General features: G+C 39.8%; 55 protein-coding genes and 2 pseudogenes. 28 read left to right on the top strand and 29 right to left on the bottom strand.

The window, feature by feature from the left end:
• Positions 1 to 548: 548 nt before the first annotated feature.
• The 4 genes from FTU65_RS11685 to ftsY form a co-directional block, all read right to left on the bottom strand.
• On the bottom strand, positions 549 to 1,226 hold the full coding sequence (locus FTU65_RS11685) for a DUF2057 domain-containing protein (RefSeq protein ID WP_180011294.1): 678 nt from the start codon (positions 1,224 to 1,226) through the stop codon (positions 549 to 551).
• 182 nt (positions 1,227 to 1,408) lie between these two features.
• Positions 1,409 to 2,002, bottom strand: a complete 594-nt coding sequence (locus tag FTU65_RS11680; RefSeq protein WP_180065604.1) for a nitroreductase family protein — start codon at positions 2,000 to 2,002, stop codon at positions 1,409 to 1,411.
• Between the two features lie 216 nt (positions 2,003 to 2,218).
• Positions 2,219 to 2,905 carry a nitroreductase family protein gene (locus tag FTU65_RS11675; RefSeq protein WP_180065602.1) on the bottom strand — a complete coding sequence of 229 codons (687 nt, stop codon included), beginning with the start codon at positions 2,903 to 2,905 and terminating at the stop codon, positions 2,219 to 2,221.
• A 175-nt stretch (positions 2,906 to 3,080) separates the two neighbouring features.
• Positions 3,081 to 4,187 (bottom strand): signal recognition particle-docking protein FtsY, encoded by a 1,107-nt coding sequence (ftsY, locus tag FTU65_RS11670; protein WP_180049428.1) that lies wholly within the window; start codon positions 4,185 to 4,187, stop codon positions 3,081 to 3,083.
• Between the two features lie 250 nt (positions 4,188 to 4,437).
• Between ftsY and FTU65_RS11665 the strand changes: the two are divergent.
• Positions 4,438 to 5,751 (top strand): annotated as a pseudogene (locus FTU65_RS11665) (M16 family metallopeptidase); the annotation flags it as partial.
• 123 nt (positions 5,752 to 5,874) lie between these two features.
• The gene (locus tag FTU65_RS11660) at positions 5,875 to 7,446 is read left to right on the top strand and encodes an insulinase family protein (RefSeq protein WP_373683467.1); all 1,572 of its coding nucleotides are present in this window, start codon (positions 5,875 to 5,877) and stop codon (positions 7,444 to 7,446) included.
• Here the strand turns inward: FTU65_RS11660 and FTU65_RS11655 are convergent.
• Entirely contained in the window at positions 7,370 to 7,693 is a 324-nt protein-coding gene (locus tag FTU65_RS11655; RefSeq protein WP_180065596.1) for a hypothetical protein, read from the bottom strand. The two genes, FTU65_RS11660 and FTU65_RS11655, sit on opposite strands and share 77 nt — an antisense overlap.
• Before the next feature lie 109 nt (positions 7,694 to 7,802).
• Complete coding sequence (locus FTU65_RS11650) at positions 7,803 to 8,162, bottom strand: hypothetical protein (RefSeq protein ID WP_078188493.1); 360 nt, start codon at positions 8,160 to 8,162, stop codon at positions 7,803 to 7,805.
• 222 nt (positions 8,163 to 8,384) lie between these two features.
• Between FTU65_RS11650 and FTU65_RS11645 the strand changes: the two genes are divergently transcribed.
• The 4 genes from FTU65_RS11645 (at position 8,385) to FTU65_RS11630 (ending at position 10,125) form a co-directional block, all read left to right on the top strand.
• A complete protein-coding gene (locus FTU65_RS11645; protein ID WP_078188494.1) occupies positions 8,385 to 8,618 on the top strand; it encodes a hypothetical protein in 234 nt (77 codons plus the stop codon).
• 139 nt (positions 8,619 to 8,757) lie between these two features.
• A complete protein-coding gene (locus FTU65_RS11640) occupies positions 8,758 to 9,135 on the top strand; it encodes a DUF2750 domain-containing protein (protein WP_180065594.1) in 378 nt (125 codons plus the stop codon).
• A 106-nt stretch (positions 9,136 to 9,241) separates the two neighbouring features.
• Positions 9,242 to 9,673 (top strand): CBS domain-containing protein, encoded by a 432-nt coding sequence (locus FTU65_RS11635; RefSeq protein WP_078193901.1) that lies wholly within the window; start codon positions 9,242 to 9,244, stop codon positions 9,671 to 9,673.
• A gap of 197 nt (positions 9,674 to 9,870) precedes the next feature.
• Positions 9,871 to 10,125 carry a hypothetical protein gene (locus FTU65_RS11630; protein WP_180065592.1) on the top strand — a complete coding sequence of 85 codons (255 nt, stop codon included), beginning with the start codon at positions 9,871 to 9,873 and terminating at the stop codon, positions 10,123 to 10,125.
• Between the two features lie 31 nt (positions 10,126 to 10,156).
• Here the strand turns inward: FTU65_RS11630 and trpB are convergent, their stop codons facing one another.
• The 10 genes from trpB to FTU65_RS11580 all read right to left on the bottom strand — a co-directional run bounded on the left by trpB (position 10,157) and on the right by FTU65_RS11580 (position 18,635).
• Entirely contained in the window at positions 10,157 to 11,365 is a 1,209-nt protein-coding gene (trpB, locus tag FTU65_RS11625; protein WP_078188498.1) for a tryptophan synthase subunit beta, read from the bottom strand.
• A gap of 131 nt (positions 11,366 to 11,496) precedes the next feature.
• Positions 11,497 to 12,684: a VWA domain-containing protein gene (locus FTU65_RS11620; RefSeq protein WP_180065590.1), complete on the bottom strand. Its 1,188-nt coding sequence runs from the start codon at positions 12,682 to 12,684 to the stop codon at positions 11,497 to 11,499.
• A gap of 205 nt (positions 12,685 to 12,889) precedes the next feature.
• Entirely contained in the window at positions 12,890 to 13,285 is a 396-nt protein-coding gene (locus FTU65_RS11615) for a hypothetical protein (RefSeq protein ID WP_180065588.1), read from the bottom strand.
• Positions 13,286 to 13,421: 136 nt separating this feature from the next.
• The gene (locus tag FTU65_RS11610) at positions 13,422 to 14,273 is read right to left on the bottom strand and encodes a MoxR family ATPase (RefSeq protein ID WP_180065586.1); all 852 of its coding nucleotides are present in this window, start codon (positions 14,271 to 14,273) and stop codon (positions 13,422 to 13,424) included.
• Positions 14,274 to 14,294: 21 nt separating this feature from the next.
• On the bottom strand, positions 14,295 to 14,678 hold the full coding sequence (locus FTU65_RS11605) for a hypothetical protein (RefSeq protein ID WP_078193907.1): 384 nt from the start codon (positions 14,676 to 14,678) through the stop codon (positions 14,295 to 14,297).
• 21 nt (positions 14,679 to 14,699) lie between these two features.
• Positions 14,700 to 15,008 (bottom strand): YcgL domain-containing protein, encoded by a 309-nt coding sequence (locus tag FTU65_RS11600; RefSeq protein ID WP_078188503.1) that lies wholly within the window; start codon positions 15,006 to 15,008, stop codon positions 14,700 to 14,702.
• 124 nt (positions 15,009 to 15,132) lie between these two features.
• Positions 15,133 to 16,275 carry an HRDC domain-containing protein gene (locus tag FTU65_RS11595; RefSeq protein WP_180065584.1) on the bottom strand — a complete coding sequence of 381 codons (1,143 nt, stop codon included), beginning with the start codon at positions 16,273 to 16,275 and terminating at the stop codon, positions 15,133 to 15,135.
• A 201-nt stretch (positions 16,276 to 16,476) separates the two neighbouring features.
• Complete coding sequence (gene recR, locus FTU65_RS11590) at positions 16,477 to 17,073, bottom strand: recombination mediator RecR (protein ID WP_180005090.1); 597 nt, start codon at positions 17,071 to 17,073, stop codon at positions 16,477 to 16,479.
• A 12-nt stretch (positions 17,074 to 17,085) separates the two neighbouring features.
• Entirely contained in the window at positions 17,086 to 17,415 is a 330-nt protein-coding gene (locus FTU65_RS11585) for a YbaB/EbfC family nucleoid-associated protein (RefSeq protein WP_078188506.1), read from the bottom strand.
• Between the two features lie 32 nt (positions 17,416 to 17,447).
• Positions 17,448 to 18,635, bottom strand: a complete 1,188-nt coding sequence (locus FTU65_RS11580; protein WP_180005091.1) for an O-succinylhomoserine sulfhydrylase — start codon at positions 18,633 to 18,635, stop codon at positions 17,448 to 17,450.
• A gap of 142 nt (positions 18,636 to 18,777) precedes the next feature.
• On the opposite strand from FTU65_RS11580, the gene FTU65_RS11575 reads away from it, so the two are divergent.
• From FTU65_RS11575 to FTU65_RS11520, 12 genes are all read left to right on the top strand, one after another.
• A complete protein-coding gene (locus tag FTU65_RS11575) occupies positions 18,778 to 19,872 on the top strand; it encodes an alpha/beta fold hydrolase (RefSeq protein WP_180011252.1) in 1,095 nt (364 codons plus the stop codon).
• A 22-nt stretch (positions 19,873 to 19,894) separates the two neighbouring features.
• Complete coding sequence (locus FTU65_RS11570; RefSeq protein ID WP_180011254.1) at positions 19,895 to 20,767, top strand: NAD(P)-dependent oxidoreductase; 873 nt, start codon at positions 19,895 to 19,897, stop codon at positions 20,765 to 20,767.
• 88 nt (positions 20,768 to 20,855) lie between these two features.
• The gene (locus FTU65_RS11565; protein ID WP_078188510.1) at positions 20,856 to 21,125 is read left to right on the top strand and encodes a YARHG domain-containing protein; all 270 of its coding nucleotides are present in this window, start codon (positions 20,856 to 20,858) and stop codon (positions 21,123 to 21,125) included.
• 31 nt (positions 21,126 to 21,156) lie between these two features.
• Positions 21,157 to 21,570, top strand: a complete 414-nt coding sequence (locus FTU65_RS11560) for an HIT family protein (RefSeq protein ID WP_078188511.1) — start codon at positions 21,157 to 21,159, stop codon at positions 21,568 to 21,570.
• A gap of 312 nt (positions 21,571 to 21,882) precedes the next feature.
• On the top strand, positions 21,883 to 22,962 hold the full coding sequence (locus tag FTU65_RS11555; RefSeq protein WP_180065582.1) for a porin: 1,080 nt from the start codon (positions 21,883 to 21,885) through the stop codon (positions 22,960 to 22,962).
• Positions 22,963 to 23,486: 524 nt separating this feature from the next.
• Complete coding sequence (gene cydP, locus FTU65_RS11550; RefSeq protein ID WP_078188513.1) at positions 23,487 to 23,678, top strand: cytochrome oxidase putative small subunit CydP; 192 nt, start codon at positions 23,487 to 23,489, stop codon at positions 23,676 to 23,678.
• Positions 23,678 to 25,264 (top strand): cytochrome ubiquinol oxidase subunit I, encoded by a 1,587-nt coding sequence (locus FTU65_RS11545; RefSeq protein ID WP_168378621.1) that lies wholly within the window; start codon positions 23,678 to 23,680, stop codon positions 25,262 to 25,264. Before cydP ends, FTU65_RS11545 begins: the two co-directional genes overlap by 1 nt.
• Positions 25,261 to 26,406, top strand: coding sequence for a cytochrome d ubiquinol oxidase subunit II (cydB, locus tag FTU65_RS11540; protein WP_180005097.1), 1,146 nt, complete (start codon positions 25,261 to 25,263; stop codon positions 26,404 to 26,406). The genes FTU65_RS11545 and cydB overlap by 4 nt, the downstream gene beginning before the upstream one ends.
• Positions 26,407 to 26,430: 24 nt before the next feature.
• Entirely contained in the window at positions 26,431 to 26,532 is a 102-nt protein-coding gene (gene cydX, locus FTU65_RS11535) for a cytochrome bd-I oxidase subunit CydX (protein WP_002120988.1), read from the top strand.
• Positions 26,533 to 26,535: 3 nt separating this feature from the next.
• Positions 26,536 to 26,838 (top strand): cyd operon YbgE family protein, encoded by a 303-nt coding sequence (locus tag FTU65_RS11530; protein WP_078188516.1) that lies wholly within the window; start codon positions 26,536 to 26,538, stop codon positions 26,836 to 26,838.
• A 212-nt stretch (positions 26,839 to 27,050) separates the two neighbouring features.
• On the top strand, positions 27,051 to 27,539 hold the full coding sequence (locus FTU65_RS11525; RefSeq protein WP_180022130.1) for a hypothetical protein: 489 nt from the start codon (positions 27,051 to 27,053) through the stop codon (positions 27,537 to 27,539).
• Between the two features lie 25 nt (positions 27,540 to 27,564).
• Positions 27,565 to 28,416 (top strand): hypothetical protein, encoded by an 852-nt coding sequence (locus tag FTU65_RS11520; protein ID WP_180022129.1) that lies wholly within the window; start codon positions 27,565 to 27,567, stop codon positions 28,414 to 28,416.
• 284 nt (positions 28,417 to 28,700) lie between these two features.
• Here the strand turns inward: FTU65_RS11520 and rodA are convergent, their stop codons facing one another.
• From rodA to FTU65_RS11490, 6 genes are all read right to left on the bottom strand, one after another.
• Complete coding sequence (gene rodA / locus FTU65_RS11515; RefSeq protein ID WP_111884954.1) at positions 28,701 to 29,837, bottom strand: rod shape-determining protein RodA; 1,137 nt, start codon at positions 29,835 to 29,837, stop codon at positions 28,701 to 28,703.
• Positions 29,838 to 29,922: 85 nt separating this feature from the next.
• Positions 29,923 to 30,648 (bottom strand): 2-C-methyl-D-erythritol 4-phosphate cytidylyltransferase, encoded by a 726-nt coding sequence (gene ispD, locus FTU65_RS11510; RefSeq protein WP_180011260.1) that lies wholly within the window; start codon positions 30,646 to 30,648, stop codon positions 29,923 to 29,925.
• A complete protein-coding gene (locus tag FTU65_RS11505; protein WP_078188520.1) occupies positions 30,611 to 31,003 on the bottom strand; it encodes a septum formation initiator family protein in 393 nt (130 codons plus the stop codon). Before FTU65_RS11505 ends, ispD begins: the two co-directional genes overlap by 38 nt.
• Before the next feature lie 16 nt (positions 31,004 to 31,019).
• Positions 31,020 to 32,309, bottom strand: a complete 1,290-nt coding sequence (gene eno / locus FTU65_RS11500) for a phosphopyruvate hydratase (protein WP_078188521.1) — start codon at positions 32,307 to 32,309, stop codon at positions 31,020 to 31,022.
• Between the two features lie 64 nt (positions 32,310 to 32,373).
• Positions 32,374 to 33,231, bottom strand: coding sequence for a 3-deoxy-8-phosphooctulonate synthase (gene kdsA / locus FTU65_RS11495; protein ID WP_078188522.1), 858 nt, complete (start codon positions 33,229 to 33,231; stop codon positions 32,374 to 32,376).
• Between the two features lie 31 nt (positions 33,232 to 33,262).
• Positions 33,263 to 34,903, bottom strand: a complete 1,641-nt coding sequence (locus FTU65_RS11490; protein WP_180065580.1) for a CTP synthase — start codon at positions 34,901 to 34,903, stop codon at positions 33,263 to 33,265.
• A gap of 229 nt (positions 34,904 to 35,132) precedes the next feature.
• Here FTU65_RS11490 and FTU65_RS11485 point away from each other — a divergent pair, with 229 nt between their 5' ends.
• Positions 35,133 to 35,546: an internalin gene (locus FTU65_RS11485; RefSeq protein ID WP_180065578.1), complete on the top strand. Its 414-nt coding sequence runs from the start codon at positions 35,133 to 35,135 to the stop codon at positions 35,544 to 35,546.
• A 113-nt stretch (positions 35,547 to 35,659) separates the two neighbouring features.
• On the opposite strand, the gene FTU65_RS11480 is transcribed toward FTU65_RS11485, so the two are convergent.
• Positions 35,660 to 36,544 carry a LysR family transcriptional regulator gene (locus FTU65_RS11480; protein ID WP_180065606.1) on the bottom strand — a complete coding sequence of 295 codons (885 nt, stop codon included), beginning with the start codon at positions 36,542 to 36,544 and terminating at the stop codon, positions 35,660 to 35,662.
• A 109-nt stretch (positions 36,545 to 36,653) separates the two neighbouring features.
• On the opposite strand from FTU65_RS11480, the gene dkgB reads away from it, so the two are divergent.
• Positions 36,654 to 37,460, top strand: coding sequence for a 2,5-didehydrogluconate reductase DkgB (gene dkgB, locus FTU65_RS11475; RefSeq protein ID WP_180005102.1), 807 nt, complete (start codon positions 36,654 to 36,656; stop codon positions 37,458 to 37,460).
• 1 nt (position 37,461) lies between these two features.
• Positions 37,462 to 38,637, top strand: coding sequence for an MFS transporter (locus FTU65_RS11470; RefSeq protein WP_180065576.1), 1,176 nt, complete (start codon positions 37,462 to 37,464; stop codon positions 38,635 to 38,637).
• 40 nt (positions 38,638 to 38,677) lie between these two features.
• Here the strand turns inward: FTU65_RS11470 and FTU65_RS11465 are convergent, their stop codons facing one another.
• The 3 genes from FTU65_RS11465 to FTU65_RS11455 all read right to left on the bottom strand — a co-directional run bounded on the left by FTU65_RS11465 (position 38,678) and on the right by FTU65_RS11455 (position 42,523).
• Positions 38,678 to 39,769 (bottom strand): YheT family hydrolase, encoded by a 1,092-nt coding sequence (locus tag FTU65_RS11465; protein ID WP_180065574.1) that lies wholly within the window; start codon positions 39,767 to 39,769, stop codon positions 38,678 to 38,680.
• Positions 39,770 to 39,972: 203 nt separating this feature from the next.
• Positions 39,973 to 40,377, bottom strand: a complete 405-nt coding sequence (locus FTU65_RS11460; protein ID WP_078189187.1) for a nuclear transport factor 2 family protein — start codon at positions 40,375 to 40,377, stop codon at positions 39,973 to 39,975.
• A 121-nt stretch (positions 40,378 to 40,498) separates the two neighbouring features.
• Positions 40,499 to 42,523, bottom strand: a complete 2,025-nt coding sequence (locus tag FTU65_RS11455; protein ID WP_180065572.1) for an NADPH-dependent 2,4-dienoyl-CoA reductase — start codon at positions 42,521 to 42,523, stop codon at positions 40,499 to 40,501.
• 181 nt (positions 42,524 to 42,704) lie between these two features.
• On the opposite strand from FTU65_RS11455, the gene FTU65_RS11450 reads away from it, so the two are divergent.
• Both FTU65_RS11450 and FTU65_RS11445 read left to right on the top strand, forming a co-directional pair.
• Entirely contained in the window at positions 42,705 to 43,244 is a 540-nt protein-coding gene (locus FTU65_RS11450) for a PadR family transcriptional regulator (protein WP_180022122.1), read from the top strand.
• 24 nt (positions 43,245 to 43,268) lie between these two features.
• The gene (locus FTU65_RS11445) at positions 43,269 to 44,177 is read left to right on the top strand and encodes an alpha/beta fold hydrolase (protein ID WP_180065570.1); all 909 of its coding nucleotides are present in this window, start codon (positions 43,269 to 43,271) and stop codon (positions 44,175 to 44,177) included.
• A gap of 134 nt (positions 44,178 to 44,311) precedes the next feature.
• Here the strand turns inward: FTU65_RS11445 and FTU65_RS11440 are convergent, their stop codons facing one another.
• Complete coding sequence (locus FTU65_RS11440) at positions 44,312 to 45,223, bottom strand: LysR family transcriptional regulator (RefSeq protein ID WP_078188530.1); 912 nt, start codon at positions 45,221 to 45,223, stop codon at positions 44,312 to 44,314.
• A gap of 279 nt (positions 45,224 to 45,502) precedes the next feature.
• On the opposite strand from FTU65_RS11440, the gene FTU65_RS11435 reads away from it, so the two are divergent.
• Positions 45,503 to 46,417: a LysR substrate-binding domain-containing protein gene (locus FTU65_RS11435; RefSeq protein ID WP_180011275.1), complete on the top strand. Its 915-nt coding sequence runs from the start codon at positions 45,503 to 45,505 to the stop codon at positions 46,415 to 46,417.
• 320 nt (positions 46,418 to 46,737) lie between these two features.
• Here FTU65_RS11435 and map read toward each other — a convergent pair whose 3' ends face one another.
• The gene (gene map, locus FTU65_RS11430) at positions 46,738 to 47,532 is read right to left on the bottom strand and encodes a type I methionyl aminopeptidase (protein WP_180011277.1); all 795 of its coding nucleotides are present in this window, start codon (positions 47,530 to 47,532) and stop codon (positions 46,738 to 46,740) included.
• 349 nt (positions 47,533 to 47,881) lie between these two features.
• Here map and brnQ point away from each other — a divergent pair, with 349 nt between their 5' ends.
• Both brnQ and FTU65_RS11420 read left to right on the top strand, forming a co-directional pair.
• Positions 47,882 to 49,174: a branched-chain amino acid transport system II carrier protein gene (gene brnQ / locus FTU65_RS11425; RefSeq protein ID WP_180011279.1), complete on the top strand. Its 1,293-nt coding sequence runs from the start codon at positions 47,882 to 47,884 to the stop codon at positions 49,172 to 49,174.
• Positions 49,175 to 49,732: 558 nt separating this feature from the next.
• The gene (locus FTU65_RS11420; RefSeq protein ID WP_078188534.1) at positions 49,733 to 49,969 is read left to right on the top strand and encodes a hypothetical protein; all 237 of its coding nucleotides are present in this window, start codon (positions 49,733 to 49,735) and stop codon (positions 49,967 to 49,969) included.
• 274 nt (positions 49,970 to 50,243) lie between these two features.
• Here the strand turns inward: FTU65_RS11420 and FTU65_RS11415 are convergent, their stop codons facing one another.
• Entirely contained in the window at positions 50,244 to 50,705 is a 462-nt protein-coding gene (locus FTU65_RS11415; protein ID WP_180004966.1) for a hypothetical protein, read from the bottom strand.
• 173 nt (positions 50,706 to 50,878) lie between these two features.
• Here FTU65_RS11415 and FTU65_RS11410 point away from each other — a divergent pair, with 173 nt between their 5' ends.
• The gene (locus FTU65_RS11410) at positions 50,879 to 51,739 is read left to right on the top strand and encodes an alpha/beta fold hydrolase (RefSeq protein WP_180011281.1); all 861 of its coding nucleotides are present in this window, start codon (positions 50,879 to 50,881) and stop codon (positions 51,737 to 51,739) included.
• Positions 51,740 to 51,955: 216 nt separating this feature from the next.
• Positions 51,956 to 52,258 (top strand): annotated as a pseudogene (locus FTU65_RS11405) (Lrp/AsnC family transcriptional regulator); the annotation flags it as partial.
• Between the last annotated feature and the right edge of the window lie 128 nt (positions 52,259 to 52,386).

The following is a 52,386-nucleotide window of genomic DNA, read 5'->3' as shown; positions in this document are numbered from 1 at the left end:
CAGCGTTCAATCTGAGCCATGATCAAACTCTTCAGTTTAAAATCAATAGTACATATAGTGTACCAATCTTGGCTCATCAATTACTGACAAAAATTTGCTCAAATAAACTTCGAGTAATTTCTACCATTAATCAATGAAAATAATTTCGATCGATCAATCAGTAAAAATCCACACAAGTTGTTCTTCATAATCTCTTAATGATCTTCTTAATGCTTCGTCAGCAAATAAGAGAACAACATCAAACAACTCAAAACCTTATGTTTATCACTGTCTGCGTTGGTATGCAGCGTATTCTATAGAGTTTCAAAACAAACACAAGCCCCTATCATAGAAATTTCTATAATATTTTGCTTGAATGTATATTTTTTAAACTAAATGCAATTTATTGCTTATTTAAAGATCAATATATCCACATATTTTGCTTTATGAAAGACGAATTTTATAATTCTTGGTGATTTTTATATTCTTCAATCTAAAAAGCCCGTAATTCAACGGACTTTTCAAATAACGCGGATTTCAAGAAAACTAATAAAGTTACGAAAGTAACTTTAGTTTGCTTGCTCAGCCAACCAACTCATGAATTTTTGTCGTTCAGCTTTATTGGCCTTTTGCCAAAGCTGAATTAATTGTTGATCTGCCCCATTTTCATTAATAATCACATTTTTTGAAGCTACTACAGGAGATACTACGTTCGTTGGTTTTACTGTTACGGATTGTGCATAAACAGGTGCCGGTTGATTTTCTGGTACAGCTTCTTTCTTCGTAAAATCTACAGCATTACCTAAAACACCATTGGAGAAAATCGATTTTTGTTCTTTCTTCGCCCCAGCTTGCTGCACAAGTAATTGATTAGATCTGTCATACAAACCAAATATCGGTTGGTCTTTATATTTTTGCGCAGCATCAAAATCTTTTGGTGCATTGACTAGACCCAAACGATACTCTTGACCATCAATCAGTGCTGGAGTACGAATAGCGGCCACACCTGACTTTAAAATATCGTGAGAATTATCAGCATGTTGAAAAAATTCGCTATAACGTACCATTAATAGGTTTTCACCTGCATCAAGCTTATATTTCTCGGTAGATCGAAATAAACCACCAGTAACTTCTTGATCATTAACTGCAACTATTTTAATTTCTTCCGGAACAGTCAAAGTTACAGCTGCAAATCCGGCACTACTTAACATCAGCGCTGCAGCAGCAACAGTTAATCTTAAAGTCATCATTATCACTCTTTATCAATTATTTAGTTTCGAATGCACTATGCAATGCATATATGACAATCTTATGACATCTAACAATCACTGTATATTTTGTTTCAAGACATTATTTTGATATTCATTCAAGAATTTTGCATATAAAAAAAGGATGCTTAATGCATCCTTTTTAATTCATCACACCATCATTACTTGAATGTTTTGAATCGTTCTTCATCTGCAATAAAGGTTTTTTCGCCTGCAGGCGCTTCAATCGAACCAAAAACAAGTTGTGCACGTAGTTTCCATTGATCTGGCACATCAAATGCCGCAGCTGTTTCAGCATCAACAATTGGATTGTAATGTTGCAATGATGCACCGATATTTTTTTCAGCCAAAGCCGTCCAAGTAGCAAATTGAGCAATCGCTGTTGAGTGTTCAGACCATACTGGGAAATTATCTGCATAAAGTGCAAATTGTTCTTGGAGAGCTTTTACTACAGCCTGATCTTCATAAAATAATGCTGTACCAAAACCTGCTGCAAAACTATTAATCTTGCCATTGGTTCCTTCAAATGCATCTGCAGGTACAATTTTACGTAACGTTTCACGTACGATATTCCAGAATTTTTGATGTGCATCATCAAACAGAATAACGACACGAGACGTTTGAGAGTTAAATGATGACGGACTTAAACGTACAGCATCTTTAATGGTTTGCTCAATTTCATCTTGCGATAAAGTAACGTTATTACCAATAGAATAGATTGTGCGACGTTGTTCGATTTGATTCAAGAATGACATTACAAGACCTCTTTTTATTTTCAATTAGCTGACTAAGTTGAGATTTATAATAGGTGAAGTTTTTAACCGTTGCATGACTATATTTACAACATTGTGTCTTATTTCTAGAACAATCAATTGTAAGCATCTAAATACCCACAACCCGTCTTACATTCAGATTTTGGTTTCACTGTCTTTAGTACAGCAGAAATCAAAGCAACTTACAGAACATAGAAATTACTCATAAATTCTAAACTGATCTTGATCTTCTGGTTCTAAACATTCAGGCGCTTGACCTTCAATTGAACCAAAGACCAACTGCGCACGAAGCAGCCATTGTTTTGAAATATCAAAGTGTTCGGCAACAGCATAATCAATGTGTGGATTATAGTGTTGTAAACATGCACCTAAACCTGCATCTGCGATCGAAGTCCATACTGCGAATTGAGCCATGCCTGACGTTTGCTCCGACCACACTGGAAAATCTTCTGCACTTAATGGCACTTTCTTTTGTAATTGTTGAATCACAGCTTGATCTTCATAGAAAAGCACAGTTCCCAGGCCAGCTGCACACTGATCTATTTTGAGCGCCACACCTTCAAAAATATAACTCGCAACATTCTTGCGTTGTACGTCTTTTACAATGTCCCAAAATTTTTGATGAGATTCGCCAAATAAAACTACAATACGTGTGCTTTGCGAATTATATGCAGATGGACAACTTCTTACGGATTCTTGAATCAGTTCCGCCAAATAAGCCTGACTGTAATGCACCTTCTTTCCAAGCTCGTAAATACTGCGACGTTTCTTTAATTGATCAACAAAGGACGCTTCTATTTCTTGGTCGGTATTTTTCTTTTTTAATTTAAAATCTTTAGTGATATCCGCAGTCAATACATGACCAATTTTATCGAGTAACGCCACCCTAAACACCCCAAAGCAATTTTTATATATAAACAACAATTCCTTACTTATTCTAAGGGTATATCAGGCTGAATTTTGATTATGATTTATTCACATGTTGCTTTTTAAATCAATCAGTAAGCTCAAAAACAAAAAACTCCGCATTTTGCGGAGTTTATGTGACATTTAACGCAATTTATTTATCAGTTTCAAATAATGCTGCGACAAATGATTTTGCTGAGAATGGACGCAAGTCATCAATTTTCTCACCTACACCAATAAAACGAATTGGCACATGGGTACGGCTTGCAATATTAAATAACACACCACCTTTTGCTGTACCATCAAGCTTAGTAATAGTTAGACCTGTAAGTCCTACTGCCTCGTCAAACATTTCAACTTGGTTAATGGCATTTTGACCTGTGCCTGCATCTACCACCAACATCACTTCATGCGGAGCTGTAGCATCAATTTTTTGCATTACACGTTTTACTTTAGACAACTCTTGCATGAGGTGTCCTTTGTTGTGTAAACGACCTGCGGTGTCTGCAATCAGTACATCTACGCCTTTTGCACGAGCACTTTCGAATGCATCAAAAATAACTGAAGCAGAATCTGCACCATGACCTTGCGCCACAACTGCAATATTATTGCGTTCGCCCCAAATTTGTAATTGTTCTGTCGCTGCTGCACGGAATGTATCACCAGCAGCCAACATTACTTTTTTACCTTCACCTTGTAAGCGTTTCGCTAATTTACCAATCGTGGTGGTTTTACCCACACCATTTACACCAACAACCAAAATCACATATGGATTTTTATTGCTGTCGATATGTAGCGGTTTAACACGTGGTGCAAGTAATGCCACAAGTTCTTCTTGAAGCGCTTTATATAAAGAATGTGAATAGATTAAATCGCCACGTTCAGTACGTTCCGTTAAGTTCGCAATAATCGTTTTGGTTGCATCGACACCAATGTCAGCAACCAAAAGTTGCTCTTCAACTTCCTCTAAAAGTTCATCGTCAATTTCCTTCCCACCGATCAGGATATTCACCATGCCGTCTGCCAAGTTCTTACGTGACTTTGCTAGACCTTCTTTCATACGACTAAAGAAGCCGCCTTTTGCCTTCGAGTCTTCAGTTTCTGACTCTGTTTCTTGTAATGGTGCAGCAATTTCTTGCTGTACTTTCGGTGTCTCGATAATCGGCACATTTACCGCAGGTAAACTCGGTAGCGTGACATCGTCATCACCGATATCAGCATCAATCAAAAATTTATTCTGCCCATGAGATTGCTGTTGCATGCCGAATCCTTGAAAAGCACTGCGTTAAAAAAACCGATTCTATCATAAGTTATCTTAAATTGAGTCGATACACGCCTGTCAGAGCGAAGCACACTAAAATACAACATGTTGAACTTGCAATCAAAATTAACTTTAGGAAAACTAGATAGCTATAAAATGCATTTTAATGGATTCCTTTGTGTCCCATAAAAACAGATTTTCTCCTTGTCTTTTTAAAACTTTATTTCGCTCTGCGCTTCCTATCTGTGTCATTAGCAGTTGCCTTTGGTCTGCAACTCATCTACATGCAGACACACGTACCCAATTAACACGTAGCACCTTTGAAACCACACTTAAAAATGGCTTAAAGGTCATTATCCGTGAAGACCACCGTGCGCCGATGGTAATGACCCATATTTGGTATCGTGTTGGCAGTAGTGATGAGTCGGGCAATCTATTAGGGATCTCCCACGCGCTCGAACATATGATGTTTAAAGGAACCACCAAAGTTCCTAATGATGAATTTACACGTCTCAGCCGTATCTATGGCGGCAGCATCAACGCTGCAACCTTTACCAATTACACCAATTATTATCAGTTGTATCCAAAAGCCTATTTTCCTATGGCGCTGGAGCTCGAAGCGGATCGTATGAGTAATTTACGATTGCAACAACAAGATTTCGAGCCTGAAATTAAAGTGGTTATGGAAGAACGCAGACAGCGTACAGATGATAACCCTCGTTCTTTGGCTTATGAACGTTTCAAATGGATCTCTTACCCAACCAGTCACTATCGTCAACCCGTCATTGGACACATGAAAAATCTGCAAAACATCAAATTAGCAGATTTAAAACAGTGGTATAAAGATTGGTATACCCCAAACAACGCCATTTTGGTGATTGTCGGTGATGTCGATGCCGAAGCAGCAATACGTCAAGTTCAAAAATACTTTGGTGATATTCCATCACGTAAAACACCTGATCGTAACGATGTGATGGAATTCGAACGTGTGGGCTATCGTCACATGGAACTAAATTTGCCCGTACAAGTGCCCAATTTGTATATGGCGTGGAATGTACGCTCACTGGCTACCGCAAAAAATCCACAAGATGCTTATGCACTCAATATTATTCGCAATATTTTAGACAGTGGGATCTCATCTCGCCTACAAGACAAACTGGTACGAGATAGAAAATTACTCACGGCTGTAAGCGTTTCTTATGATCCATACAATCGTGGAGACAGCTTGTTTACCATTTCAGCACTCCCTGCCGATGGCGTCAAAATGGAACAAGCGCAAAAAGCTATACAAGATGAAATCGACACTTTAAAAACAGAATTAGTCAAAACACCTGAAGTTGAACGTATCACCACACGTTTTGTCTCCAATTTAGTCTATAACCAAGATGACATCAGCAGCCAAGCCAAGACGATCGGTAACTTAGAAGTCAATGGGCTCAGTTTCAGACTAATGGACGAATTACCAAAACTATATGAAAACGTCAGCGCACAAGATATTCAACGTGTCGCAAATGCGTATTTTGTCCGAGAAAATTTAAGCATCATGTATCTGCTTCCAGAACAGACGGAGGTTCCAACAACCTCAAATAAAGCAGATCAAACAGTAAAATCAGCTCAAACGGAAGTTGTTACTCCAGAGCAACAGACTAACTCAACCCAAAACACAGAAAGCGTCTTGTAAGGATTAGTGATGACTATTACGAAAATTTTATCTCTAAGCTTACTCACTGCGTTTGGCTCACTCCTCCATGCAGAAACTTATACGGAAAATGTTCCCGACCTCAACGATAATCCGAGCCAATTACAATCTATCCCAATGCTGCAAAGTTTAAAGAATTTACAGATTGATAAAGACTACCGTGCTCCGCTGGTTCAAGTGCTGAAAAACCGAAATGGCGTGAATAGTCTATTTGTTGAATCACAAGATCTACCTATGGTGGATATTCAACTGACCTTTAATGCGGGTTCTGCTCGTGATGAAGAAGTCGGAAAAGGCTTGTATGGTGTTGCCAACATGGCTGCACGTTTAATCGATGAAGGCACAGAAAAATACAATGCAACGCAAATTGCCTCGGTTTTTGACCAAACAGGTGCTCAATTTAGCGTACAAGCACATCGAGATATGTTTGTCGTTCGGCTACGCGTATTGTCAGACCCTAAAAAATTAGAACCTGCTTTAAGTATGATGATGGACGTGATTAAAAATGCGACTTTTAAAACCTCTAGTCTAAACTTAGCTCTCAGTAATAACCAAGCTGGTCAGAAGCAACTCCAAGAAAGCCCAAGTCGCTTAATGAATATTCGTTTCTATCGGGCTGTATACGGCACACATCCTTATGCAGAACCGATTACGGGAACCAATGGCAGTATCAAAAAAATAACACCAGACATTTTAAAGAAGTTTCGTGATCAATTTTTAGTTGCTCAAAACATGAATATTGCCATTACAGGTAAACTCAGCAAAAAAGAAGCGCAAAACCTAGCAGAACGTATTTCTGGAAACTTAAACCAAGGTGAAAAAGCCAAAGCGCTTGCACAACCAGAAGAAAAACAAGGCTTTGATATTATCCATCTTCCCTACAATTCCACCCAAGCCAACGTCATGTTTGGACATTTAGGCACCACACGCGATAACAAAGATCGATTAGCCTTAGAAGTAGCCAATCGAATGTTTGGCGGTGGTGGTTTTAACTCGGTCCTCATGCAAGAGCTTCGTGTTAAACGTGGCTATACTTATGGTGCCTATAGTGCATTTAGCTTTAGCCAAGCACCTGGTATCTTTAGCTTTAGCTATGGAACACGTCAAGATCAGCTGATAGATAGTATTCAAGTGGCACATAAGGCTTTAAATGATTTTGTCAAAATGCCTATTGATCAAAAACAAATGGAAGAAACCAAAGCAGGCATGCTGCGTGCTTTTCCAAATAATTACAGCAGTAATGCAACGATCAATGCACAGCTTGGTCTATTGGGCTTTTATCAACAAGACCCAGATTATTTGACCCAGTACCCAAAATTATTGGAAAAAATAACTGTAGCTGATGTACAAAATGCGGTTCGTACTTACATGCACCCTGAAAATATGACGGTGATTGTGGTGAGCAAAACCTTAGATAAAAATGAAGTACAGCAGATATTGGAGAAGAATGTACAAGCAGCTCCAACCAAGATAATCCCTGCAACTAAAGCTGTTCCTCTGCCAAAGCCGGAAGTTGATGTGCCCGCACAGACTCCATCTGATAAGCATGCATCAATTTAAGATAAGCACCAACGCGAATGTGATCTTGCTGTCTCAGCAGCATCGCCATTTCCTGAGTTTCAGGATAACTTTGCTGCAACGCAAGTCGTGACACGTTTTGGTATTGCTGTACAGAAATTGGACGATATAAGGCAATTACAGCCAATACCAAAATCACCACGATCATGACTGAAACAAAGATATTATAAATTTGCTCTAGCTGTATTTTAGATTTGAATTGAATAATTTTTTCTAAATCAATAGTCATACACTACCTCAGGTTCAAAGTAGTGTATGGCTGACGTTCAAGAAGTTCAAGTCACAGCGCTTAAAACTGCATCAGCCCCCTGTTTCAGTCTGTGAGTTAGCTAAACAATTTAATGAATAATGGTACGTATCACCGCAAAATAAAGTATCAATGCAATAATCGCCAAAACGATAAATACTGCAAAAATACTCATTCCACCCTCTGCATGCGCAGGATGTAAATCATCATCATCGGCGATTTTGAGTAATTCACCATTGTATGCATTGTAAAATTCTAAGCGCTGTCCCTTATCTAAATCCCGTGTGAAATCATATACACGTTTGCGCTGTGCCAAACCAAAATCCCCTAAATGAATCTCCTGATGAAAAATTGCGTCATCAAGATTGCGACGATGTAGATGTGCCAATTCCACAATTTGCGCTAATGTCGGAGGATAATCTAAAGTTAAACCGTCTAAAACTTTTGTCATTTTACTTCTCCTTATTATCTACAACTTCTTATGTTAGTATTTTACTCATGAAAACAATTGTTCATTGTTTAATCATGTAAACTATAGCAAATTAGAAATATTTACGTGAATAGTTGACAATTCAAGATAATTGTAATATTAGTTTAACAATACTTAGTTATATTAGTTAATAGGGCTAAAGAATGGGCCCTTAATGATCATAATTAGAATAAGGAGTTAAATATGATTCAACAATTCTCTCAACATGAACTCGAACATGTATACGCAAATGCGGTGAACACAATTCAGTCTCAAATGAACTTCAGCGATGCAGTTCACGAATTGGAAGATGCAGCTCGTGCTGGACATGGTAAAGCAGCGTTATTTTTGGCTGAACTTTATTATCAAGGCTTCCGCGTAGAACGTGACTCACTCAAAGCGCAATATTGGCAGAACATGGCCACTTTGCAAGCATAACAAAACGTCACTAAGGTGGCGTTTTTTACACCCTTCAACTTTTAACTACATAAATTCTTACAATCAAGTTCAAAGCTTACACAGCTTTTTCATAAGAATTTCCTACAATAGGAGCAACATCAACAACACGCTGCATATGATGTCTAAATTAAAGCAATATAAACCTATTCCAAAAGATTTATTTTTCAAAATTAGTATTTTAAAAACCATGATGTACTGTGGAGTCCTTTGGGGTCTCTACCACCAACAAGGTTGGGCAATGACCAGCGATCAAGATCATATTATCTTCCCGTTTTGGCTAAATGGCATTCAAGCGCATAAATATGCCAAAAAGCATTGGCCCAACTACACTCCACGACGCATTACACCAGAGGATTTTGAGGCATCGCTATTACCGACATTAACACGTCTTAAAGTTATCCCTGCGTTGCATAGCTCTAGCCACATCCGTCTCAAGCTCACAACCTCGCAAATGCGTTTATTCTTTTTTAACCAAAATAAGATTCAAATGGCATAAAACCCTCAGTGCATGTTTGACCCCAACATGCACTGAAAAGTATTTGCTTTTTTCAAATTTCGCGCTAATTTAAATTAAACAAAAACTACTATAAAGGAATGAAAATATGACTACAGTTGCCCAAGTACTTAAAGACAAAGCTTATCAAGAAATCTACACCATCACCCCAGATGCGACTGTACTCGAAGCCATTTCCCTGATGGCACAAAAAGGCATTGGTGCCCTCGTTGTGACCCATGAAGGCACAGTTGTTGGGATTTTGTCTGAGCGTGATTACACACGTAAAATCGCCCTGATGGAAAGAACCTCTTTCGATACCTCTGTCAGCGAGATTATGACGGGAAGTGTTATCACTGTCACAAGTGCAGCGACTGTCGAAGAATGTTTAGAACTCATGACAGATCGCCATTTACGTCATTTACCTGTCGTTGAGGAACAGAAATTGACTGGCTTAATCTCCATCGGTGACCTTGTAAAAGCAGCAATGGATGATCAACGAAAACTGATCGAACAACTTCAACAATATATTTCAGGCTAAACTCAAAAATCCCCCTTGATAAACTTTAAGGGGGAATTCTAAATATCAATAATTTTATATAACTCACAGTTTGTAATGACATACACATTACAAATTAATTACTTTTCTCAATTTCCTTTCTTATGTTGAAACCCGCTTTAGATAAATTAGACCAACTAGATGCCATCATTTTAGAACTATAACGCTTAATGTTTTCGATGAAAGACGATGAGGTGTTGCAAAACTACCGACGCACGATTAATTTAGAGATTGCATCTTCTATCGCTGAAATTTTAGATGCAAAGGCAATTATTTATGCACTACATCCTGAGTTAATTTCAATTTCATCAAGCTTTGACCATATTTTTTATAAAAATTACGTCAAAAAAAATATCCCAGTTAAAAACCTGGGATACTTCGAATATAGATCGGGCTATACAACTGCAAAAGATTTTTGCATCATCAACAGATGATGAGCAACTTAGTCTTTTTTAATGGCAGTAATTAATTTAAACCTAATTTTTCAGCCACATAGTCTGAGTCTTTATCGCCACGGCCTGAAACGTTAACGACAATCTTCACATCTTTGGCAAGATTTGGCGCTTCACGAATTGCCCACGCAACCGCATGTGAACTTTCTAGTGCAGGAACAATACCTTCCACACGTGAAAGCGTCATGAATGCATCTAAACACTCTTGGTCTGTCGCTGTTGTATATTCAACACGGCCTAGGTCTTTTAACAAACTATGTTGTGGCCCCACCCCTGGATAGTCCAAACCTGATGCAATTGAATGCACTGGTAATGGTTCACCCTGTTCATCCTCAAGGACATAACATGCCATGCCATGAATTTGACTTGGCTTACCCAATGTCAACGTCGCAGAGTGCATATTGGTATCTAAACCATGACCTGCAGGTTCTACGCCAACAAGTTTTACATCGGAGTCATTCAGGAATGCTGTAAATGCACCAACGGCATTGGATCCACCGCCCACACATGCAACCACATAGTCAGGATTTGCACCAAATCGATCATTGGCTTGAACTTTAATTTCATCTCCAATAATTGACTGGAAGTCACGAACCATTTTCGGGAATGGATGTGGGCCAACCACTGAACCAATCGCATAAATAAAATTGGTTGGATCTTTTAAATATTCTTCAAAAGCGCTATCTACTGCATCTTTAAGCGTAGCTGTACCACGTGTAACAGAGATAAGGTTGGCACCTAAAATCTTCATTTTCACCACGTTTGGATGTTCTTTTTCAATATCCACTTGCCCCATGTGAATTTCACATGGAATGCCCACTAAGGCACAAGCCGTTGCCAATGCTACACCATGCTGACCTGCGCCGGTTTCAGCAATCACTTTGGTTTTACCCATGTATTTTGCTAATAAGGCTTCGCCAAGGCAGTGGTTAATTTTATGCGCGCCAGTATGGTTGAGGTCTTCACGCTTGAGGTAGATTTGTGCACCACCTAATTTGTCAGACAAGCGCTTCGCATAAAACAATGGGCTTGGACGTCCAACATAGTGTGCAAACAACTCTTTCAATTCATTTTGAAATTCTTCTGTATGACGAATTTGCTCATAAGCAACATTAATGTCATCCATTGCCTGTTTTAAATCTGGTGGAATGAACTGCCCACCGTATTCACCGAAGAAACCTTCTTCATTAGGTAATGCGATACCATTAATTTGATGATCCATCATATTTCCTTCATGTTGTATGCAAAACAAAGACTTTTAAATACTATCCAATTTTGAAAATAAGAAACAATGCAAAATTGGAGTAAGTAATATAAACATCATTGATAAGAAAAAGTAGCGTTTTTAAAGCTTTAGCGCGCTAAATATTTCGTCATATCTTCCACACCTTTGAGGGTCATCGGGAACATATGATCTTCAAAGATTTGTTTAATCACAGCTATGGTTTGAGTGTAATGCCAATAACTTTCTTCTTCTGGGTTTAACCATGCTGTTTTATCAAAATGATTGCGTAAGCGCTGTAACCACACCTGACCCGCTTCATCATTCATATACTCCACAGAACCACCTACAGAGTTCAATTCATACGGTGCCATACTCGCATCACCGACCACGATGACGCGGTAATCTCGCCCATAGGTATTGAATAGATCCCATGTATTCATACGCGTGCTTGAACGGCGAATATTATCTTTCCACACATAGTCATATAAACAGTTATGAAAATAGAAATACTCTAAGGTTTTAAATTCAGTTTTTGCAGCGGTAAAGAGCTTCTCACATTGGGCAATATGTGAATCCATCGAGCCCCCAACATCAAAAAGCATCAAGACTTTAATACGGTTACGTCGTTCTGGAACCAACTGCACATCCAAAATACCCTGTTTGGCAGTTTCACGAATGGTTCCGTCGATATCCAGCTCTTCTGCTGCACCTTGACGGGCAAATTTACGCAAACGACGCAAAGCCATCTGCATCTGACGACTGCCGAGAATCTGCTCATCATCTAGGTTTCGGTATTGACGTTGTTCCCACACTTTCACCGCAGATCGTTTACGACCAGGCCCACCAATACGCACGCCTTCAGGATGGTCGCCATAGGCACCAAACGGCGACGTACCACCCGTCCCAATCATCCGATTACCACCCTGATGCTTTTTATGCTGCTCGCGCAAACGCTCTTCGAGCATTTTCATCAGTTCTTCTAAGGAACCAGCTTTTTTTAATTCTTCTCGTTGTTCTGGTGTTAGATGCTTTTCGATGAGCTCAAGGTCAAACCAATCCTTTGGCAGTTTATGTACCTGATTTAATAGCTCATCCAAATCAAAGGTAGCAATACCGTCAAAATAGTCCTTCATTGCACGGTCGAACTTATCAAAGTAACGTTCATCTTTGACCATGACGGTTTTTGCAAGCTGATAAAATTCATTTTGATCTGCAAAGACCAGCCCTGCTGCCACTGCTTGGTTCAAGTCAATCAATTCACGAGTTGAAACAGGAACACCGTATTTTCGAAGGGTATAAAACAATCGCACAAACATAGGCGAATAAAATCCAATAAAAAATTAAATATGAGGAGGTCAAATCCAGTGTGAATGCATGTGATCTTGTTATTTCATCTGCAACTGAGTCTTGCCTTTACATCCACCATTATGAAAAATTGATCCCTACAAGTAAAGCCAAAAGCTTTTACTGTGTGTTCATATACGTTGCCCTACCTACCCAAAGAAACACAAACGGCATGATTTATTCGCAAGTCGCATTTCTTTCTTTAAGTGATTTTTTAAGAGTTTCATATTTGCGCTGAACATCGAGACGATCCTGCTGCAACTTTTCAATGGATACGATTTTATGAAAACCTTGATGGTTTCTATAGCGGTTAAAATCGCTTAGGTTCAAGATCACAAAATCATAGTATTTCAGCTCGAGTACAGTTGCAGCACAGGCCTTTTGTTGAATGGTCGTTTGAGCTGCGAGATGATCTGATTGATCAATGAGCTTTTCTTTAAGTTGATGTTCTGCAACTTGCGCCCAATACGCATCTTGGAGTAGCTGTTGATGCTGCTGTTCAAACTGAGCATCATCCATCGCATAGCTATAACTAGATAAATACAAGCTCGCAGCCAACAAGAGTGCTGCCAACTTAAACCTCCTACGTACGCCTATATGTACACAAGAAACGTAAGCGCTTGTCTGCATAATTCACCTTTATATTTTTTAATACTCAAAATAAAAGCCGGATAACCGGCTTTTAAATCTTTTAAAGAATTGATATCAATTAACGACGTGACATAAATGCTAAACGTTCAAGCAATTGCACATCTTGTTCGTTCTTAATCAAGGCACCATAAAGTGGTGGAATTGATTTCGATTTATCTGTGTTGCGTAAAATATCTTCTGGCATATCATCCACCATCAGCAAACTCAACCAATCAATCAACTCAGAGGTTGAAGGCGGTTTCTTTAAACCCGGAATTTGACGTAATTTAAAGAAAATTTGTAGTGCTTCAGAGACCAAGGTATTTGAAATATTTTCAAAATGTACATCGATGATTTCACGCATGGTTGCTTCGTCAGGGAATTCAATATAATGAAAGAAACAACGACGCAAGAAGGCATCTGGAAGTTCTTTTTCATTATTTGAAGTAATGATCACGATTGGACGTTGTGTTGCCGTAATCGTTTCACCCGTCTCATACACAAAGAATGACATTTTATCGAGTTCATGCAGCAAATCATTAGGGAATTCGATATCTGCTTTATCAATCTCGTCAATTAGAAGCACACAACGTTCTTCACTGGTAAACGCTTCCCAAAGTTTACCCGGCTTAATATAGTTTTTGATGTCATAAACACGGTCATCGCCCAACTGACTATCACGCAGACGAGATACGGCGTCGTACTCGTACAAACCTTGTTGAGCCTTGGTCGTCGATTTGATATGCCAAGTAATGAGCTTAAGGCCTAAACTTTCAGCCACTTGTTCGGCTAAAAGTGTTTTACCTGTCCCCGGCTCACCTTTAACCAAAAGTGGCTTTTGCAATGAACGTGCAGCTTTTACTGCAAGTTTTAAGCTATCGGTCGCAATATATTGATCTGTACCAGTAAATTGTTGAGTTTCAACAGACATGACATAACCTTATTTTTTTATTTAAAGCGGTGAAATTTTCTTGTTTACAACGTGCTGTGGTTTCGCTGCATTGTATTTGGTCCAAAAATAACCGAGGACTAAACCAATACCCACCACAAAGAGAATCAACGATAGATTCAACCAAACCAATGGCTGATCTTTTGTTAATACACCAAAAATCAAACCAAAAATCGCAGGTGCGATTGCTGCATTTGAACCTTCAGAAACGGTTGGTGTTAATAAAATAGCAAATACGATAAGCCAACCAATGGCACCGATCGTTTTGGGTAAGCGCTTCATCAGCCCATACCAACACAACAAAGCAATTACAGCCCCACCTAGGTAAACCGTAATTGCAATACTGCTTTCAGGAATTGAGTCCAATACCGATACTACACCATTCATTTTCACAACTCCTGAATTAACTTAAGCGCCGCGCAAGCCTTCTGGCTCAACTGCATTTGGGTCAATTAAACCTTCTGGAGGCATTTGAATAAAGAACCCTTTTGTTTCAATTGAATCTAGTACATGCAATACGTTCACACGTGCAAGTTTGCGTGATTCACTGAGTTCTAGATCCATGACAAATGTGGCACGACCAAATGCTGTACGTAAAGCATCAGGCATTACTGCAAGCGGATCAGTCGCTTCAGTTTCGTTTTCATTAACTTCAGGACGGGCAATATAAAGATACATTTCATCTTTTTTGCTCGATTTGTAGATAGAACAGTACATAATTGAATCAATACTCATTAAACGCAAGGCAAAGGATACATCAAAAAAAAGACTGATACATTAGTGTTTATTAACGCATCAGTCGTGAATTTGTATAAGTGATAGTTCTTTAATCAATCAGAACTTATTCCATCACTTTCATTTGACCAGAAAGATAGCTTTCATCGGCATGCAGCACTTCAATTAAAGGCTTCGTCAGCAAATCATAGCGCCAGCCCAACAAATAACTCGGTAAATCTTGTTCATCATTATGAAAAACCACATGCTGATACAAAGCATTTAACCATTTTTTGCGCATTAAAACTTCTTTAGGCACAGAGGTTTCTTGTACTGCACGCTGAATAACGGTATCGACGCGTGAACCAATATCCTGAGAAGAGTGACGAATTGGACGTGCCATACGCAGCGGCCATTCAGCTTGTTCAGGTAAAAACTTCAACAAATCTAAAATAATTTTACCATGCTCACGCACAATGTTCGGACGAATGTCTTTCACCGCACTCAATTGAAAATTATTTTTTGGATTCTTTTCTACCATATCAATGATGGTTGAGTTTTTAAGAATAAAGCTACGTGGCTGATTTAAGGCTTTCACCATTTGCTCACGCCAAACGGCCAATTGCTGAATTTGCATGAGCTGACGACGTGAATGTCGATAATTACCAATATCGTGATACAGCAAATGGATCGGCGTTTCAGTGCCAATTTCATAAGTTAAATTTTTGCAGTCCTCAAGCACACAATTTAATAAACTTTTCGCAGCCAACTCATTTTGAATCGTTTGGCTTAAATTCATTAAATAATGTACATCATTCGCTGCATAGTTCAATTGCTCGGCACTGAGTGGACGAGCCAACCAATCTGAACGTGTCTGATCTTTATCTATATCTACATCGAGCATAGTTTTTAAGGCATTTTGATAGCTGACTTGTAAGCCATGCCCTAAAAATGACATCCCAACTTGTGTATCAAAGACATTTTCTAAAGACTTATGCTGTGCATAGTGATAAATCAGGTCGATATCTTCACTACAAGCATGAAAAATGTTTTGCTGAGCCGCAAATAATTTTTGCCAGAATTGGCTTAAATCGAGGGTTGTACCATCAAGTAAATACACCTGATTTTGTACATTAATTTGGAAAAGTCCAAGTTTGGGCCACAGGGTATCTACTTTTATAAACTCGGTGTCGAGTCCGTAAATCGAGCTTTGGTCCATAAGATTTAAAACAGAATTTAAATCTGGCTGATTTTGAATGAATTGATACATAAGTTGCTGAGTCTAATTTTAGATGCTCTATGAGCTTATATTAACTGATATATATTATTTATCTATAAGGAAAAACGTTATTTTAGTGACTTATTTTCTTTATTTGGCTTTTTTATTCATTATTAACAAAAACTTTAATCGTTATTAAGTATAAATAATTAGGTGAATTTTATACAAAGCGAAACGAGTTTCGCTCTATAGTTACTTCATTCGCATTCGGTTATGCACGGCCTGACTTAAAGTATGACTATCCACATATTCAAGCTCACCACCCTGTGGTACACCCTGTGCAATACGGGTCATTTGTATTGGTAAATGCTTGGTCGCTTCAACCAAATAATGTGCTGTCGCTTGACCTTCTACCGTTGCATTGGTCGCCAAGATCACTTCCTGCACTTTACCATCACTTAATCGTTGAATTAAATATGGGATACCAATTTCGTCTGGGCCAATACCATCGAGTGGCGACAAATGTCCACCCAATACATGATATTTCCCTCTAAAACTGCCACTTTGCTCGATTGCCATGACATCTGCGGGAGATTCAACCACACAAAGCAGTTGATCATCACGTTCTGACGAGACGCATATGTTGCACACTTCATCTTCAGTCAATGAATGGCAAATTGTACATTCATGAATATAGTTGGTTGCTTCAGTCAAGGCATGTGCCAAACCAACAGCGCCTTCCCTATTTTTCATGATTAAGTGCAGTGCCATACGTTGAGCCGACTTTGGCCCAACGCTTGGCAAAATACGCAATGCCTGTACAAGTTGATCAAAACGATCACTAAACATTCAACGTATTCCTTAGAATAAACCTGAAAGACCTGGTGGAAGACCCATACCAGAGTTTGCAGATTTCAGTTTTTCTTCTGAAATTACTTCAGCTTGACGTGAAGCATCATTCATTGCTGCTGCAATTAAGTCTTCAATCATATCTGCATCATCTTGAAGTAGTTCAGGATTGATTTCGATACGTTTCACTACATGACGTGCAGTCATAGTAACTTTAACCAGACCACCACCTGCTTCAGCGTGAACTTCAACTTGTGCAAGCTCTTCCTTGGCTTTTTTAATGTTGCTCTCAACTTCTTTTTGCATGCGTTGAGCTTGCTGCATGAGCATATTAATGTTCATAAAAATCTCCGAACAAAACTGATGAATTCACTTTAGATAAGATCTAAACCGCGTGAAAGATCGCGAATAATATCATTAATATCTTCTAAACCAACAGATACGCGAATTAAACCTTCGCTAATCCCTGCTGCTTTTTTCGCTTCTGCTGACATTCTGCCATGAGAAGTCGTTGCAGGATGGGTAATTGTTGACTTTACATCACCCAAGTTACTTGTAATAGAAAGGAACTTAGTATTATCAATCACTGTCCAAGCGCCTTCACGTTCGCCTTTCACAACAAACGATACAACTCCGCCAAAGCCTTTTTGTTGCTTTTTCGCCAACTCATGACCTTCGTGATTTGGAAGTCCCGCATAGTACACTTTTTCAACTTTCGGGTGTGAATCTAACCATTCAGCTAAAGTTTGAGCACTTGCACAGTGGGCTTTCATACGTAAGCTTAAAGTTTCTAGGCCTTTCAGGAAGATCCATGCATTGAATGGACTCATCGAGTTACCCAGTGTACGAATAACACCTGTAATCTCTTCCATCAATTTTGCACTACCAACAACTGCACCACCGAGCGCACGACCTTGACCATCAATATATTTTGTTGATGAATAGATCACGAGGTCCGCACCAAATTTAATCGGTTGCTGTAACACTGGTGTACAGAAGGTATTATCGACTGCAAATAATGCCCCATGCGCATGTGCAATATCAGCAATGGCTTGTAAATCACCTACTTGAGCTAATGGGTTTGACGGTGTTTCAATAAACAATAGGCGTGTAGTTGGACGAATCGCTTGTTTCCAAGCATCTAAATCTTCCAAATCAACAAAAGTAACGTCAACACCAAATTTGATGACATATTTTTCAAACAGAGAAATGATCGAACCAAAGACAGCACGTGAACACACCACATGATCGCCAGCTTTCAAATACGCCAAAGTGATCGCGTGTACGCCCGCCATACCTGAACTTGTCGCAACCGCGGCTTCAGCACCATCCAAAACAGCTAAACGTTTTTCGAAAGCTTGTACAGTTGGGTTGGTATAACGTGAATAGGTATTGCCTTCAATTTGACCTGAAAATTTTGCTGCGGCATCTGCTGCACTTTCACAAACAAATGATGAAGTCAGGAAAATTGGCTCGCTATGTTCACCCTCAAAAGTACGAGTATGACCTGTACGAATCGCTAAAGTCTCTAATTGGTATTCGATGTCGTCTTGTTGGCTCATCTGTATTACTCAGTCGCGAAGAACTGCCTTTGTGAAGAATTGCCAATATTTTGAGCGTCTAAGCTATTTAAGGTCAAGGTAAAATACGAAATTATCGCTTAGACTTCGACCAATCCTACAAGGACTTAGGCAATTGACAGTTATGCACCCTTTCAAACAGAAATTTCTAGCGCAGCAAAAGAAAATTAAACACCTGTCTACACGTGTGTTTAATGCAAAATCGCTGGTCCTTTCTCAATCAACCCCCTATGAAGTAATTACTGAATATAAACATGCAAAAGTTCGGTATTACGCTTCGCCTGATCGTAAATACAAAGAACCCTTAGTGTTTGTTGCTCCACTGGCCATCAATATGGCGATTTATGATTTGTATCCATATCGCTCATTGGTGAAACATTTTCAACATAGTGGATTTGATGTCTATTTGTTGGAATGGGGAAAATTAAACTATCAAGATCGTTTCTTAAATTTTCTATCGTTTATTGATGATGTGATTCCACATTGTATTGATCAAATTTGTGAGCATGCAGATAGTCAATACATCTCGCTACACGGTTGGAGCATGGCTGGAGTCTTTGTAACGCTATATACCGCATTACACCAACCTGAACATGTTAAAAATCTAATGGTGATGGGCGCACCGATTGATAGCTATGCTTCAGGTCGTATCGGAAAGTTATTTCAAAAAACCAATCGCTTGCTTTCACGTAGTAAGAATTTACAAGAAAAGGTCTACACAGGGAAAATTCCTAAACATTTTATCCATACACCGGGCGTACTCAATGCGATTGGATTTAAAATCGTTGATCCAATGGGTTGGTTCAAAAGCCAAAAACAATTTTTATCTAACTTAGACAATCTACATGACCTGTATGAACATGCAACCATGGGCGATTTTCTCAATCACATGATTGACTATCCGGGTGGTATTAACCAAGACATGGTGTTCAATGTTTGGCTACAAAATCCACTTAAAAACGGCATTATTCAATTGAAAGATAAAGTTATTCAATTAAAAAATATCCACTGCTCTTTGTTGATTGGCGCGGGTTCTACCGATCAAATCGTTACGGCAGATGCAGCAAGTCCTTTAGGCGAATTGACAAGTAGTCAAGATGTCACGTTTACTCTCATTCCCGGTGGTCACCTCGGCCTGATGTCGAGTCAAAAAAGTGCCAATCAATTTTGGCCAACTTTGACCCAGTGGCTTACACAAAGATCCAGTTTATTGAAATAAAAATTTAGAGGGTAAAGTAAAGATGATTCAGTCAGTTGCATTTATCGGATTGGGCGCAATGGGTTCCCGTATGGCAGCGCACCTACCAAAACAGTTCGACACGGTTTATGTCTGGAATCGAAACTTTACCAAGGCAGAGCAACATGCTGCTGAATTTGGTACGCAAGCGGTTGCTTTAGAACAAGCAGTACAAGCGGACATTATTTTTTCTTGCCTACCCATCAGCCAAGATGTTGAAAATTTAATTGCGAGTGTAACGCTGAAATCAGGCTCGATTTGGGTCGACTGTACCAGCGGTGTGCCAGAATCTGCAAAAAAACTCGCTTCAGCCTTAAAGCAACAAAACGTTTCGTTCTTAGACGCCCCTGTGAGTGGACAAACCATTGGCGCTGAAACGGGAACATTAACCGTCATGATTGGTGGTGACGCAGCAGCCTTTGAACGTGCATTACCTGCGATCCAAACATTTGGCAAACTGATTAAACATGTGGGTGAACCGGGTGCGGGTTTTGCCGTTAAAGCTGTAAACAACATGTTAATGGCTGTAAATCTTTGTGCAGTTGCTGAAGGATTCACCACCTTAAAAGCGCATGGCGTAGACTTACATGAAGCACTCGATTGTATTAATGCGTCGAGCGGTAAAAGTAATGTGACTGAAACTGTTTTACCGCAGCGCGTACTGAATCGTAGCTTCCCATTAACCTTTGCACTTCCATTACTTGCAAAAGATACGGGAATTGCTGTTGATCTGGTACGACAAGCAAAACTTTCAGCCCCTGTGCTCTCTTTGACGCAAAATTTAATCCAAGCAGCAAGCGATCAAGCTGAAGAAAACAGTGATTTTTCAAGCGCTATGATTATGTATGAAAAATGGAGTAAAATTACAATTGAGTAATAACTCGCCATTGAATAACGATAAATAACCATCATATTGTACTCTAGTGTCATAACACACATTGTTACAAATGACAGAGGAAACTCGCATGAACAAATTTACCCTCGCAACTTTGCTAGGTGCTGTAACTTTAATCGGGGCTTCTACTGCTGTTTTAGCATCTGAGCAAGAATGCCAAAAGTTGAAAAATGACCATGATGTGATTTATGCATCGAAAGGTTTCTGCTTTAAAGATCCTGACGCTAAAGCGAAGTTTGGCAATGACAATTGCTACACAACTAAGCCTAAATTTTCAGAAAAAGAGCAACAACGACTTGACGCGATCAAAGATCGTCAGAAAGAATTGAACTGTAAATAATTACGATTCAATTCGCTCAAGGAATTTAGCAATGACTTATGATGATCAAAATATTTTTGCTCGGATTTTACGCGGAGAACTTCCTGCGTTTAAAGTCTATGAAGATGATCAAGTACTCGCTTTTATGGATGTCATGCCACAGGCCGAAGGTCATACGCTCGTAATTCCTAAAACCCCTGCTATTACGCTGCTTGATTTAGATCCAGAAGCGGCTGCTTATACCATTCAGGTAGCTCAAAAAGTTGCAAAAGCAATGGAAAAAGCCTTAGACGTGAAAGGTATCGTATTGATGCAGTTGTCTGGCGCTGCTGCGGGTCAAACTGTTCCGCATGTGCATTTCCACCTAATTCCGACTTCAGTGCATGAATTAGGTAAACATGCCGCACAAATGGGCGACATGGAAAAAATCAAAGCCATTGGCGAAAAAATCAAAGCAGCACTTTAAGTTCAATTGAGTTTAAAGTGATGATCAATGGAGCTTCGGCTCCATTTTTTATATCTACACTATTACGCTAACTATTTTTAGCTTTAAACAACTTAATGTTCAATTCAACTATAAACACTTAATAAGTATTCATTTTTATAAATATAAAAACAATTTAAACCAAAAGTCACCTTTCACCGTTTTGAAATATTTCCTTAATAGAACTGTCTTATTTGTAATGAATACTTAGCGCCATTAGATAGCGAAATTACTTCTAGCCAAGCTACTGATAAAACATATTGATATGACTGGAAAAGTCTTCTGGAGCTTCAAATGAAAAAAACTCTATGTGCATTAGCAATCGGGGCAACAATTCTTACACCAATGATGGCATCTGCTGCAGATGTAAAAATTTATGGCCGTGCACATGTCTCTCTTGACTATCTAGATGATGGTAAAGATTACAACGAAGTTGGTCTTTCTTCTAATGCTTCACGCTTAGGCTTCAAAGTAGATCAAAAAATTAATGATGACCTCAACGTATTCGCTCAAATTGAGCAAGAAGTAAACTTTGCAAGCGGTAGCCAAGACAGCAAAGGTATAGATTTTTCAACACGTGACACATTCGTGGGTTTAAAAAGTTCAACTTATGGTCAAGCACGTGTAGGTCGTTTTGACAGCCCATTTAAAGTCGCACGTAGCCCTGTGAACTTCTTCGGTGACATGGTTGGTGACGTTCGTAACGTAACACGTGTCGGCAACTTAAAATTTGATGAACGTAATGAAAACACCATTGAATATAAATCGCCAAAATTTGGCGGTGGTTTCAATGTATTAGCTGCAATGTCGATGCATTCAGGTACACAAATTGACCGTGAAACAGATGGTGAAGGCAAAGATGACAACAAAGCCTATGACCTTGCTCTAACCTATAAAGAAGGTCCAATTGATTTTGCAGCAGCTTACGAAAAGTATGATGAAAATGCAGCAAACGCAGCTGGTGGTGCAAGTCGTGATGCATTCCGTATTGCCGGTGCATATAAATTAACTGAAGAATTTAACTTGGGTGCGTTATACCAAATTGCCAAACACGACAACGATACAGCCAACCCAGATGCGCAAGTTTTCGGTGTAGCTGGCGAATATAAAGTAACGCCTAAAACCTCAGTACGCGGTGAATACTTCTACCGTGACGTAGATGCTGATGATGCCAATGCAAGCTTGATCGGTGTGGGTGTAGAACATAAGTTGGATAGCACATTACGCGTATACGGCAACTTAGCAACTGTGCTTAACGACAAAAACTCTAAACTCAATCCTTGGAAAGAAGGTCGTAGCTTCGGTAACGGTATCTCAGGGATCGGTGATGAAAATGCAACTGCACTTTCTCTTGGTCTACGTTACGACTTCTAAGCTGCAATATCTCCCCCAAAAGACATACTCCGGTATGTCTTTTTTTTACTCAAATAAAATGTCTCAGAACTAAAATAAGCTAATTTCATCATTTATCAGTGGTTTATAAAAACAATTAAAAAAAACTAGACACGCCTATTCAATATCATCCGTATAACGATCGTTTACTAGCACCACATCAACAACGGATTTATTTAGCCAAACTTAAAAATAATAAATACAAATCTTATTCATTCAATAAAGATTCTCATTATTAACAATATAACTTTTAGTAAATATAGTAAATTAGTCAGAATTTAAAACATAAATATAAGCGTTTTAGTCGGATTTAAAATAATTAAACACAAGTGTTTTAGTCAAGTATTTAAAATAAAAAATTAGTTTATTTTTTAACTAATAAGTAATATAAGTAATTGTATTTAAATTACTTAATAATATATTTTTATTTTAACTGTTCAACCTATTTGCTTTTTGTATATATTTGTTAATAATATAGTACAAGTTTAAAGAATAGGCTTATCTCCATGAGCTTAAAATTCAAAGATTTAAATCGTCGTGTGGTCAGAGAAATAACCGCAATACTAATAATTAAAGTGATTATTTTAATGATCATTAAGAACATCTGGTTCGACGCCCCTACTATCCCTAAAAACTTTGACAATCAAGTTGCCGAGCATATTGCTGGCAGTCCTTCCCAAATCAAGGAGACACGTTGATGATTTCTGAAAGCGTGGTCGATCTTTCGCGGTTCCAATTTGCAATGACCGCGATGTATCACTTTATTTTTGTTCCACTGACTTTAGGTCTGGCTTTTATTCTTGCCATTATGGAAACCACCTATGTGATTTCTGGCAAAGAAATTTATAAAGACATGACTAAATTCTGGGGAAAACTCTTCGGTATTAACTTCGCTTTAGGTGTTACTACTGGTTTGACCATGGAGTTTCAGTTCGGTACTAACTGGGCGTATTACTCACACTATGTCGGTGATATTTTCGGTGCACCATTAGCCATTGAAGGTCTGATGGCATTCTTCCTTGAATCAACATTTATTGGTTTATTCTTCTTCGGCTGGGATCGCCTATCTAAAGTTCAGCATTTGGCTGTCACTTGGTTGGTTGCACTTGGCTCGAACATGTCCGCACTATGGATTTTAGTGGCCAATGGTTGGATGCAAAACCCTGTCGGTTCCGCATTTAACTATGAAACTATGCGTATGGAAATGGTGGACTTCGGTGCATTGATTTTCAACCCTGTGGCTCAGGTTAAATTCGTACATACCGTATCTGCAGGTTATGTGACTGGTGCTATTTTCGTACTGGCAATTTCAAGTTACTACTTATTGAAAAAGCGTGACTTGCCATTTGCGCGTCGTTCATTCGCTATCGCTGCTATCTTTGGTTTAGCTTCTACACTTTCAGTGATCTTACTAGGTGATGAATCTGGTTATGAAATTGGTGATGTACAAAAAACTAAACTTGCTGCAATTGAAGCGGAATGGGACACTCACCCAGCTCCAGCGCCATTTACTTTGTTTGGTATTCCAAATAAAGAAACCATGTCTACTGACTACGCGATCAAAATTCCTTATGTCATGGGGATTATTGCAACACGTTCAACTGACAAAGAAGTAACAGGTATTAAAGACCTAATCGTTCAACACGAAGCACGTATTCGTAACGGTATGGTGGCTTACTCACAGTTAGAACAACTTCGTGCAGGCGATACTTCTCCTGAACTTAAAGCAGCATTTGCTGAGTCTCAAAAAGACTTGGGTTATGGTTTGCTTCTGAAAAAATACACAGACAAAGTTGTCGATGCTTCTGATGATCAAATCAAAGCTGCTGCAAAAGACACTATTCCACATGTTCCAAGCTTGTTCTGGGCATTCCGTGCAATGGTTGCTTCTGGTTTCTTAATGCTCCTTCTGTTCGTACTTGCTACCTTTGCTGTCGGTAAACGTAATGCAGAAAACAAACCTTGGTTATTAAAATTTGCTTTGTTTGCTCTACCATTACCTTGGATTGCTGCACAAACAGGTTGGTATGTTGCCGAAGTTGGTCGTCAACCTTGGACTATCGGTGAAGTTCTACCTACACATCTTTCAGCGTCTAGCTTAAGTACAGGTGATGTATGGGGTTCTATCCTTGCATTGGCAGCGTTCTACACTGTACTGCTGATCATTGAAATGTACTTAATGATTAAATTCTCACGCCTTGGCCCAAGTTCTCTACATACTGGTAAATACCACTTCGAGAAACTTGAAGCTGCAAAAAAGGCAAATGAGGAGGCTCAAGCATGATCGAATATGAATTACTCAAAATCATTTGGTGGGTTTTAGTCGGTGTCCTACTGATCGGCTTCGCCCTCACCGATGGCTTCGATATGGGCTCAATGGCGATCATGCCATTCGTAGGTAAAAAAGACGAAGAACGTCGTGCGGCAATCAATACGATTGCCCCACACTGGGACGGTAACCAAGTTTGGTTTATTACTGCCGGTGGTGCACTGTTTGCAGCATGGCCAATGGTATATGCAACTGCATTCTCAGGCATGTATTGGGCGCTGTTACTGGTACTCTTCGCCCTCTTCTTACGTCCAGTCGGTTTTGATTACCGTTCTAAACTTGAAAATACCAAGTGGCGTAATTCTTGGGATTGGGGTTTAGCAATTGGTGGTGCAGTTCCTGCCCTCGTATTTGGTGTTGCGTTTGGTAATATGTTCCTCGGTGTTCCATTCACTATGGACGAAACTGTTCGCTCGACTTATACAGGTAGTTTCTTTGCGCTGCTTAACCCATTCGCTTTAGTTTGCGGTATTGTGAGTTTATCTATGCTTTGCGCTCATGGTGGTGCATGGCTCATGCTTCGTACAGATGGCGACCTACGTGCACGCTCTGCAAAAGCGACTCAACTTATGGGTATCGTATTCTTGGTTTGCTTCTTACTTGCAGGCGCATGGTTATACTTCGGTAATATCCAAGGCTACACATTAGCGCAACCATTTGACACAAATGGCGTTGCTAACCCATTGGCTAAAGAAGTGATCACCAATGCCAATCCAGGTTGGATGAACAATTATAGTATTTATCCAATTACTATGATTGCGCCAATCATGGCAATTTTAGGTGCTTTGATCATTATCCTTGCCGCAGGTAAAGGTAAAGCCGGTTTCAGCTTCCTTGGTTCAAGCTTGACAGTCATTGGTGCAATCTTAACCGCTGGTTTTGCATTGTTCCCTTTCCTTATGCCATCGAGCATCAACCCAACTGTAAGTTTGACTATGTGGGATGCGGTATCAAGTAAAAATACCCTGACTGTGATGACAGTTGCCGCATGTATTTTTGTCCCAATTATCCTGTGCTACACAACTTGGTGTTACTACAAGATGTGGGGTGTGGTCACAAACAAACATATTGAAGAGAATTCACACAGCCTATACTAAGGCTGTGTCTAAGGAGAAAAGACGATGTGGTATTTTGCTTGGATTCTCGGTATTTTGATGGCATGTTTTGCAGGTGTACTTAGTGCGCTTTACATCGAACATCATCAAGATCTAGATGAGGAATAACAAATGACTGATGCTGCTGTAGAAAAATCACTTGTAGAAAAGAAGCCAAATAAATTTGCAATGGTCATTTCCTGCCTGTTAGCTTTTCCTTTGGCAGCCGTGTTACTTGTACATCCTGCTGCCATGCTGGATGACAATGGTGGATATAGCCATCGAGCGCTGATGTTCATCATGATAGGTATTTCAGGTGGTTTTGTGCATGGTGTGGGTTTTACGCCACACCATTGGTTCTGGAAATGGCTTTTTAGCCCTTTCCTCGCTTGGCCACTCATGTTATGGGGCTACTACACATGGTTCCTACATTAATTAATATCTAAATAAAGCCCTCAATTGAGGGCTTTTTTTATGTTTGCCTTAAAGCGCTGATTTTTCAATGCAGATTAATAAAACAAAATATTATAAATTTTTATTAAAAATTAAACATTTTCTAACATTTGATTATACATATTAGCGCCCGCAAAGTTGCATCGCCGCTGCATGGCCTTTAGCATGCTCTGCACCTGAATTGGAGTTATATAATGAAAACTAAAACCTTTTTAGCTGCAGCATGCATTATTGCCAGTACTTACGCATCTGCAGAAGAAGCAAAAAAAGGATGGCTGTCAAAAGCTATTGATAAATGGAATACCTTGGGGCAGCTGACAGATAAGGATTTTGAACAGTATCCGACGGTGCAGGAATTTTTCCAAGCCAAGTATAAAAATCCGCGCACCATCACCATGAATAACGTATCTTACGGTGCAGGCACCATTATGTGGGAACGCGCAAACACCTATTGTGCGCGTGACGGCGGTGAATTTGTACAAATTAAAAGCCATCCATCACCGCTGATTCCTTATAAAGGCTCTGAGGTGCTGTCTACACCGAATCTGCAAAAATACTACGGCTTATTCCAGTGCAAAAATATCAAAAACAGCTGGAAAGTTTACTTTGACCATCAGAACGAGCGTATTTTCCAGCATCCGTCTCCAAACACGGCTTCTGACGTCAGCTTCAATTTCGAATAATCGTTATCTATAGAAAAAACAAAATATGCAAAAAACATTATTGTTTCTTGCCGCAGCAGCCGGGCTATCCGGCTGCCAAGTCACAGGGGAACGCGGCAGCCTCTATCAAAATGTGCTAGGCGGCTTCGGGCCTAAAACCCAGCATATCCAGCTCAATCCAGAACTGAACAGTTTTTCCCTGACAGTACCGCTCTCGGCTTATAATGAATTGGATTTAAACAAAGGGCTGATCAGCAATGCCCCGTTCTTTAACCAGTTAAAACAAGACCGTTACTGGAGTGTGCATCATATTTATGACGCGCAATTCCGGCGCCTGGCGCAAGACCGGGTTAAAATAAAAGTCTGCAATACGGTCAGCGCTGATCACCGCCGCAGCGCCAACGACTCCAGTTCCTGCGCAGATATACAGATGCGCGTCGCATACGACAGGCTGAGTGATGGCGTACGCATGACCTTCAAGCCTATTACGGCCGATATCAGCACAGAAGACTTCGGCTTCTTTATCAAAAACGCAGCGCCGGAATTATTTAAAAATGCCGAGCAGCTGAACACTGCAACCCTGATTAAAACCTTCGGCTATGAAGATGCGCTGACAGTCAGCAGCAAACGCACGATTTCCAGCCTCAGCAATGTGCTAGTAAAAAATGGCTATACCGTTACTACTCAGGATATTGCCAATGAAAAAATTTACTTAAGCTCATTTGAGCTTAAATCGGCTGACGCGAAGGTCTTTTCCATCTTGAACTGCCGCACCGCTGCCGCCAAAAACGGTTCCAGCACCAGCTGCAAATATGCCCTGTTCAGCCCCTATGCCATCAGCGACTATCGAATTTACAACAAAGAAATAGCCAGAAAAATCAATCAGTTATTCAACTAAACCCAAAGCCGGCATGAAGCCGGCTGTTTTTATCCGCTTAGCCGGCGCCTGCCCAGATACTGACAGATTATACTTGCGGGCGCTTATGAGCGCTGGCCGGCCAGTCCGCCATAGCTTAAACAACTACAACCAAGGCATTCGACCTGCCAATCATCTGCACAGAAACATTGATTTACGGCCTGACGGACTGCTCAATACATTCTGCTACAGCATTTTCCCGTACGTCCAGCGCATAAAAAAAGCCGGACATTGGTCCGGCTTGATTATTCCGTTTACATTAATGCTTAGCGATGCGTATGAATCGACATCACAATCCCCATCCCTGCGAGCATCGCAATTACAGCTGTACCACCATAACTCATCAACGGTAGTGGATCACCTGTTACCGGTAAAATCCCACTGACCATACCCGAGTTTAAAAATACAAAAAAGAAGAAAGTTAATCCTATCGCTCCTGCATAGAGTCGTCCAAAATTATGGAAGCAATTTAGTCCAATAATCAAACAGCGAACAATAATTGCTGTAAACAAACTAAATAAAAGAAATACACCAATAAAGCCAAACTCTTCAGCATAGGTCGACATAATAAAGTCAGTATGATGCTCTGGCAGATAGCCCAAGTGCGACTGCGTCCCTTCGGTATAACCCTTACCCATTAAACCACCTGATCCAATGGCAATTTTAGATTGAATAATGTTCCAACCTGCACCAAGCGCGTCAGACTCAGGATCGAATAACGTCAGTACACGTTTTTTCTGATATTCCTGCAAAAAGAACATCCAGAGTACAGGTGCTGCAATCGCAAAGGCTGTTAAAGCAGCTGCAATTAAACGCCAAGACATTCCACTTAAAAATAAAACAAAAATACCCGGAATAATCAAACCGATATTCAAGTCAGGCTGTAAAGCGACCAATGCAAATGGAATCAATAATAAAATTAATGCCCCGACGATTTGTAAAAATTTCGGTGGAAATGGTTTTCGCGCAAAATACCACGCCATCATGAGTGGCATGGCAAATTTCATAAATTCACTCGGCTGCATACTACCGATACCCGGCAAGCTAATCCAGCGTTTCGCCCCCATCCTTTTTTCACCAATGACCAAAACCAACAACAGTAAAAATATACCGATGGCGTATAAGTACGGACTCATAGATTGGTAAACTTTGGGTGGAATTTGCGCGCAGATCAGCATCACAATAAAGCCCACACCAAAACTTGTGGCTTGGCGTAGTACCATTCCCGAATCTTCCGCGGTCGCACTATAGACAACCATCAGCCCCAATATTGCATTGAGTACCAAGAAGCAAAGTAACCACGGGTCTAAATGAAGTTTAGCCCATCGAGAAGAATCGTGTTTTATACTGCGGCCATCACGTAATGACTGACGTAAAAAACGATACTGTTGAGAAGGGATCATTGCGAAACAGATCTAAAAAGGATGCGGGAATTATAGATTAAAGCGACAGTAAAAATCACTGTCCCTTAAATATTCCTTGAAATAATCATCTATTCACTTGAGACGCTAAAATTAAACGTGCCAATTCCAAGTCATCTGGATAGGTAATTTTAATATTGTCCGAACGACCCTGCACGACATTGACATGCTCACCGACAAATTCTAAGGCACTTGCTTCATCTGTGATGGTCGCACCAGCGGCAAGCGCTTGTTCAATGGCATTTTTAAGCACACCCAATTTGGCAATTTGTGGCGTCTGCGCTTGCCATAAAGTTGAACGATCTACCGTTGTTGATATAAGTGGTGCCGTTTCAACACGTTTTAAGGTATCGCGTACAGGGATGGCGAGAATCGCACTTTGCTCAGAATCGACTGCCGATTGAACTAAATTTTCTAAACTCGACTGCGAGACACATGGTCTTGCTGCATCATGAACAAATACCCAATCATCATCATTGGCAATCCTAGATAGATATTGCAATGCATTGAGTACAGAATGCACACGCTCTGCACCGCCTAAACAAAAATGTGCCTTCTCTTGATTAGTGAGTGCCAATGTCTGAGCAACATTATCTTGCTCACCTATAGCCAACACATAGCCCGTCAACGGCAATTGGTTGAGACGTGCAACTGTGTGTTCAAGCACAGTTAGACCCGCAATGTTTTGATATTGTTTTAGTTCAGTTTTAGAAAATCGACTTCCTGAACCAGCAGCAGGAATAATAGCCCACAATTTAAGGTTCTGGTGGAAGTTCGGCTGGTTCTGACTCATTGGTACGTAGGTCTACTTTTGCGTTTGGATCAATATAAATTGGTTTGTACTGAGTACTGATCGTACTCATCTGCACGAAAGTCTCATGCGGTTTAATTAAACCTAAATCTAGACGAGCATGCTCTTCAATAGCTTCAACGCCATTTTTTAAATCGTATACTTCAGCTGCAAGTACGCGATTTCGTTCTTTTAATTCGTCATTGAGTTCGACTTGTTGTTGTATTTTCTGACTCAGTTGTTGATGTTGATGGTAACCACCTTCACCGAACCAGTATAAATATTGAAACCCTGCGATCAAAAAGATCGCAAGGCCCAACAATGCTTTACTCGCTTTGGAGTCAAATACATTTAACATAGATAGCATGATCTGCTTAGTTCAAACCTTTGAACTCAGCTTTACCGCGATATGCAGCATTAGTCAATTCTTCAATACGAAGTAATTGGTTATATTTCGCTACACGGTCAGAACGGCAAAGTGAACCAGTTTTGATTTGACCCGCTGCTGTACCTACTGCAAGATCCGCAATAGTTGAATCTTCAGTTTCACCAGAACGGTGTGAAATTACTGTAGTGTAACCATTTGCTTTCGCAAGGTAGATTGCATCTAGAGTTTCAGTCAACGTACCGATTTGGTTGTACTTGATCAGAATTGAGTTACCCACTTTTTCGTTGATACCACGTTGAAGAATCTTAGGATTCGTCACGAATAGGTCATCACCAACCAATTGGATTTTGTCGCCAAGGATTGAAGTGAGGTAAGACCAACCTTCCCAATCAGACTCGTCCAAACCATCTTCAATTGAAATGATTGGGTATTGTTTTGCAAAACCTGCAAGGTAGTCAGCAAATTGGTTGCTTGTGAATGCTTTATTGCCTTCACCTGCAAGGATGTATTGACCATCTTTGTAGAATTCTGAAGATGCACAGTCAAGCGCAAGCATAATGTCAGAACCTGCTTTGTAGCCAGTTTTTTCAATTGCTTCAAGAATTACTGTAATTGCTTCTTCGTTAGAACGAAGGTTCGGTGCAAAACCACCTTCATCACCAACGGCAGTATTTAGACCTTGTTTCTTTAAAACTGATTTTAAAGAATGGAAAATTTCAGCACCAGCGCGTAAAGCTTCAGAGAATGAAGTGAAGCCAACTGGCTCAATCATAAATTCTTGAATGTCTACGTTGTTGTCTGCATGTGAACCACCATTTAGGATGTTCATCATTGGAACAGGCATAGTCAAAATGCTGTTATTACGAAGGTCTGCGATGTATTGGAAAAGTGGGATTTTCTTTTCATCAGCAGCAGCGCGTGCAGCAGCTAAAGAAACCGCTAAAGTTGCGTTCGCACCTAATTTTTCTTTGTTTTCAGTACCGTCAAGCGCGATCATTGTGTTATCAATGTCTTTTTGTTCGAATACTGATTTACCCAACAATGCATCACGAATTACTGTGTTAACGTTGTTAACCGCAGTTTTAACGCCTTTACCTAAGTAACGAGCTTTGTCGCCGTCACGAAGTTCTAAAGCTTCACGAGAACCAGTTGAAGCACCAGATGGTGCACATGCACGGCCTACAACGCCAGAGGCTAAGATTACGTCTGCTTCGATGGTAGGGTTACCACGAGAGTCCAAAATTTCACGTGCACGAATGTCAACGATTTGGCTCATGAACAATTCCTCAGTTGATTAATAAAAATGATGCGTCAAAAGTGACGCATCAATGTGTATCGAATTAGTGTGTGTCTAACTTTGCGAAACCTTTAACCAAGGTATCGAGTTCTTTTAACTGTGCCAAGAAAGGCTCCAACTGTGACATGCGTAGCGCACATGGACCGTCACATTTGGCATTTTCTGGATCTGGATGAGCTTCTAAGAACAAACCTGCTAAACCAGTCGCCATACCTGCTCGTGCCAGTGTCGTGATTTGCGCACGACGACCACCCGCAGAATCCGCACGACCACCCGGCGTTTGAAGCGCATGTGTCACATCAAAGAACACAGGGACATTCATTTCTTTCATGATGTCAAAGCCCAACATATCGACAACTAAGTTGTTGTAACCAAATGCTGAACCACGTTCACAAAGAATCAGTTTGTCATTCCCTGCTTCCAAACACTTATGCAGAATATGACGCATTTCGTGTGGTGCGAGGAACTGTGCTTTTTTGATGTTAATGATGGCATCAGTTTTCGCCATCGCTTCAACAAGGTCAGTCTGACGGCTTAAAAATGCAGGAAGCTGGATAATATCCGCAACTTCAGCAACAGGCGCAGCTTGGTATGGTTCATGTACGTCAGTAATAATCGGCACATTAAAGTGTTTTTTAATGTCAGCTAACCACTCGATTCCTTTTTCCAGGCCTGGGCCACGGAAAGAGTTCAAGCTTGAACGATTGGCTTTATCAAAACTTGCTTTAAACACATAGGGAATATCCAAGCGTTTGCAGATATCCACATACGTTTCAGCAATTTCAAAAGCAAGGTCTTTTGACTCAAGTACGTTCATGCCGCCGAATAGTACAAATGGCAAATGATTTGCCATTTGTATATCGCCTAAACGTACAATTTCCTGTGGTTTTAATTGTGACATTTAAACTTCCTAGTTTAGTCCTACAATGCCATTACTTGGTTTTTTGATACTGTTTTTTAGCAGCATCAATAAAGCCAGCAAATAATGGGTGACCATCACGTGGTGAGCTGGTAAATTCTGGGTGGAATTGTACCGCAACAAACCAAGGATGTGCAGGAATTTCAACAGTTTCAACGAGACGTTGTACCGGAGAATAACCTGAAATCTTCATGCCTTTTTCTTCAAGCACTGGGATATAACGGTTGTTCATTTCATAACGGTGACGATGACGTTCAACGATCTCTTCAGAACCGTACACTTGTGCAGTTTTTGTTCCCGCAACCAATTCAGATTTTTGAGCACCCAGACGCATTGTGCCGCCTAAGTCAGAATCTGCATTACGTTGTTGAACTTCGCCGCGCTCATCTAACCATTCAGTGATTAGACCAATCAATGGTGATTTAGTAGAACGGTTAAATTCAGTTGAAGTTGCATCGCTAATACCCGCAACGTTGCGCGCATATTCGATCACAGCCAACTGCATACCTAAACAGATACCAAGGAATGGCACACCGTTTTCACGTGCAAAACGAATCGCTTTCATTTTGCCTTCTGTACCACGTTCACCGAAACCACCCGGAACTAAGATTGCATCTGCGTCTTTTAATACGTCGTTAACATCTTGGGTTTCAAGCTCTTCAGCATTGACGTAGTCGATTTGAACTTTCACACGGTTTTGAATACCCGCATGTAAAAGTGCTTCGTTTACAGATTTGTATGCATCTGGAAGTTCAACGTATTTACCAACCATCGCTACACGAACTGTGTATTCAGGGTTCAGTAATGCATCTACAACGTTATCCCAGTCTGTAAGATCAGCTTCTGGAAGATCGTTATAACCAAAACGTTCACAGATTAAATCATCAACGTTTTGTTCATAGAAAGTACGTGGAATTTGGTAAATTGAACGCGCATCTTTACACACCACAACTGCACGAGCTTCAACATTCGTAAATAACGCGATTTTACGTGTAGTGTCAGCATCAACATCATGCTCTGTACGGCAGATCAGGATGTCTGGTTGAATGCCAATCGACAAAAGCTCTTTTACAGAGTGCTGAGTTGGTTTGGTTTTTAATTCCGCAGCTGACTTAATATATGGGAGTAAAGTTAAGTGCATTAACATTGTGCGCTTATGACCTAGTTCGACCATAAGTTGACGTACAGATTCCATGAATGGGAGAGATTCAATGTCACCTACTGTACCGCCGATCTCAACGATCGCAACGTCATAGCCTTCACCTGCGCGAAGAACACGTTCTTTAATATTGTCAGTAATATGTGGAATAACTTGAACTGTACCACCGAGGTAGTCACCACGACGTTCTTTATTCAAGACATCTTGGTACACTCGTCCTGAAGTAAAGTTGTTCAGTTTGGTCATTTTCGCACGACGCAAGAAACGTTCGTAATAACCCAAGTCTAAGTCAGTTTCAGCACCATCCTCTGTGACAAAAACTTCACCGTGTTGGAATGGACTCATAGTCCCTGGATCGACATTAATGTATGGATCCATTTTTACCATGGTTACTTTTAAACCACGGGCTTCTAAAAGCGCAGCCACTGATGCAGCTGAAATACCTTTACCTAGTGATGATACAACACCACCAGTAACGAAAATAAAATGGGTCATTAAGTTTCTCGTACAATGGAGCCTAAATTGGCCTACAATGTTGTGCGATTTTACTTTACTCTGTACCAAGAAAGCAAAGTCATTACGCATCAATTCATAGAACAATTAACAATTGGCTATTGTAACAGCAATTATCATAAAAATTTAGAGTAAGTTCTTATCATTTCTATATTCTTATTTGCTGTTATAATACATTTATCCAATCCACACTTTTTTGTTTTGTGTAATTATGAATAAGAAACTTTTAATCTGCGGTGCAATCGCAACAGGTCTACTTCTTACAGCATGTGTAAAAAAAGAAGCACCAAAAGAAGAAGAACAGGAACAGGTTGAAGTTGTAGCATCTGAACCAACAGCATCTGTACCTACACAATTAGAACCAGTTGAAGAACAACCAGTTGTTGAAGAAACGACTCAACAGCAAGTTGAAGTGATTCGTGAAGAGACACCGAATACAACAACTGAAATTCGTCGTGAACCTACTCCTCCTGCAGAAGCTCCTGCTCCAAAAGCAGAAGCGCCTAAAGCTGCAGAAAAACCTGCACAAGCTGCTCAACCTAAACAAAACTCAGGTTCTGCTCAGTCTGAAGATGATGCCGTTGCCGCTGCCATTGCTGCTGCAACACCTGCTTTAGAGAACTAAGATCGAAGTTTTATCAAACCAATGATCAAAAAAACCCGGCAATTGTCGGGTTTTTTATTGTTTGTATGTAAATAAAAATCTGTACCCAACAATGCACTGTTTTTTTCTCACAACTATTCTTGTAATTTTTCAGCTAAATATTCAATAAATAAACGAACACGTTTCGGCAAATGCTCTTGTTGATAATAAACAGCATGAATAAGCTGTTCATGTGGCTCAATTTGATCGTCTAAAAGTTGTACCAATCGTCCTTCTGCAATATCTTTTTCTAACATAAAAATTGATAGACAAGCGATACCCATCCCATGAATCGCAAGCTCACGAATGGTTTCACCATTTGATGCCTTGATATTTGGTCGGATCGTCAGGGACTTCCCTGCGACTTGGAACGGCCAAGTATTCATATGGGTAATTTGACTAAATCCAAGTAAAGCATGTGCTGTTAGCTCATCAGCATTTTGCGGTCGTCCATGCTGCTGAAGATATTCAGGACTCGCCACCAAACACAATCGACTCTTATAGATGAGTTTTGCATGCAAACTTGAATCGTTTAATTTTCCAAAGCGAATTGCGACATCCGCTTTATGCTCTAATAAGTCAATCACTTGATCATGATTCACCAATTCAATCTGTATATGTGGATAACGTGCATTAAATTCTGGAATCAAGGGAACGATCATATGCAGAATAAACGAAATCGCAGAATCGACTCGCACTAACCCCGAAGTATCTGCATCTAATTTCAGCAAAGAATCTTCCGCTTCACTCAAATCATTCAATATCCGCCGTGTTTTAGCTAAAAATAATTGCCCCTCTTGCGTCAGCTTAATTTTGCGGGTTGTTCGTTCCAACAGGGTTACATTTAATTTAGATTCCAGACGCTGTAATGCACGGCTGACACCAGATGCTGTTTGATCCAGTCTTTCTGCTGCTTTGATAATAGAGCCGCTATCTACAATAACAGTAAAAGCCTGCAGCTCCTCAATGGTCGATTTCATTGCATATTCTAATTCGTGATTTTTAATCAATAATATATTCCAAACTCATGCATTTTTCTTCATTAAAATTAGCAGCACAATAGCATCAATTCAAAAAAGAGAATTCCTGATGATTGTTCCTCAATTTGGTGTCGGTACCTTCCGTTTGGCAGGTGAAACTGTCATTCATTCAGTTAAAACAGCCTTAGAGGTAGGATATCGTGCTGTAGACACCGCACAAATTTACGCTAATGAAGCAGAAGTAGGCCAAGCACTCCATGAAAGTCAGGTCAATCGAGCTGATATTTTTTTAACCACGAAAATTTGGACTGAAAATTATGCTGCCGACAAACTGATACCCAGTCTAAAAGACAGTTTAATTAAATTGAGGACGGATGCAGTTAACCTCACACTTATTCATTGGCCTGCACCTGCACTTGGAGTCAATATTCCAGAATTAATGGGACATTTACTTGAGGCAAAAAAACAAGGTTTGACTGAATATATTGGTGTATCTAATTTTAATATTGAGCTTACTCAACAAGCCATTGACAGTATAGGTGCTGAGCAGATTGCAACCAATCAAATTGAACTGAGTCCTTATCTTCAAAATGAACGACTTGCGACTTACTTAAAACAGCAAAATATTGATGTCACCTCTTATATGACCTTGGCTTATGGCAAAGTGCTAAATGACCCAATACTTTCTGATATTGCAGCACAACACCAAGCTTCAGTTGCACAAGTGACACTCGCTTGGGCGCTGCAAAAGGGTTATGCCGTAATTCCATCGTCAACCCAACGTGAACATTTAACCAGTAACTTAAAAGCTCAAGACATTCATTTAACATCAGAACAGATGCAGGCCATTGCCACACTAGACAGAAATGCACGCGAAGTGAACCCACCTGAACTTGCTCCAGTGTGGGATATTTAATATGAAATTCAATTTTCCATTAATTGCATTAGCCGTAGGTGCTTTTGCAATTGGCACAACAGAATTTTCACCGATGGGTTTTTTGCCTGAAATCGCAGCAGATTTATCGGTTTCCATTCCTCAAGCGGGCTTACTGATTAGTGCCTATGCCGTTGGCGTCATGATTGGTGCCCCATTAATGACCTTATGGTTAGCACGTTTTCCTAAACGTACTGCCCTTATTTTACTAATGGCAATCTTTACCATCGGTAATATTTTGGCAACGATTGCACCCAATTATCTTGGTTTAATGGCTGCACGCTTAGTCACCAGCTTAAATCATGGTGCATTTTTTGGCTTAGGTTCTGTGGTTGCAGCGAGTGTTGTGCCGAAAGATAAACAAGCCAGTGCTGTTGCCATGATGTTTATGGGCTTGACCATTGCCAATATTGGCGGCGTGCCACTCGCAACATGGGTGGGGCAAAATATCGGTTGGCGTATGTCTTTTGCGGCCATCACCTTACTTGGCATCATCACCATGTTGGCATTATGGAAAGCACTACCCCATCAGCAACAGACCGAAAAACCGGATGTACGAGCAGAGTTAAAAGTATTAACACGCATGCCTGTTGTTTTAGCACTGCTCACCACGGTCATGAGTGCTGGAGCTATGTTCGCGCTCTATACCTATATCGCACCGAGCTTAAAAGTCTTTACCCATGCAAGCCCTGAGCTTATCACTTTCATGTTGGTCTTAATCGGGATCGGATTTTCAATTGGTAACCATTTCGGTGGTAAGTTTGCAGATCAATCCTTAGATAAAACCTTGATTGGCTTTTTAGTCTTACTCATGATGATGATGCTGTTATTTCCAATTTTAGCAACAACCACCATTGGCGCGGCGATTGCATTAATCATCTGGGGAGCAGCAGCCTTTGCCGTTGTACCACCTTTACAAATGCGTGTTATGACAGTCGCTCACGATGCACCAGGTCTCGCTTCTTCAGTGAACATCGGTGCATTTAATCTTGGAAATGCTTTGGGTGCAGTCGCAGGTGCCGCGGTGCTCAATCTCAACCTAAGCTATGCCGCAGTTTCTTATGCAGGCGCTACACTGAGCGCAATAGCGTTGATTTTAGTATTGATACAGATGAAGCTTAAACCTCAAACGACTGCATGTTGCGCACAAGCTGAGTAATACCCACTCAAAATAGCCTACCCAAAGTAGGCTATTTTTTTTAGTTCGCATATAACTTTAAAAAATCTGCCATTAATTTGGTTGCCCATGAATGGGTGTCAACTAAACCTTCATAATAACCACAGTGACTGCCTTTTTTGGTGGTTACCACCACAACATTCGGCAAAGAACGGATTAATTCTTTATAGGGTTCAAAGTTTTGAATGTGGCAAACAGGGTCATCTTCGGCATTTAAAATCATCAATGGAATTTTAAGATTTTCAAATACATAAATTGGATTGGTAGATTTTGCATAACTTTCATAATCAGTAAAACCCGCCATTTGGAAATAAGCACGCTCAAACTGCACCAGATCTTTACTTTTTAGGACTTCTATTAAAGATGGTGTTGTTGACCATGTTGCAGAATAGGGTTCTACAAATTTCTGAAAGAGCTTCTTGGTCATCATTTTACTGTAAAAAGGATGTACATTTTTAAAGCCAAGCTCAGTATCATAGCCCGGACATAAAGCAAAAGCCGCTTTAAGTGGTGTTTCCTCACCTTGCTCTCCTAAATAGCGGACCAATAGCCCCGTTCCTGCAGATGAACCGACGCCAAATAAATTCGATTCGGGAAATTTCTGCTGAATAAAGGCAATCTGTTCACGCAGGTCATCGGTTGAACCAAATAAATTTATTTTGGCAACTGGCATAGGTAAATTGGCATGACCGCGTCTTAAACACAGTGCAATGCGCCAACCTGTATATAGATGAAGATCCCGAACCACTTCTCGCATACTTTCAGGCGTTCCCGTAATCGTATGCATGAGTACCACAGTTGGCACATCCGCAGGTAAATCTAAGCCCAACCATGCAATGGCTGTGATTCCACCATCAGCCATGGTTAGCTGCTCTATAGCATCATATTTAAGCTTCACTTGACGCTTTTTAATGACATCAAAATACAGTAAATGTGCGTGGGTATTCGACAGCCAAGGCGTAGGGCGATATTTTTCATGTAGTTGCTTTAACTTCGGCAGCACATGTTTCATTTGCCCTTCAGGATGATAATAAAGCTGTGGTAATTCTGCACCGATTGCATGATCTACAAAATTTAAAAGAGCCTGACGCCCTTTATGCATCACATTATTCATTGACCCTACCTTCACCTCGCTTCGCACCACAGCAAATCATTTCAATCTTTTCACTTTGACCAACAAGGCCCATTAAACAAACGTATCTACAAAACCATATCTCACTAGCAATATTTGTTTACTTAAACCTCATAAGCAAAAAGCATGACAATATCCATCATGCTTTTTATCATTCTGTGATGAGCATTTAAAAATCAGCAGATTCAAGGCTGATATTGCATAATGCGCTCACCCATTTTCGCCGCCAATGCTTCCAAGCCACTTTTCGGACGGAGCATGACTTCAAAATCAATCATCTGTCCTTGTTCATTAAACTGAATCATGTCGATCCCTTTTAATTTTTTCTCGCCAACATTGGCAGAAAACTCAAGCACCACATTTAAACCATCTTCTGAGTAAAACTCACGGTGATAGGTAAAATTTTCAAAAATTTGAATCACATTGGTCAAAATAAAAGTTACTACAGGCTTACCTGGATATGGGTTAAACGCGACAGGTGAACGAAACACCACATCCTCTGCCAAGAGTTCATTTAAAATATTCATATCCCGTGTGTCGAGCATTTCGTGCCAACGTGCAACAGATTTTTTTGTTATTTCAATAGTCATGTTTATGTCCTTTTTTGTTGATGAATCATTTCCCTCTCCCCAATCCTCTCCCAAAGGGAGAGGAAGTACGACAACTGCACATCAAATTGAATATAGTCATCATAGTTTAGTATGAGGCTGATTAAATCACCGCTGCCAAGTCAGCACCTTGACGAATTGCACGTTTAGCATCTAGCTCTCCTGCTTCTTTCGCACCACCAATTAAATGTACAGATTTACCCGCAGTTTTTAATTGCTCATACATTGCTGTAAAAGGCTCTTGACCTGCACAAATCACCACATGATCAACATCTAAAATACGTGGTTGACCATCAACGGTAATATGCAAACCTTGATCATCAATTTTGTCGTAGCTTGCACCCGCAATCATTTTCACGTCGCGGTGTTTCAAACCTGTACGGTGAATCCAACCCGTGGTTTTACCTAAGCCTGCACCAACCGATTTAACCTTACGCTGCAATAAATACACTTCACGCGGCGATTCTTCGACGTCTGGATGTTTTAAGCCACCAACTTGTGCATAGGTTGTATCAATACCCCATTCATCATAAAATTTCTCTGGATTGAGGCTACCGCTTTCACCTTCATGCGTTAAATACTCAGCCGTATCAAAACCAATACCGCCTGCACCAATGATCGCTACACGTTTGCCCACAGGTTGACGTTCACGTAAAACCTGTAAATAACTCAATACTTTTGGATGATCAATACCATCTATATCTAACTGACGTGGTGTTACACCCGTCGCCACCACGATGTCATCAAAATCAGACTGAGCTAATTCTTCATAGGTTGCCGTATGGTTCAGTACCAATTTAATCTGAGGCAATAGTTCTATTTTACGTTTGAAATAACGCAGCGTTTCATAAAACTCTTCTTTACCAGGAATCGTTTTCGCAATATTAAACTGTCCACCAATTTGGCTCGATGCTTCAAAAATAGTTATGTTATGACCACGCTCTGCAGCATAAGTTGCAAAGCTTAAACCTGCAGGTCCCGCACCAATCACAGCGATATTTTTCACCTGTGCAGATTCTTTAAATATCAGTTCAGTTTCATAGCAGGCTTGAGGGTTAACCAAACATGTTGCAATTTTCATTGAGAAAATATGATCTAGGCAGGCTTGGTTACAACCAATACAGGTATTAATTTCATCACTACGACCTTGTTCTGCTTTTTCCACAAAACGTGGGTCAGCCAGCATTGGACGTGCCATGGACACCATATCTGCATCACCCGAAGCAAGTACGTGCTCAGCCATTTCAGGAGTGTTAATACGGTTTGAGGTGATTAAAGGAACATTCACAATACCTTTTAATTTCTTGGTCACCCATGTAAATGCAGCACGTGGCACTTTGGTTGCAATGGTCGGAATACGCGCTTCATGCCAACCAATACCGGTATTGATAATAGTTGCACCGGCTTTTTCAATGGCTTTTGCAAGTTGCACAACTTCTTCGAAAGTCGAACCACCTTCAACCAGATCCAGCATAGAAAGACGGTAAATAATAATAAAATTTTCACCGACTAATTCACGCGTACGACGCACGATCTCAATTGGAAAACGAATCCGGTTTTCATAACTGCCACCCCATTCATCATCACGGTGGTTGGTACGTGCAGCAATAAACTCATTAATTAAATAACCTTCTGACCCCATGACCTCTACACCGTCATAACCCGCTGTCTGTGCTAACTGAGCACATCGAGCAAAGTCATTGATCGTGCGTTCGACGTCTGCTGTGCTTAAAGCTTGCGGTTTTACAGGGTTAATTGGTGCTTGAATAGATGAAGGTGCAACATTATTGGCCTGATACGAGTAGCGGCCTGTATGCAAAATCTGCATCGCAATTTTACCGCCAGCATCATGTACCGCCTGTGTAATCACTTTATGCTTTTCCGCTTCTTCTAAAGAGTCTAATTTTGAACCACCAGCAAATGTCACACCATCATCATTGGGAGAAATACCACCGGTTACAATCAGACCTACACCGCCTTTCGCACGCTCTGCATAAAAAGCTGCCATGCGTTCATAACCACCCGGTGCTTCTTCCAAACCGATATGCATAGAACCCATCAATACACGGTTCTTTAGCGTTGTAAAACCTAAATCTAGTGGTGCCAATAAATTTGGATAATTTGACATTTTTTCTCCTTAGCGTGCTGAAAAGCTGGCTATTTTTATCTTCACTTGTATACGAGCTTTCTATTTCCATCTACGTATACAAGATTTTTGCAACTTGTTGCACTAATTTATATGCGAGATTTGATTTTTATGCAACATGTTGCATAATAAAAAGTACAAAACTATTTTGACTGAGCCATATATGTCTTTAGCCCATGTTTTACTCACGAGCTTACTTGAAAAACCGAGTACAGGAATCGACCTTGCACGCCGTTTTGACCGCTCTATGGGCTTTTTTTGGAATGCGACACATCAGCAAATCTACCGTGAACTCAGTGGCATGCAGCAAAAAGGCTGGATCAGCACTATTGAAGATGAGCACAGCACAACCCGTAAAAAAACCTACCAAGTTGAACAACTTGGACGTGTTGAATTAGCCAATTGGATGGTTGAGCAAAGCCCTCCGGCTCAATTACGTGAAGAGTTGATGGTTCGTTTACGTGCAGAAGCTCAGCTGGGTACAAATGGCGTATTACCCGAATTAGAGCGCCATCTTGAAATTCACAAAGAAAAACTAAAAGTGTACCAGTCTATTTTTGCAAAAGACTTTGCACATGCGCATGATGAAGACCGTACTTTGTACATTCATAAAATGATTTTACAGCTTGGGATTGATTTGGAAATCGGTTGGATCAAATGGCTTGAAACCATCATTCCACAGTTGCATAAGTTTAATCGCTAAAACAAAAAATAAATAGGAAGCCGCATGCCACACTATACAATGCCCGATCAGCAACAACTGTATGTTCGTGAATATGGTCAAGGAGAACCCATTCTGGTTTTATCTGGACTGGGCATGCAAAGTTGGCAATGGCACCCTTTTCTATATCAACACCGAAAGCATTTTAAATTTATCATTCCAGACTGGCGTGGATTTGGCGGCTCTAAACATTGTCAAATTCCAAATACGGACACCATTTCAAGCCATTGGCGAGATATTGACAGCTTAGTTTCCCAGCTTGGTTACGATAAAATCACGGTGATTGCTTACTCCATGGGGGCAACGACCACCATGCACGGTTTAAAATACGGTCAGTTTGCCGAAAAAATTAAACGTTATTTGCACATCGATCAAACGCCTAAAATTAGAGTAGATGAAGATTGGCAATATGGTTTATATGGCAAACGTCACACTGAGTTTTTAAGTATTTTAGAAGACATCTCGAAGGTACTTGCAACTAACCTCTCCGTGCCATTTGCACAGCAGATGAATAAACATGACCGTCAAGGTCTGGTCGACGCTTGGTTAAGATTCATAGACTTACAAAATAGCAATCCTTATGCATTATCCGCTTTCCGTTTCGCATACCAACAACCAACTTTACAGAAGCTGATGTTACCATCACAAAGTGTGGCCTATTTATATTGGTATATTCAAAATTATTTGAACCATACTGAAGATTATCGTGAAGCCATTGCAGCACTCACCGCTCCGACGACTTTTTTCACAGGGGCAAAATCGATCCTCTATCCTGCCCAAGGTCAAAAAATTATTGCTGACAGCCTAGTCAATGCTGAGCAGATTATTTTTAAAAAATCGGGACACACTCCATTAATCAGTGAACCGGTCAAATTTAGCCGTGAAATCACCAAGTTTTTAAAACAAGCGATCTAATAAGACTGAATAAAAAAATAGGCTCATTACTTTTCAAGATTGAGCCTATGTTTTATGCAGAAAGGTGTTACTTAAACGTTTGCTTCAAAATTGAATTTCAAATTTAATGTTATTATTACTTTTTAAAATAAGCACTAGAAAACCCGACGATCGTATTCAATTGCTTCCAAATCATATACTTGGTAAACGCAGTCAAATAAAGGACGCGCCAATTCCCCTTCATCATCATTCCGCACAATCAAATAAATTTGGCTAATGGCAGCACTATCCGATAATTTCACATAATTCACATGCCTAAACTGCATAATTTGTACAGATTCAGGAACAATACAAATGCCTTCGCCTGCGGCAACCATGCCTAGTGATTGTTGCAAATCTGCTTGAGTATTAAAGCGTTTCGGCTCCATACCATATTCTAAAAACAACGACTTGATCAGCGTTGCATAACTTTGACCATCCGTTGCTGGATAGATAAAAATCTGCTCATCTTTGAGATTATTCAATGCAATCTGTTGTTGTGAAGATAAAGGATGGCTTGAATGCACCGCAACAATCAGAGGCTCTTCACGCAATAGCACACGTTTAACCGCCTGATCCGACACACGAACTCGGCTAAAACATGCATCAACCCGACCTTCTTTTAATGCCTGAATCTGATCGACTGCACTCAGTTCAATTAAATTTACATTTAAGTGTGGATATTGCTGACGGAACAAATAAACAATTCGAGGTAATAAACCACAGAGTAACGAACCGCCATAACCGATATTAATCGTGCGTTCAGTGGCACTGGCCCGCTGCGTAATGAGCTTAATTTCTTCTGCATTGGAAAGTAATTTCACAGCTTGCTGATAAAAGAAACGGCCAATGGTGGTGGTTCTTAAAGGACGGCTGCCACGCTCAAAAAGCTGCGCACCCAACTCTTCTTCTAAATTTTGAATTTGACGACTTAAAGGAGGTTGAGCAATAAATAGCTTTTCAGCAGCCTTCGTAAAACTCTGTTCTTCTACAACGGCGACAAAGTAACGTAAATGTCTTAATTCCATGACATTGTCCTTTAATGTCGAATTTCTTTCATAATGGTCTTTTATTTGAATATATCAGGACGACACTCAAATCACATCCTTCAAATTCGGTTATTTAAAAGATGTATACACCACATTTATTGTTTGGTCATGCTAATGTGAAACGATTACAAGGTTAACCCGACTTTAGTCTTGGCAATTTTGCTCAAACTTCTCACATGAAAAACTACAAAACGTGATTGACTTCATGAAACAATTCAAGTTAATTAGCAAAATCGTTGCAAATATGGAATAAGAACAGTGCTGAGTGATCTAGATGATTTTTATTGTTTTGCCCAAGTGGTCGAACATGGTGGTTTTAGTGCAGCAGAACGTGCAACAGATATTCCAAAATCAAAACTGAGTCGTCGGGTCTATAACTTAGAAGAACGTTTAGGTGTCCGCCTGATTCAACGTAGCTCACGACATTTTGCTGTGACAGATATTGGTATGAACATCTATCGTCATGCACAAGTCATGATGAATGCCGCTCAAGCCGCACACGATTTGGTTGATCATCTCAGTACACAGCCGCGCGGCTTAATTAAAGTCAGCTTACCTGTTTCCATCGCGCAAAATGAAATGACTAAAATTTTGCCTGAATTTTTAAAGCAATACCCAGAAATTAAAGTGCAAATGATGGTGACCAATCGCCGCGTAGATATCATTAATGAAGGCTTCGATCTTGCGCTGCGTGTACGTTCAAATCTAGACGATGACCCTAATTTAGTTATTCGTAAATTTGAAACGATTGAGCAGCACTTATTTGCCAGTCAGGCCTATCTGAATAAATTTGGTGAACTCAAACAGCCCGAAGATTTATCACAACATCAAATTTTAAGTATGGCGGATGAGCATCTCGATCAACATATTATTGTGACCGATGCACAGCATCATCAGAAAAAAATCAAAGTTAACCCAACGGTAATGGGCTCTGACCTATCGATGTTAGCTGCACTAGCCTGCCAAGATTGTGGCGTGGTGTTATTACCCGACAGTATTGTGTCCGATCATGTGAAATCAGGTGCTTTGGTTCATGTATTACCTGAATGGAAAGCTGCACATGGTATTTTCCATGCTGTATATCCATCTCGTCGTGGCTTATTACCGGCTGTACGTGTTTTCATTGATTATTTAGTTGAAAAACTCAGCCAACATGAACACGCTAAATTTTAGGCAAAAAAAAGCTTACCCATGTGATGGGTAAGCGAAAACTTAAAAACCAAGTAAAATCAGAAACTACAGCAGAATCTGTAATCATATTATATAAATAAAATACATCTTTATTAAATCGTTAATAGCTCTAACTGATTTTCAGAGTTATAAGCAAAACCTTATAAATTAAGCTATAGAGAAAACCTCTTAGTCTTAAAACCTATAACGCTCATACACACTACAACTTATTAGACTAAAGTCAAAAAATATACACTTGTACAATTTAATTTAACTTCAATCCTTTAGATACAGCAGATTCAGGATTAAATTCGCGATTTAGCTTAGATTGCAGGATATGCACCTGTACCTTCTGGCCATGGAGATAGCAACTCAAAACCACTATCGGTCACAACAACCATATGTTCCCACTGTGCCGATAAAGAACGGTCTGCAGTAATTACTGTCCAGCCATCTTTTAACTCTTTAGTTCGCGCTTTACCGCTGTTAATCATCGGCTCAATGGTAAAGACCATGCCTTTTTTTAGAATTACACCTTGACCCGGTTGACCATAGTGTAAAACGCTCGGTTGCTCATGATAAACCTTACCAATCCCATGACCACAGTATTCACGTACAATGCTGTAGCCTTCACGATGAGCAACTTGTTGAATGGCATAACCTACATCTCCCAATGTTGCTCCCGGTTTAACTGCATGAATCCCAGCAACCATGGCCTCGTAGGTAGTTTCGACTAACTTTTTAGCCGCAGGCGAAACCTCACCCACATAGTACATACGACTGGTATCACCAAAATAACCATCTTTAATGATGGCAACATCAATATTGATAATGTCGCCATCTTTCAATACGGTTTCTTTCGAAGGAATACCATGACAAACCACTTCATTCGGTGAAATACAGGTGGTTTTGGTATAGCCATAGTAGCCAACATTGGCAGGAATCACTTTAAGTGTGTTGATGATAAAATCATTGCAGATATCGTCCAAATATTCAGTCGTCACGCCCGGCTTGACATACTCCCCGATCATCTCTAAAACCTGAGCAGCTAAACGACCTGAAATGCGTAATTTTTCAATATCTTGCTCGGTTTTAATCGTGATTTTGGAAGCTTTCATCTGAATATCCTCAAATTTGAATACACCGAATTATAGACCTTTTAGATTTTTTTTGTTTTATTCAGCCAATATTTCTGCATTTATTCGGCTTATAGCATCCTATTTAGTGCTGAAAATTAGAACAATTGATTTATATCTGATAAATCTTAATCGCTAAACATATTTCTATAAAAAAATTATATACAATAAATTTCTTTTATTTATCATAAATATAAATAAAACATTATTTTATCTGTCAATATATTCATGATTCGTATTATAAAAACTATCTATACGATTTATAAATTTTGCTCCAAAAACGAGCTTAATTGCACTAAAATTGCCTTTTTTCACAGTTCATCTCCCCTTTATGACAAGTCTTCGTACACGGGATATTGTTGCCTTAGGTTTTATGACCTTTGCACTGTTTATTGGTGCAGGTAACATTATTTTCCCACCAATTGTCGCACAGCAAGCGGGTGAACATGTTTGGTTAGCTGCATTTGGTTTCTTAATCACCGCAGTTGGTCTACCTGTCATCACGATTATTGCTTTGTCGCGTGTTGAAGGTTCTATTCAAGTCTTAAGTTCACCTTTGGGTAAAGTAGCCAGCATTATCCTTACTGTCGCGTGTTACTTAGCTGTTGGACCTTTATTTGCAACACCTCGTACAGCTACCGTTTCTTATGAAATTGGTTTCTCTTCTTATTTTGGTAACAGCGCAAACAGTCTGCTGATTTATAGCGTGATTTATTTTGCATTAGTGACCATTGTTTCACTTTACCCAAATAAAATTTTAGATACCGTAGGTTATTTCCTTTCACCACTCAAGATTTTAGGCCTCGTTATACTGGGTATCTCTGCGTTCTTTATCCCTGCCGGTGTGATTCCACCTGCAATTGATAACTACGTAACTGCACCAGTTTCTGAAGGTGTAGTAAATGGTTATTTAACCATGGATACATTAGGCGCTTTAGTTTTTGGTATTGTGATCGTCAAAGCCATTACTTCACGCGGCGTAACGGATAGTAAGCTCGTCACCAAATATGCTGTCATTGCCAGTATTATTTCTGGTATTGGACTTACACTGGTATATATCAGCTTATTCAAACTCGGTATGGGCAGCCATGATATTGCTCCAAATGCAACAAATGGTGCAGTGATCCTGCATGCATATGTACAACATGCTTTTGGTGATATGGGCGCTTATTTCCTATCTGCAATGATTTTTGTTGCATGTATGGTTACCGCGATAGGCTTAACCTGCGCATGTGCTGAATATTTCTCAGAATTGACTAAAATTCCATACAAAGTTTTTGTGTTCATTTTAGTTGGTTTCTCACTACTGATTTCAAACTTAGGTTTAACCAAACTCATTGCAGTTTCAGTGCCTGTTTTAAGTGCGATTTATCCACCTGCGATTGTAGTTATCCTACTGAGCTTCTGCTCTAAATGGTTTATTTCACCATCAAGAGTTATTGCGCCTGTTACCGCATGTGCGTTTATTTTCGGTATTTTTGATGGTTTAAAAGTGGCTGGTTTCGAAGATGCACTTCCAAGCTTTATTGCCAATCTACCGCTTGCTCAACAAAATTTAGCATGGCTGATCCCTTCTGTGATTGTGCTGATTATTGCTGCTGTAATTGACAAAGTTAAAAAATAACCTTTTTTGACCTGTCTAAAATCGGAGTTTTACCCGAATGACGATTTTACCTGTGACCAATAATTGTCGAGTTTTACCCAAACTGACATTTATTTGTCCTACTACAGCGCAATAATCCTAAGTCATTGAACTTTTAAATAAAGTTTTATTTTCATGATGAGAAAAAAAGCCAGCCCTTTGGCTACAAAATATAATAATAGTTAAAATACAAATACTTTCTGCAAAATACACCGTACACAAACTCCATGATTAAGCTCGATTCAGACTGTAAGCTAGGCGGTTTCGTGTCATAAAGCCGATATACCCGTGTTGGTATATATATTGCTTATTCATACATAGATATTATGCATCGACCATTTTACTCACCAGTCAACACCTTTAGATTCATAATATTTAGTATATGAATAAAATGATTATTCTTATACGATGATCTAACATAGTTTTATGACAAAATAATGACATTTACTATTGAAATACTTCTAGTTTCGAAGTACAACAGTAGTTCAAACCTGACCAAAATCATGGGTTTTGGCTAAACAACAACAAGGAGGGGTGGAGATGTTATCAGTACATTTCAAAAAGCAATTCTTCATTAACGCTCTGAAGGCAAATAAGAACATGGTGACCTATACAAGCACCACTATTGCTCTCATGCTGACACTACTTATTCAAGGCTTAATACAAGGAAATTTAAGACCTGAATATTTTGCTTATGCGCTTATTGTCTCTGTAGCCTTTTATTTATGGGCAGTCATTGACCACAAATATCGAAAGCAAAAATCAACAGAATTTTAAGTTAGAAGATGGATGAGGCATCATCCATCTTGAAAAAAGAAAAGATGCCACCCCTACCTTCTCGATCATTCAATCCATTTTAAATAACAATAAAAATAATCCCTAAAATAACCAGAAAATCATCAGCCTTTTCTCATAAATTTTCAATTCTGCAGAACTTAAAATTTTGTTTATATAAATTCTTCTACCGAACAATCGCCTGCACTTTAAAAGCTTTTATCTCCTGATTAGCCTCCAATCTAATTGGTACTATTTATGATTGATACTACTTTGCTTAAAACCAAAATTTAACGATGACTCCAAAGAGCAATCCGAGTGTTGCAATTAACTCACCAATCACCAATCCAAGCATTGCCATACTCATCATCCATTTAGGCAAATGCCATTTGCCTAAGACGTGTGGCACTTTAAATTGATTGGTGGTATCGGCTAAATAGCCATGCAGTACATAACTTAAAATCGAAAAGCTAAAAAAGAACAGATTGATGATTACAAACAGTAAATTGAGTGTATGTGGAAGTGCTGAAAAATAGGCCAATACCGCCAAAATGAGTGTCGCTGGGGCGTATAACAAACTGCTCCGATGTGCGATATCTACATAATAATGCGCACGTGCCAGTTCTGACTGCCTTATTTGTGCATATTTCCACACACCTGTGAGCATACCTACCCATAAATAAATCCCACTAAAAACTATCGCAATTTTTACTGCACCCGAAAGTTGAAGCATGTCCATTTTAATTTACATCCATTATTCAATTACACTCATTATTTTTATCTGTATTTCTACTGCAATAGTACTTGCTTCAAACCTGTTATGACATGACTTTAGAGTCATACTCTTTTCAGGTTTCTTTTTGGAACTTGTGTAAATTAGAGTCATCGGAACACACCCATGAAGTTTGAATCATGTCATCATCTGAAAAACTCACGATTCATTGCCAAGACGGTTATTCACTGAGTGCGCGCTTTTATCCGCACCAGACAGAGCTCAAACAGGTTTTACCTGTGTTGATTTGTCCAGCCACAGGCATTACCAAGCAATTTTATAATAGTTATGCAACATGGTTGAGCCAACAAGGCTATGACGTTTTAGTTTTTGATTTTCGTGGTATTGGTGAGTCGCTACACAGCCCTTTAAAACAATCGACAGCAAGTATTGTGCAATGGGGGCAGCTTGATATCCCTGCGGCAATCGACGCTTTGATCAGTAAAACGCAAGCGCCTAAAGTCATATTACTCGGTCATAGCGCAGGCGGACAATTATTAGGTATCGTGCCAAATTATGACAAAGTTGCCAAAGTGGTAGCTGTTTCTGGCTCTACGGGGCATGTCAAAGATCTTAAAGGTCGTACCAAGCTTTTAGCCCCAGTGATGTTTAATGTGATCTTCCCGATTGCACGCTATACCATTGGCTATGGGCCGACCAATGCGATTGGCATGGGGGAAAATTTGCCAAAAGATGTAGCTCGTGAATGGGCTGAATTTTGTAGCAAACCTGGTTATGTCATCAATGCCTTAGGCAAAACTGTTCAGCATGATTTTCATCAAAAAGTGAGCTGCCCGATCACCGCCGTATGGAGCTCCGATGACGAAATTGCCACGGAAGCCAATGTCAAAGACTTGCTGCGCTTATACCCGAATGCTTCGACTCAAATGATTGAGTTAAAACCGAAAGAAACAGGTCATAAAGCCATCGGACATATGTTGATGTTTAAATCGTCACATCAAAACCTATGGCCGATCATTGAACAACAGTTACACGCTTAAGTTTTTGCCACTCAGTCAGTAATCCGGCTGAGTGGTCTTTTTATGGTCTGCACAAGATTTTCTACTTTTAGATTCAATCACACTACCTAACACCTTACATATTTTATTTTTCTATCTTTAAAATCTGCACTGAACGTCCAAGTGTGCTTATTTTCTTCAGCCGACCATTGCAAAAAATGATATAACTATTTTTTCTCAATTATATTCTATTTTGGCATGAGTGAAGCACGACACAACCTCGACAGAATTGATCGCTTAATATTATCCGCATTAAGAGAAGATGGACGACTCACCATAGCCCAGCTTTCTGAACGTGTTGGTCTCTCCTCTTCGCCATGTTGGACACGCTTAAAACGTCTAGAAAATTTAAAAATTATCGATGGTTATACAGCCAACATCAATCCAAAATCGATTGGGATCAATGAATTATTCTTTATTGAAATCACATTAGAACGTCACGATGATGAAATTTTAGATCAATTTAGTGAAACTTTAGCCAATATGCCAGAAGTGGTAGAGGTGTCAACGGCATTCTAAAATTGACCCCTTTTACCTTTCAAATGGCAAAGTAAAATTGACCCCTTTGATCTCGTATTAAGTTTCAACCTGGGGCTGAATCCCAATTCTTTTTTTATCCTTCAAACGAT

This window comes from Acinetobacter sp. YH12129, from assembly GCF_013418685.1.
GTDB lineage: Bacteria > Pseudomonadota > Gammaproteobacteria > Pseudomonadales > Moraxellaceae > Acinetobacter > Acinetobacter amyesii.
This window is presented reverse-complemented; position numbering and strand designations above follow the sequence as displayed.

Coding starts and splice junctions, on each gene's coding strand:
- FTU65_RS11685 (WP_180011294.1), bottom strand. CDS start 1,226: ATGACTTTAAGATTAACTGTTGCTGCTGCAGCGCTGATGTTAAGTAGT.
- FTU65_RS11680 (WP_180065604.1), bottom strand. CDS start 2,002: ATGTCATTCTTGAATCAAATCGAACAACGTCGCACAATCTATTCTATT.
- ftsY (WP_180049428.1), bottom strand. CDS start 4,187: ATGCAACAGCAATCTCATGGGCAGAATAAATTTTTGATTGATGCTGAT.
- FTU65_RS11655 (WP_180065596.1), bottom strand. CDS start 7,693: ATGACTATTGATTTAGAAAAAATTATTCAATTCAAATCTAAAATACAG.
- FTU65_RS11650 (WP_078188493.1), bottom strand. CDS start 8,162: ATGACAAAAGTTTTAGACGGTTTAACTTTAGATTATCCTCCGACATTA.
- FTU65_RS11645 (WP_078188494.1), top strand. CDS start 8,385: ATGATTCAACAATTCTCTCAACATGAACTCGAACATGTATACGCAAAT.
- FTU65_RS11640 (WP_180065594.1), top strand. CDS start 8,758: ATGTCTAAATTAAAGCAATATAAACCTATTCCAAAAGATTTATTTTTC.
- FTU65_RS11635 (WP_078193901.1), top strand. CDS start 9,242: ATGACTACAGTTGCCCAAGTACTTAAAGACAAAGCTTATCAAGAAATC.
- FTU65_RS11630 (WP_180065592.1), top strand. CDS start 9,871: ATGAAAGACGATGAGGTGTTGCAAAACTACCGACGCACGATTAATTTA.
- trpB (WP_078188498.1), bottom strand. CDS start 11,365: ATGGATCATCAAATTAATGGTATCGCATTACCTAATGAAGAAGGTTTC.
- FTU65_RS11620 (WP_180065590.1), bottom strand. CDS start 12,684: ATGTTTGTGCGATTGTTTTATACCCTTCGAAAATACGGTGTTCCTGTT.
- FTU65_RS11610 (WP_180065586.1), bottom strand. CDS start 14,273: ATGTCTGTTGAAACTCAACAATTTACTGGTACAGATCAATATATTGCG.
- FTU65_RS11605 (WP_078193907.1), bottom strand. CDS start 14,678: ATGAATGGTGTAGTATCGGTATTGGACTCAATTCCTGAAAGCAGTATT.
- FTU65_RS11600 (WP_078188503.1), bottom strand. CDS start 15,008: ATGTACTGTTCTATCTACAAATCGAGCAAAAAAGATGAAATGTATCTT.
- FTU65_RS11595 (WP_180065584.1), bottom strand. CDS start 16,275: ATGTATCAATTCATTCAAAATCAGCCAGATTTAAATTCTGTTTTAAAT.
- recR (WP_180005090.1), bottom strand. CDS start 17,073: ATGTTTAGTGATCGTTTTGATCAACTTGTACAGGCATTGCGTATTTTG.
- FTU65_RS11585 (WP_078188506.1), bottom strand. CDS start 17,415: ATGAACATTAATATGCTCATGCAGCAAGCTCAACGCATGCAAAAAGAA.
- FTU65_RS11580 (WP_180005091.1), bottom strand. CDS start 18,635: ATGAGCCAACAAGACGACATCGAATACCAATTAGAGACTTTAGCGATT.
- FTU65_RS11575 (WP_180011252.1), top strand. CDS start 18,778: ATGCACCCTTTCAAACAGAAATTTCTAGCGCAGCAAAAGAAAATTAAA.
- FTU65_RS11570 (WP_180011254.1), top strand. CDS start 19,895: ATGATTCAGTCAGTTGCATTTATCGGATTGGGCGCAATGGGTTCCCGT.
- FTU65_RS11565 (WP_078188510.1), top strand. CDS start 20,856: ATGAACAAATTTACCCTCGCAACTTTGCTAGGTGCTGTAACTTTAATC.
- FTU65_RS11560 (WP_078188511.1), top strand. CDS start 21,157: ATGACTTATGATGATCAAAATATTTTTGCTCGGATTTTACGCGGAGAA.
- FTU65_RS11555 (WP_180065582.1), top strand. CDS start 21,883: ATGAAAAAAACTCTATGTGCATTAGCAATCGGGGCAACAATTCTTACA.
- cydP (WP_078188513.1), top strand. CDS start 23,487: ATGAGCTTAAAATTCAAAGATTTAAATCGTCGTGTGGTCAGAGAAATA.
- FTU65_RS11545 (WP_168378621.1), top strand. CDS start 23,678: ATGATTTCTGAAAGCGTGGTCGATCTTTCGCGGTTCCAATTTGCAATG.
- cydB (WP_180005097.1), top strand. CDS start 25,261: ATGATCGAATATGAATTACTCAAAATCATTTGGTGGGTTTTAGTCGGT.
- cydX (WP_002120988.1), top strand. CDS start 26,431: ATGTGGTATTTTGCTTGGATTCTCGGTATTTTGATGGCATGTTTTGCA.
- FTU65_RS11530 (WP_078188516.1), top strand. CDS start 26,536: ATGACTGATGCTGCTGTAGAAAAATCACTTGTAGAAAAGAAGCCAAAT.
- FTU65_RS11525 (WP_180022130.1), top strand. CDS start 27,051: ATGAAAACTAAAACCTTTTTAGCTGCAGCATGCATTATTGCCAGTACT.
- FTU65_RS11520 (WP_180022129.1), top strand. CDS start 27,565: ATGCAAAAAACATTATTGTTTCTTGCCGCAGCAGCCGGGCTATCCGGC.
- rodA (WP_111884954.1), bottom strand. CDS start 29,837: ATGATCCCTTCTCAACAGTATCGTTTTTTACGTCAGTCATTACGTGAT.
- ispD (WP_180011260.1), bottom strand. CDS start 30,648: ATGAGTCAGAACCAGCCGAACTTCCACCAGAACCTTAAATTGTGGGCT.
- FTU65_RS11505 (WP_078188520.1), bottom strand. CDS start 31,003: ATGTTAAATGTATTTGACTCCAAAGCGAGTAAAGCATTGTTGGGCCTT.
- eno (WP_078188521.1), bottom strand. CDS start 32,309: ATGAGCCAAATCGTTGACATTCGTGCACGTGAAATTTTGGACTCTCGT.
- kdsA (WP_078188522.1), bottom strand. CDS start 33,231: ATGTCACAATTAAAACCACAGGAAATTGTACGTTTAGGCGATATACAA.
- FTU65_RS11490 (WP_180065580.1), bottom strand. CDS start 34,903: ATGACCCATTTTATTTTCGTTACTGGTGGTGTTGTATCATCACTAGGT.
- FTU65_RS11485 (WP_180065578.1), top strand. CDS start 35,133: ATGAATAAGAAACTTTTAATCTGCGGTGCAATCGCAACAGGTCTACTT.
- FTU65_RS11480 (WP_180065606.1), bottom strand. CDS start 36,544: ATGAAATCGACCATTGAGGAGCTGCAGGCTTTTACTGTTATTGTAGAT.
- dkgB (WP_180005102.1), top strand. CDS start 36,654: ATGATTGTTCCTCAATTTGGTGTCGGTACCTTCCGTTTGGCAGGTGAA.
- FTU65_RS11470 (WP_180065576.1), top strand. CDS start 37,462: ATGAAATTCAATTTTCCATTAATTGCATTAGCCGTAGGTGCTTTTGCA.
- FTU65_RS11465 (WP_180065574.1), bottom strand. CDS start 39,769: ATGAATAATGTGATGCATAAAGGGCGTCAGGCTCTTTTAAATTTTGTA.
- FTU65_RS11460 (WP_078189187.1), bottom strand. CDS start 40,377: ATGACTATTGAAATAACAAAAAAATCTGTTGCACGTTGGCACGAAATG.
- FTU65_RS11455 (WP_180065572.1), bottom strand. CDS start 42,523: ATGTCAAATTATCCAAATTTATTGGCACCACTAGATTTAGGTTTTACA.
- FTU65_RS11450 (WP_180022122.1), top strand. CDS start 42,705: ATGTCTTTAGCCCATGTTTTACTCACGAGCTTACTTGAAAAACCGAGT.
- FTU65_RS11445 (WP_180065570.1), top strand. CDS start 43,269: ATGCCACACTATACAATGCCCGATCAGCAACAACTGTATGTTCGTGAA.
- FTU65_RS11440 (WP_078188530.1), bottom strand. CDS start 45,223: ATGGAATTAAGACATTTACGTTACTTTGTCGCCGTTGTAGAAGAACAG.
- map (WP_180011277.1), bottom strand. CDS start 47,532: ATGAAAGCTTCCAAAATCACGATTAAAACCGAGCAAGATATTGAAAAA.
- brnQ (WP_180011279.1), top strand. CDS start 47,882: ATGACAAGTCTTCGTACACGGGATATTGTTGCCTTAGGTTTTATGACC.
- FTU65_RS11420 (WP_078188534.1), top strand. CDS start 49,733: ATGTTATCAGTACATTTCAAAAAGCAATTCTTCATTAACGCTCTGAAG.
- FTU65_RS11415 (WP_180004966.1), bottom strand. CDS start 50,705: ATGGACATGCTTCAACTTTCGGGTGCAGTAAAAATTGCGATAGTTTTT.
- FTU65_RS11410 (WP_180011281.1), top strand. CDS start 50,879: ATGTCATCATCTGAAAAACTCACGATTCATTGCCAAGACGGTTATTCA.